The sequence below is a fragment of the Amantichitinum ursilacus genome, from assembly GCF_001294205.1.
Classification (GTDB): domain Bacteria; phylum Pseudomonadota; class Gammaproteobacteria; order Burkholderiales; family Chitinibacteraceae; genus Amantichitinum; species Amantichitinum ursilacus.
In genome coordinates this window covers 1-57,671 of sequence record NZ_LAQT01000009.1, presented here as the reverse complement: position 1 = coordinate 57,671, position 57,671 = coordinate 1, and the positions used below count along the sequence as shown (strand labels likewise).

The window sequence follows — 57,671 nt, the reverse complement described above, 5'->3', positions numbered from 1 at the left end:
ACCAGCAATCGATCACCATCATCCACATGGCCGCCATACGCGCGGCAATAACGAAAGTATTCAAGGCTGCGGGCCAGTCGGCCCATTTCCTCTTTACTGTAATGCTCGTAAAGATAAAGCTCCCAGCGCGTTTGCTCGTTCATGGTGACGGTTCTCCTGGGGGCGGATTGGCCAGCGCTCACGCCTGATATGGATTAGCGATATTGGTCGGCAAATACCGAGAATTGATCGGTCAAAAACGCCACAAATTCGCGCACGCGATGTGGCATAAAGCGTTTGCTCGGCAGAAACGCGTGCAAAGGGTAAGGCTCGGCCATCCAGTCGTGCAACACCTGTACCAATCGGCCCGCTTGCAGATCAGCGCGTAATTCGAATGGCGTTTTAAATAGCAAGCCCGCACCCGCGACTGCCCAGTCGTGCGCCAGCGAGGCATCGTCCACCGAGCGATTGCCGCTTACCCGCACCGTTACGGTTTGCTCGCCTTGCATAAATTGCCATTGCCGATGCTCGCTGCCGCCGCGGCCAAAGGTAATGCAATTGTGCGCGGCCAGATCCTGCGGCGTTGTCGGTGTGCCGTGGCGCTGCAGATATTCGGGTGAGGCCGTTACGATCGGGCGTTGCAGCAATAAAGGTCGCGCCACCATTCTTGAGTCCGCGGGTATGCCGTAGCGGATGGCCACATCCACTTGGTCACGGATGACGTCCAGCGGCCGATCTCCCGCAGCCAGCTTGATTTCCACGCCCGGATGTTGCGCCAGAAATTCATCAAACCAGGCCAGCAAGGTGGTGCGCGCCAGATCAGCCGGTGCCGCCACGCGCAGTCGCCCCACCAGCCGGGTGCGCTGCTCCGTGACCAGCGCCTCGCCCTCCGCCACCAGTTCAAACGCGCGCGTCGCGTAGTCCAGCAGCGTTTGCCCCTGCTCGGTAAGCCGCATCGCGCGCGTGGAGCGCTCGAACAAGCGTGTGCCCAGTTGGGTTTCCAACCGCTTTAACGCTGCGCTGGCCGCAGCGGGCGTCACGCCCATCACCGCCGCTGCCCCGGTCAGGCTGCCCGAACGTGCGGTATGCACCAGTACCGCCAGATCGCCGATATTTTCAATTTTCATTTGAAAGTCATAGCCAGATTGTCGCCTTATCAATTCTAGCGCGGCTATGCAGAATCGGGGCTCACAACTTGCTGCAGGCCACTGGAGGCCATCATGAACGCCAATACTGCGAATACATCCCCTAAAACCGCCACTGTGCTGTCGCTGACCACAGACGGCGCGATTGCGCTGATCAACGCCGCGCGTGCCGCCGCTGCTGAAATCGGCATTGAAGTCACCATCGCCGTCACCGATGCGGGCGGCCATCTGAAGGCGTTTGAACGGGCCGATCACGCGCCGTTTCTGACGGCCGATGTGGCGATCGATAAAGCATGGACTGCCGCTTCGTTCGGCCTGCCCACGCAAACCTGGAACGGCATTATCCAGAACGAAGCGGTCGCCCCGTTGGCGCTGCGCCCGCGCATGGTGGCCGTGGGTGGCGGCTATCCCGTCGTGCTCAATGGCGAAGTGATTGGCGGCATCGGCATTTCGGGCGGCAACGCGCAGCAAGACCACGACGCGTGCGAAGTAGCGCTCAAACAGCTGGGCTTTGAACTGCGCTAAACGGCGGCAGCACTCCGGACACGATCATGACAAAAATTTTCTTTAAAGGCGGCGCTTTGGGCAGGGCTGCGGCGCTGATCATGCTGGCGTTGGCGTTGTCGCCCGCCAGCAGTTATGCCTCCCCGGCCGATGACGTCAGCAACGCCGCCACCGACCTGTACGCGCGGATGTCAGCGCACGATCTGGCTGGCGTACAGCGGTATGTGCCCGCAACCGGCTTCACCGAAATCGAAGCGGGCGCCAGCGCAGCGCGCCGCCTGGATATGCAGGCATTTGCCGCGCTATTCCAGGCCCCGCTGGACATCAATCTGCGCGCCACGTCGCTCGATGTGCAAGTGCTGGGTGATACCGCCATTGTGATCGGGCAACGCGTTGGCTCGGTGACGCCGAAAGGCAAAACGGCGGTGGCCAGCACCGTGTTGTTTAGCTCGGTCTGGTCGCTTGACGCTGGCCACTGGCAATTGCGACATATGCATTTGTCCGCGCCAGCAGAGAGCCCGGCGCAATAAATCAGCGGCGCTGAGGGCGTGTGGCCACATCAACAATCCTTCAGCGCACCCGCTATGGTTTTGCCAACCTCGCACGCGCCGCCTGCGACCTCAGAAAAAATCTTAGGACTTGTCTTATCTCACTGCGCCATCATATGATTGAGCAATCACTCACCTAAAGCATGGATAGACCTGCGTGGCTCGTCCCCTTAGCGAAGACAAACAATTTGCCCTGCTAGCCGCCGCCGCCGAGTTGGTCGCGTTGCAAGGCGTAGGCGCGCCCACCTCGCAGATTGCGCGGCAAGCGGGTGTGGCCGAAGGCACGTTATTCCGCTATTTCGCCACCAAAGATGATTTGCTCAACCAGCTTTATCTGCATCTTAAAAGCGAGCTTTGTACGGCGCTCACCGCAGAAAATCTGGCCGCATATTCTTTAAAAGAACGTGCGCACGCGGTGTGGAATTTATATATCGATTGGGGCCTTGCTCATCCGCTGGCCGCCAAAGCGCTAAGCCAGTTACATGTATCCGACAAGGTATTGCCGGAAACCCGCGCCAAAGCACACGCGATGTTTCCCGATGTCAGCGAGATTGTCGGCAATGTATTCGCCGGATTATCGCAGCAGCAATCCACTGCATTTTCGGAAATGCTGTTAGGTACCCTGGCGGAAACGACTTTGAGTTTCGCTGCCAGCAATCCCGCGCAATCCCAGTCTTATAAAGCGGCGGGCTTTGCCTTTTTATGGCGAGGTCTGGCCCACGATTGATCACCTCTAGCGCCTCATTGTATGGGGCATTGCTTTAACTGATTAAATGAGTGAGTACGCGCTTATTCTGCGCATTAAATAAAAACTTTGCCTAAATCGTATTCCATTCGGGAGTCAGCCATGAATCGCAAAACCAGCCAGCGTAAATCCGATATGCCGCCGCGCTTTAAAAACGAAGAACCCACCCGCCCTATCAAATTTGGAGTCTCCGATTTTTTCGACGTGATCAACAAACTGTTCTTTGATGCCAGCACGCGCCCACCCGCGCCGTTGCCCGTAGTGCCCACGGATTGGACCGCGTTTATGCAGCCATCGCCGCAATTAAAACTGGTTTGGTTGGGGCATTCGACGTTTGTATTGAATATGGAGGGCAAAAACATCCTGCTTGATCCGGTATTTGGCGAGTCGGTATCGCCATTGCCGGTCGGTTGGAAGCGGTTTCAACCTGCGCCCGTCGCGCTCGAAGCATTGCCCCACATCGATTTCGTCGTGATTTCGCACGACCATTACGATCATCTGGATGAAACCACCGTGCGTTTTCTGGCAAAAACGACCTCCGAATTCATCGTGCCATCCGGCATGGGCGCGTGGCTGCAGCGTTGGGGTGTTGTCGCTGAACGCATTAGCGAACTTGATTGGCACGGCAGCCTGCAACGCGGCAGTTTGCGCTTTACCGCCACCCCCGCACGGCACGAATCGGGCCGCGGTTTGTTTGATCGGGCGCGCACCCTGTGGGCGTCGTGGGTCATCACCGGCGAGCAGCAAAAGCTGTATTACAGCGGCGATTCGTCGTATGGCAAACACTTTGCCGATATTGGCGAGCGCTATGGGCCCTTTGACGTCAGCATTATCGAAAACGGTCAATATGATTTGCGCTGGGCCGATTCACACATGCAGCCCGAAGAAACCATCCAGGCCGCCATTGATCTGCGCAGCAAACTGTTTGTGCCCGCGCATTGGGGTATGTTCCAGCTGTCCACCCATGCCTGGGACGAGCCAGTGGTGAGAAGTTTTCAGCTGGCGCAGCAGCGCGGCCTGCCAATGGCGACGCCGATGCTGGGCGAGCTGACACAGCCCGATCGCATCCACGCCACGCCGTGGTGGCAGGCCATAACGCGGCCCGCGCGGGCCAAACGCGGGTGCGCTATATTTCGATGTGCCAGCGCGGCTTGATACATGCAATGCAGCGCGGCTTTTACACCAACAGGAGCCTGCGGTCCATGAATAAAGACGCGCTCGCGGATATATATCGCGCTTATATCGCGTGTCTAAATCAGCAGGATTGGCCGGGCCTCGGTCAATTTGTCGATGAGCAGGTGCGCTACAACGGCCAGCTGATTGGCCTGTCCGGATATCGCGCCAATCTGCAAAAGGATTATCGCGACATTCCGGATTTGCACTTCACTATCGATCTTCTGATTGCTGAACCGCCGCGCATTGCCGCGCGGCTTTTATTTGATTGCACGCCAGTGGGCACGTTTCTCGGCATCGCGGTCAATGGCCGGCGCGTTTCATTCAGCGAGAATGTGTTTTATGAATTTGCCGACGGCAAGATTGCGCAGGTGTGGTCGGTGATCGATAAAGCCGCGATTGAAGCGCAGCTTTAGCAAACGCAGCGCGCCAATTACGCCGCCATGCGCCTGCGGCGCAGCCACCCGGCTTCGCGCAAACGGTCGTACACCAAGTTGTAAACATAGGCGTACGGCAAAAAGAACAGCAGCAAACCGACTTCCATCGCAAACGCTTCCAGCAGCGTAATCGAGAGCCACCACGCCGCCATCGGCAGCACTACCGCCATCAATCCGGCCTCAAAACCCAGCGTGTGCCACACGCGTACCCACAGCGTGCGCTTGAAGCCAAGCCGCTTTTGCAGGCGGTCGAACAGCGTGTTGTACGTCATGTTCCACAGCGTGGCAGTCAGCGAAATCGCCAGCGTCAACAGGCCCATCGTCAGCGGCGGCTGGTCCATCAACAGCGTCAGCGCAGGCACACAGATCAGCAGCGCCAAGGCTTCAAAGCACACTGCATGCAGAATCCGTTCAACCAGGTTCTTGTTCGGCAACATCATTTCACTCCGCACTTCATTTGCAAGCCGGGACTATAGGGCTTACATTTATGCGCATCAACCACCAATATCCGATCACCAGGTTTCATTTATGCAACGCCTTGATTGGGATAATCTGCGTGTACTGCTGGCCGTGGTGCGAACTGGCAACCTGCGCATCGCCAGCGCGCGACTACGTTTAAGTAGCGCCACCTTGTCACGCCGGCTGGATACGCTGGAAGAACAACTGGGCGGCAAGCTGGTCGAGCGCACTTCAACCGGCTGCGAAACCACCGCGCTTGGGCTGCGTATCGCCACGTGGGCCGAACAAATGGAAGGCTCCGCCAATGAAATCCTGCGCGAGGCCGATACCCCCGAAGAAATCGAAGGCACCGTGCGCATCAATGCGGATGAATGGCTGTGTTTTTTGCTGACCTCGCTCATCCCGCCCCTACATCAACGCCATCCCGCATTACATATCGAGATATTGGCGTCGCAATATCCATTTAATCTGGCCAGGCGCGAGGCCGATATTTCGCTGCGCTATGGCAAGCCCGAAACCGGCGATTTACTGGGCAAACGTTTGGGGCAAATAGAATTTGGCCTGTATGCCAACCAGACTTATGTCGATGCGCATGCGGTCGCCATCCACAACCGGCAATGGCAGGCGCTCGATTTTATTGGTCTGGACGAATCCCGCGCTGATCAGACCATGGATAGCTGGCTCAATGCCCTGCCCGGCGCACCGCAACCGTGGCTGCGCGGCAATAACGCCTTGAGTATTTACGATGGCGTGCATGCCGGCGCTGGATTGGGTTTGATGGCCGAATTTACCGCGCATATCAGCCCGTCGTTTTGTCGCGTACTGGATGCGCCCGAATTATCGCGTGAGGTCTGGCTTTGCGTGCACCGGTCGCTCAGAGAAAACGCGCGCGTGGATGCGGTGATTGAGTTTCTGGAAGAAGTCTGGCCCGCGTGATGGGCCAACAATAGATCTCGCAGCCAAGCGCCTGCCTTAAACTAGACTGCATTGCCCAAGCCATTTATTTATCCAAGAGATTCCATATGACCCGCAGCCAGACTTTTACCCGCCGCCTTGGCATTCGCCATCCAGTGATTCAAGCGCCTATGGCCGTGATCGGCACGCCTGAATTGGCTGCGGCCGTCTCCAATGCGGGCGGATTGGGTTCGTTGGCGCTCGGGCATTTAACGGTGGCGCAAGCGGCGGAGCAAATCCGCAAAACACGCGTGCTGACGACCGCGCCATTTAGCGTCAATTTCTTTTGCCACCAGCCACCCAAACGCTCGGACGAACAGGACATCGCGTGGTTGCAATTCCTTGCGCAAAAAACCGGTGTGCCGCGCGCCGCCTTGCCCGAACAATTGCGCGAAATCTACGATACCGCCTACGCCAATGCGCCGTTGCTGGACATGTTATTGGCCGAGCGCCCCGCCCTGGTCAGTTTTCATTTCGGTGTGCCCGAAGTGGCCGCCATCAAGGCGTTACGCGACGCGGGCATCGTTACCATGGCCACCGCCACCAGCCTGGCCGAAGCACAACAAATCGAAGCGGCGGGCATCGATATGCTGTGCGCGCAAGGTTATGAAGCGGGCGGACATCGCGGCATTTTTGATCCGGCCGAAGATTTAAAGCTAAGCACCTTTGCCTTGACGCGTTTATTGGTCAGCAAATGCAATCTGCCGGTGATTGCAGCGGGCGGCATTATGGATGGCGCGGGCATCGCGGCCGTGATCAATCTGGGCGCGGCCGGTGCGCAATTGGGCACCGCGTTTATTGCCTGCCCTGAATCCAGCGCCAGCGCTGCCTATCGCGCGCAATTGCTGGGCGCGGGTGCGTATAACACGGCAGTCACCGCCAATATTTCGGGTCGACCGGCACGCGGCATGGTTAACCGCATGTATTTCTCGGCGCATGCGGGCAAAGTGCCGGATTACCCGGTGGCGTATGACGCGGCCAAAGTTTTAAATCAATGGGCCAACGCACAAGGCAATTACGATTACGCCGCGCATTGGGCCGGGCAAGGTGCGCCCTTGGCGCGAGAAATGCCGGCAGCACAATTGCTCGACGTGTTGGTGGAGGAATGGCAGCGCGCATCATCCGCCGCCGGCCAATAAATAGCGGACAAGGCTGTCAGATACGCTTGAGCAAATACGTATCCATAATCCAGCCATTTTTCTCCCGCGCTTCTGCCCTCACCCGATCAATTTCAGCTTTTACCTCATCGACGCGCCCGCTCATCAAAATCTGATCGGGCGTGCCGATATAAGCGCCCCAATAAATCTCGTATTCGTCGCCCGGCACGCATTGATAACTATTTTCCGCATCCAGCATCACCACCATATTGCTGCCATAGTGCACCCGGCGCTCTGCCAGCCTGCGCCCGGTAGTAATCTCGACCGCGTCGCCAATTTCGTTCAAAGGCACTTTATGTTGCGCGGTCAACGCCTGAATGCTGGTAATGCCGGGGATGACTTCGTATTCCAGTTGCAAGCCGCGACGTTTGATTAATGCATTCAATATACGAATAGTGCTGTCATATAAGGACGGATCGCCCCACACCAGAAAGGCGCCGCATTCGTCTTCAGCCAACTGCTCATTGATCAGCTGTTCAAACAGTGCTTCTTTGGCCAGATTCAGATCAACTACAGCGCCGTGATAATCAGCAACGCCTCGCGTACGCTCCGGCAAAGTGGCTTCGACAAAGCGATATTCATGATTCTGGATATAGCGCTCGCAAATATCCTTACGCAATTGCGTCAACTTCTCTTTGGCCGGGCCTTTATCCAGAATAAAGAAAACATCAGTGCGATTAAGCGCATTGACCGCTTGCATCGTAATATAGTCGGGATTACCTGCACCGATGCCGATCACGAGTATCTTTTTCATTTCTCTTATCCTTCAAATCGCCAGAACCATCTCAATCTGCTTTTGCTGCTTTCTCTGCGCGCTTTTTGCGCTCGCTATATCGGTCCGTCAAATACGGCGATACATGCCGCGTTAGCAAAGTAAATTTAAGTAATTCTTCCATTACATCCACGGTGCGATCGTAATACTCGCCCGGCAACATCCGCCCTGCTTCATCAAATTCATTAAACGCCGCGGGCACCGAAACCTGATTGGGCACTGCCAGCATGCGCATCCAGCGGCCCTGCTGGCGCATCTGGTTAACGGCATTAAACGAATGCACGCCGCCGCAGACTTCCATCACCGCCAGCGTTTTGCCTTGCGTGGGCCGTGTGCCGCCAGCAAATAACGGAATCCAGTCGATCTGCGCTTTCATCACGCCGGTTAACGCGCCGTGGCGTTCGGGCGAGCACCAGACCATGCCTTCGCTCCAGCGCGCCAGTTCGCGTAATTCCAGCACTTTGGGGTGGTTTTCTGAATCCTCGTCCGGCAAAGGCAAACCGGCCGGATTAAAGATGCGTACTTCCGCACCCATCGCCGCCAGCAAACGCGCCGCTTCTTCGGTCAGCAAGCGGCTGTAAGAACGCGCCCGCAGCGAGCCATACAGTAACAGAATGCGCGCGGGATGCGCCGCTGCACCGGGTGGCAGCAAGGCGGCCGTATCGGGCGTGACGAAATGGGTTAAATCAAGATGCGGGGGCAGTTCAGTATTCGACACGGTCAGGCCTGAAGATCAGTTGAAATGGAAAGCGCGGACAGCGCCGTTGTCAGACGTTGCCAGCCCGCTTCATCGGGTGGCAAGCCGAGGCGCAGGCTGGGCACGTGGTCAAAACGGCGCACCCAGATGCCCTGCTCGGCCAGCTGCTTGTGCAGCGCGGCGGCATACTCGGTGCGCAGCCAGGCAAACAATGGGGTGGCGGCGACGTTGGCAAAACCCGCATCGGCCAGCAACTGTGCCAAACGCAAACCGGCAGCGCGCAAAGCGACGTCGGTCGATTCTTGCCAGGCGGTATCCAGCAAGGCGGCCCGCACCACGGCGCGCGCCGGGCCAGAAATACTCCACGGGCCACGCAGCAAGGCCAGCCGCTGCAATACCCCGGGCGCAGCCAGCACAAAACCCACCCGTGCGCCGGCCAGTCCGTAAAACTTGCCGACCGAGCGCAGCACGATCAGCCCATCCAGTGCGCTGTGCGCCGCCATGCTGGCCACCGGCAAGGCCTCCAGAAATGCCTCGTCCACGATCAGCGTGCCGCCGCGCGCGCGTAGTTGTTGCTGCCAATCCAGCAGCACATCGGGTGCATATAACTCGGCGGTCGGATTGTTGGGGTTCACCAGCACCAGATGCTGCAGCGATGCGGGCAAGGCCGCGCCGGGCTGCAAGACAAAGTCGTCCGCGCTTGCCAAGTCGGCCACAGCGGGTGTCACAAAGCGTCGCAGCCTAAAGCCCGCGGCGGCAAAGGCCGGTGCGTACTCGCCATACGTCAGCAGACTGACGCCGATCTCGCCCGCTGGTAACACTGCGGGCAGCATGCGAATGGCCGCTTGCGTGCCAGCCACCGCCAATGCAGCGGGCGCGCCGTAATGCCGGGCGGCGATCATTTCGAGATCATCGCCGTCATCGGGCAAGCGCAGCCACGCAGCCGCCTCCAGCGCGGGCACGGGATAGCCGTGGGGGTTGATGCCGGTGGAGAGATCAAGCCACTGCTCGCGCGGACGGCCATATTGCGCAATCGCGGCGCTCAGGTTGCCGCCGTGCGGCACGGCGGGGATGGGTTGCAACATCGGGGCCTTTCAGCAAATTCGCGTTTAGCGAGTGATTACGACAACAGCCAACGTCAACATGCTTTGCAGCACCAGCCACAGCAGCACCGCGCGTTTTACCAGATTTAGCGCCCGAACCACATCCTGCGCTTGCGGCGGTTGGCCCTCACCCAAAGGCGGCCTGGCTTCCAGCGCGCCGTGGTAAAACGCCGCGCCGCCGCATAAAACCTGCAAACTGCCCGCGCCGCTGGCCATCACCGGCCCGGCATTCGGGCTGTCCCACGCGGGCGCTTGCGCCTGCCAGCAACGCCAGGCCGCGCGCGCATTGCCGCACAGCGCATAGGCGGCCGCCGTCAAGCGGGCGGGTAGCCAGTTCAGCGCGTCATCAATACGCGCGGCGGCCCAGCCAAAACGCAGCAAGCGCGGCGTGCGATAGCCCCACATCGCATCCAGCGTATTGGCCAGTCGAAACGCCAATGCGCCCGGCCCACCGGCGACAGCAAACCAGAACAGCGCGCCAAAGATGGCGTCATTGCCATTTTCCAGCGCCGATTCGATGGCGGCGCGCGCCACGGCGGGCGTATCGGCCTGAGTTAGATCGCGGCTCACGATGCGCGCAGTCAGCCGGCGCGATTCGGCCAGATCGCCCGCCAGCAAAGCGGCGGCAATCGGGCGGATATGCTCTTCCAGACTGCGCGCGCCCAACGCAAACCACAGCAGCAAGGCATGCAGCAGCCACGCGAGCTGCCATGGCAAATTCAGTAACAGATACGCGGCCAGCGCCGTTGGCAGCAACACCATGCCGGCCCACGCCACCACGCCCAGCAAACGCGGCCACACCACGCCGCGTGATCCCGCAGTCCGGTAATCCGGGTTCAGCGCGCGCTCCAACTGTTGCGCGATACGGCCAAAGCCCACCAGCGGATGCCAGCGGCGCGGCTCGCCCCAGATGCGGTCGATGGCCACGCCGGTCCACGTTAGCGCGCACAGGCTGATCAAATCAGGCCACATGGCACGGCCCGGCCACGCGGCGCTCGGGAAAGGGGATGGCATAATGCCGCAGGTTTTTACGCATAACTTGATTTAAACGAAGGAAAGTCGAAATGTCCGGCGCGTTGATGATACAGGGTACCAGCTCCGATTCCGGCAAAAGCACGTTGGTGGGCGCGCTGTGCCGCCTGGCGCGACGGCGCGGTTTGCGCGTGGCGCCGTTCAAACCGCAGAACATGTCGCTAAACAGCGCGGTGACGGTGGATGGCGGCGAAATCGGCCGCGCACAAGCGTGGCAGGCACTGGCGGCCGGCATCGTGCCCGAAGTCGATATGAACCCGGTGTTGCTCAAGCCCAATAGCGATATCGGCGCGCAAGTCATCATCCACGGCCATGCGGTGGGCAATTACAACGCGGTGGCGTATCACGCGTTTAAACCCAAAGCCTTGCAGGCGGTGCTGGCGTCGTTCGGGCGCTTGCGGCAACGCATGGATTGCGTGCTGATCGAAGGCGCGGGCAGCCCGGCGGAAGTCAACCTGCGCGCCAACGACATCGCCAATATGGGCTTTGCCGAAGCCGCCGATGTGCCGGTGATTCTGGTGGCCGACATCGACCGTGGCGGCGTGTTTGCGCAGATCATTGGCACGTTGGCCTGCTTGTCTGAAGCCGAACGCGCGCGCATCAAAGGCATCGTCATCAACAAGTTTCGCGGCGATGTGGCGCTGCTTAAACCGGGGCTGGACTGGGTGGAAGCGCAAACCGGCCAGCGCGTGCTGGGCGTGGTGCCATTTGTGCCCGGCCTGTGGCTGGATGGCGAGGATATGCTGCCCAGCGCGCGCCGCGCCGCCGCCACCTCAGCCCATGCCCTGCGCGTGGTGGTGCCCGCGCTGCCGCGCATTTCCAACCACACCGATTTCGACGCGCTGCGCGCACATCCGCAAGTGGACTTCAGCTATGTGCGCGCGGGCGAGCCGATTCCCCCGGCCGATCTGGTGATCCTGCCGGGCAGCAAAAGCGTGCAGCGCGATCTGGCCTGGCTACGCGCCAACGGCTGGGAGGCGTATCTGCAGCGGCATTTGCGCTATCAGGGCAAGGTGATCGGCGTGTGCGGCGGCATGCAGATGCTGGGGCGCGCATTGCACGATCCGCATGGCATCGAGAGCGAGGTGACGGCGACGGCGGGTTTGGGCCTGCTGGATTATGTGACGACGCTGGAAGCGGAAAAGCAGTTGGTCAACACCACGGGCCAGCTGGCGTTTGCGGCGGCAGCGGTGCGCGGTTATGAGATTCATATGGGCGTAACTCACGGCCCGGCGCTGGCCAACCCGGCACTGTATCTGGGCGAGCCACCGCGGCCCGAAGGCGCGCTGTCGGCGGATGGGCAAGTGCTGGCGACTTATCTGCATGGTCTGTTCGATGCGCCCGAAGCGTGCGCCGCGCTGCTGCGCTGGGCCGGGCTGAACGACGTGGCGCAGATTGACCACGACGCGCGGCGCGAAGCGTCGATTGACCAACTGGCCGACGCGGTGGAAGCGGCGCTGGATATGGATGCGATCTGGGCGCTGCTGGATTAAGCCGCCGCATAGGGTGGGTCTCGACCCACCCCTCAAAGTGGCATCTTGAGCCATCGCACTCCGAATCATCGGCTTTGAATGGTGGGTCTTGACCCACCACTCAAAGTGGCAACTTGAGCCATCGCACGCGGAACCATCGGCTTTGAGTGGTGGGTCTTGACCCACCCTATGAAAACAGCGCAGCGGCGAATTGGGGGTTGGAAGGCCAGTACGCATGCATATACGACGCAGTGATCGCGCCATGTCGGTACCATGCGTCAGCGGCGTAGCGATGGTGGAATACCGACGCGGTGGAGGCAGCGCTGGATATGGATGCGATCTGGGCGCTGCTGGATTAAGCCCGCATAGGGTGGGTCTCGACCCACCCCTCAAAGTGGTATCTTGAGCCATCGCACTCCAAATCAACGGCTTTGAATGGTGGGTCGAGACCCACCCTATAAAAACAGCGCAGCGGCAAATTGGGGGTTCGATGGCCAGTACGCGTGCATATACGACGCAGTGATCGCGCCATGTCGGTACCACGCCTCACCGGCTTTGCCGCTATCCGGATTGGCGGCTACGCGCCACGGCGTCAGCGGCGTAGCGAAGGTGGAATAGTGAAAGGTATGCCCGCGCAGCACGCCCTGTTCGCTCTCCACCACCTGCATGCCCAGCGCCGCAAAGCGCGTTTGCATGCGCGCCTGGCCTGGCAGCAAGCCCAGCATGGCCACGCACTCGCCGGCTACATCGGTCAGCGCCTCGGCCAGATACAGCATGCCGCCGCACTCCGCCACCAACGGCCGCCCTGCCGCCACGTGTGCACGCAGTGATGCTGCGGTGGTGTGGTTGCGCGCTAACGTTGCCGCGTGCAATTCCGGATAGCCGCCCGGCAAATAAACGGCATCGCAAGCCGCGGGCAACGCTTCATCAGCCAATGGCGCAAAGAACACCAGCTGCGCCCCCATCGCCCTCAGCAAATCCAGGTTGGCTGGATAGATAAACGAGAACGCCGCATCACGCGCGATCGCGATGCGTTTGCCCGCCAGCAATGGGGGCACCACCGTGGTCGCAGCGGGCGTTGCAAATTCCACCTGCGGCGGCAATTGCGCCAGCGCTGTCGTGGCAATGGCAGCGGCGGCGCGTTCAAGCCGCGCATCCAGATCATCGATTTCCGCCGGTTGCTGCAAGCCCAGATGGCGCTCAGGCAGGCTTAAGGCCGTCTCCGCCGCCACATGCCCCAGCCAGCGTAAATCTGCGGGCATGGCCTGTTGCAGCAACTCGGCATGGCGCAGCGAGCCCACCCGATTGGCCAGCACGCCATAAAACGGCAAGCCGTCACGAAACCGCGCCAGCCCGAACGCAATTGCAGCAAAGCTCTGCGCCATGCCTTTGCCGCTAATCACCGCCAGCACCGGCACGCCCAAGGCGATGGCCAGATCGGCGCTGCTGGGCGTGCCGTCGTACAAGCCCATCACGCCTTCAATCAGGATCAGATCGGCCTCGGCCGCCGCTTGCGCCAGCAACTGGCGGCAACCATCCGCGCCCACCATGCCCAGGTCGAGGTTATAAACCGGCTGGCCGCTGGCGCTTTCCAGCCATTTGGGGTCGAGAAAATCCGGTCCGGTTTTAAACACGCGCACGCGGCGGCCCATGCGGCGGTGATAGCGCGCCAGGCCCGCCGTGATCGTGGTCTTGCCCGAGCCCGACGCGGGCGCGCTGATCAGCAAGGCGGCACACGCGCTCATCGCTTAAAACTCGACGCCACGCTGCGCTTTAACGTGTTGTTCACGGTACGGATGTTTGACCAGCGTCATTTCAGTGACCAGGTCAGCCGCTTCGATCAGCGCTTCGGGCGCGTGGCGGCCGGTCACCACGATATGCAGCATTTCGGGCCGTGCGGCAAATACGCTCAGCACCTCGTCCAGCGGCAGATATTCGTATTTCAGCACCGTGTTCAGCTCATCCAGAATCACCATCTGGTAGTCGCCGCTTTCGATCATGCGGCGCGCCTCGTCCCAACCTTTGCGGGCGGTGGCAATGTCTTTGCTGCGATCTTGCGTGTTCCAGGTGTAGCCATCGCCCATCGTCACAAAGTCGCAGGTGGCCACTGCGCCCAGAAAATCGCGTTCGGCCGTATGCAAAGCGCCTTTAATAAATTGCACCACGCCCAGCTTCATGCCATGGCCCAACACGCGTACCGCCATGCCGAAGGCGGCAGTGGATTTGCCCTTGCCAGTGCCGGTATTCACCATCAGCAAGCCTTTTTCGACGGTGGCTTCGGCCTGTTTTTTTTCATGGCCGGCTTTGCGGCGTTCCGTCATGCGCTGGTGCGCGGCGGGATCAGTCTTCATTAGGTACTTCCTGTCTGGGCGATGGCGACAGTCACGCCATCAAGTCGAAATCGGGGTATTACCAGCGCGCCACCGGCGGCGGCGAGCAAAGCGCACGGTTCGCTGACGCCACTCACGCCCAACTGCGCTTGCGCGGCGGCGGACGGCGTCCAGGTGACGGGCAAGGCATTGATCTGTGCGACGCTAAAACCGTGCAGCGGCAGCGCGTGCGTGGTGCAAAACTGCAGCAACGCAGGGGTGGCCAGCTTGCTGTCCAGCGTGGCGATCACGGCAATCTGCTCGATAACGCCGTCCACCGCGGCCAGCGCGCCCGTTACCGCCGCACTGATTTGCTGCGCCGAGACATCACGCCGGCAGCCTATGCCCACTACCCATTTGCGCATCCGCGTCCACGCCATGAAAATTTCTGCCCGCGCGCATGAATGGCGCTTGTTACGGGCCTTTGCCCGCGCTGGTAGAATCATACCGTAACTATTACCAGACACGCGCCGCACTCCCGCTGCCCTTAGCGTGCTCACCCCATCCCCGGAGCTTCTTCACCATGCAACTGCGCAAAATCCCCGTTACCGTCGTCACCGGCTTTCTGGGTAGCGGCAAAACCACGCTGCTGCGTCACATCCTGCAACACGCGCAAGGCCAGCGCATTGCGGTCATCGTCAACGAATTTGGCGAGCTGGGCATTGATGGCGAAATCCTCAAGGGTTGTGGCATCGGCTGCGACGACGCAGGCAATGAAACCGCGGGCCAGCTGTACGAACTGGCCAACGGCTGCCTGTGTTGCACGGTGCAGGAAGAGTTCTACCCGGTGATGGAAGCGCTGAACGAACGGCGCGACCAGATCGACCACGTGCTGATCGAAACCTCGGGCCTGGCGCTGCCCAAGCCACTGGTGCAGGCGTTTAACTGGCCGTCGATCAAGAACAGCTTTACCGTCGACGCCGTGATTACCGTGGTGGACGGCCCGGCCACCGCTGCGGGCCAGTTTGCGGAAAACCCGCAAGCCGTGGACGCGCAACGCAAGGCGGACCCCAATCTGGACCACGAATCGCCGCTACACGAATTATTTGCCGATCAGCTCTCCGCCGCCGACCTGGTCATCCTTAACAAAATGGACCAGCTGGACCCGGCGCATATCGCCGCCGTCGAAGACACCATCCGCGAAGACATCCCGGCGCACGTCAAGATTGTGCGTGCGCAAAACGGCCAGCTGGATCTGGCCACGCTGTTGGGCCTGGAGGCCAGATCAGAAGAAGGCATCGAACAACGCCACGGCCATCACGGCTCGGCCGATGATCCTGACCATCATCACGATGATTTCGATTCGGTGGTGGTGCATGCCGAAACCACATCGCGCGAAGCCACCATCGCCGCCTTGCGCAGCCTGGTGCAGGCGCACGACATCTATCGCGTAAAAGGCTTCGCCGCCCTGCCCGACGCCCCGATGCGGCTGGTGATTCAGGGCGTGGGCACGCGCTTTGACAGCTATTTTGATCGGCGCTGGCAGGCCGGCGAAAACCAAAGCAGCCGCTTTGTCCTGATCGGCGCCGAGCTGGACCAGGCCACATTGCAACAAGCGCTGACCGACGCGCTGGCCCACGCCACGCAAGCGGCCTGAGCGCATGCATTTATTGCGCACCACGCCGGGCGGTTTTGTCGATGACAGCGCAGGCGTCATCCGGATCGAGCAACGCCCGGCGCAGATTGTGGTGCTGAGTTCGGCCGACACCACGCTGGCCTTGCTGGCCGGTGCGGTGGCGCGGCTGGGCCCGGATTTTCCCAGCGTGCGGCTGGCGAATGTCACGTTTCTACGGCAACCGGCGTCGGTGGATTTTTATGTCGACGATGTGTTGCAGCATGCGCAAGCCGTGGTCATCGATCATCTGGGTGGCGAAAGCTACTGGCCCTATGGCATCGAGCAAGCGATGGCGCTGGCGCGCTCGCGCGGCCAAACGCTGGCGATGTTCTCGGGTGACTTGCAAGAAGACTCCAACCTGATCGCCAAAAGCACCGCCCCGGCCGCCTTGTGCCAACAGCTGTGGCGCTATCTGCGCGAAGGCGGTGCGCAGAATGCCGAAGCATTTTTGCGCGCCATTGCCTTCCACACGCTGGGCTGGGGCAGCGAGCCCGAGCCACCGCGTGCGCTGCCCGCCGCATCGATCTATCTGCCCGGTTTGCATCAACCCAGCGTGGCGGACTGGCAAGCGCGCTGGCAGGTGGGCGCGCCGGTGGTGGCCATCGTGTTTTACAAAGCGCATCTGCAAGCCGCCAATACCGCGGTGTTTGATGCCTTGATCGACGCGCTGCTCGCGGCCGGGTTAAACCCGCTACCCATGGCGGTGACGTCGCTGAAGGACGGCATCAGCAAGCAGGTAATGCGCCAGCTGTGCGCCGAGCAGCAGGTGGCGCTGGTACTGAACACCACCGCTTTCGCCGCCTCCGCCATCGACGACCCGGCGCCGCTCGATCTGTTTGGCGATGCGCCGGTGTTGCAAGTCATCCTGTCCGGCAGCAACCGCGAAGCGTGGCAAGCCGACAACCAAGGGCTTAATTCGCGCGATATCGCCATGCATGTGGCGCTGCCCGAAGTCGACGGCCGCATCATCACGCGCGCCATCAGCTTCAAGGGCCTGGCTTATCGCTGCCCGCATACCGAAGTCGACGTGGTGCAATACCAGCCCGATCTGGAACGCATCGATTTTGTGGTGACGCTGGCGCAGCGCTGGTGCCGTTTGCGCACGCTGCCCAACGTCGACAAAAAACTGGCGCTGATCCTGGCCAACTATCCGATGAGCGAAGGCCGCATCGGCAATGGCGTCGGCCTCGATACGCCCGCCTCAGCACTGGGCGTGTTGCAAATGCTGGCGGACCAGGGCTATCAGATCGGTGACTTGCCACGCGATGGCGACGCGCTGATTGCGCAGCTTACCCAAGGCGTGACCAACGACCCCGCCACCCGCGCCCTGCGCCCGGCGTTGCAAAGCTATGCGCTGGCGGATTACCTGGCGCAGCTGGCGCAATTGCCACCCGAAATCAAAGCCGCCATCGACGCACGTTGGGGCACACCCGAAAACGATCCGACGTTGCGCCAGGGCCGCTTTACCATTGCCGGCTGGCGTTGCGGCAACGTATTTGTCGGCATCCAGCCGTCCCGCTCGCGCGGCGAGGCCGATTACGCCAGTTATCACGATGCCGAACTGGTGCCGCCGCATGCCTATCTGGCGTTCTATTTCTGGCTGCGCCATGCCTGGCGCATCGACGCGGTGGTGCATCTGGGCAAGCACGGCAATCTGGAATGGTTGCCCGGCAAAAGCGTGGCGCTGGGTTCCACTTGCTGGCCCGATCTGATCCTGGGGCCGTTGCCGCATCTATACCCGTTTATCGTTAACGATCCGGGCGAAGGTTGCCAGGCCAAACGCCGCGCCCAGGCCGTCATCATCGACCACCTGATGCCGCCGCTCACGCGCGCGGAAAACTACGGCCCGCTGCAGGATCTGGAACGCCAGGTCGACGAATATTACGAAGCCTTGATGGTGGATGCGCGCCGCGCCAGGCTGCTGCGCCAGACCATTCTGCAAGCCATCAAACAGAACAAGCTGCACGAAGAACTTAACCTGAGCACGCCAGCGGGTGACGAGGATGCACTACTGACGCGTGTCGATGCCTGGTTGTGCGAACTGAAAGAAGCGCAGATCCGCGATGGCCTGCATGTGTTTGGCCAGTCGCCGACCGAGCGGCAACGGCGCGATACCTTGCAAGCACTGGCGCGTTTTCCGGTGGGTGATGGCCAAGGCGCACAGGCCGGTTTGATTGCGGCGCTGGCGCGCGACCTGCAGCTGGGCGCGCAGTTTGATCCGCTGCAAGCCGATTGGGCCGCGCCATGGACCGGGCCGCGCCCGGCCCTCCTGAGCAACATCCTGCCCGATGCCTGGCGCCACACCGGCGATACCCGCGAACGACTCGAAGCGCTGGCAGGCCAGTTGCTGCAACAGCTGTGTGACGGCACGGTCATGAATGAGATTGGCGCGCACAGCAGCGCCGTGCTGACGCGTTTGCAACGCAGCGTATTGCCACCGCTGGATGCCTGCGGCGCGCAGGAATTGCTGCAATTGCGCCGGGGGCTGGCAGGGCAATGTGTGCCGCCCGGCCCCAGTGGTTCGCCCACGCGCGGCCGGCCCGATGTCTTGCCGACCGGGCGCAATTTCTACGCGGTGGATACACGCGCTCTGCCCACCCCGGCCGCCTGGTCGCTCGGCGTTAAATCCGCGCAGCAATTACTGGAACGCCATCTGCAAGAGCACGGCGACTTTCCGCGCGCGGTGGGCTTGTCGGTCTGGGGCACGGCCACGATGCGCACCGGCGGCGACGATATTGCGCAAGCCATGGCCTTGCTGGGCGTGCGGCCCAAATGGGCGCAAGGCAGCCATCGCGTGACCGATTTTGAAATCCTGCCCATCGAGATTTTTGACCGCCCGCGCATCGACGTCACCTTGCGGGTGTCCGGCTTTTTCCGCGATGCGTTTGCCAACCTGATCCATCTGTTTGATGCGGCGGTGCAAGCGGTGGCCGAGCTGGATGAGCCCGAAGCCGTCAACCCGATTCGCGCCCGCATCCTGCGTGAACGCGATGCCTTGCAAGCGCAAGGCATGGCGGCGACTGAAGCGCGGCGTCGCGCCGGTTGGCGTGTGTTTGGCGCCAGCCCCGGCAACTACGGCGCGGGCTTGCAAGCACTGATCGACCAGCGCCAATGGCAGACCGACGCCGATCTGGCCAACGCCTATCAACACTGGGGCGGCTACGCCTATGGGCAAAACAGCGATGGCGAAGCGGCCCAGGCCAGCTTTGGCCAGCGCTTGTCGCAACTGGATGTGGTGCTGCAAAACCAGGATAGCCGCGAACACGATGTGCTGGACTCGAATGACTATTACCAGTTTCAGGGTGGCATGACGGCGGCAGTGCGCCATCTGTCCGGCCAGCAGCCCAGTACCTACCACGCCGACCACAGCAACCCCAACGCGCCACGCATCCGCACGCTGCAGGAAGAAATCGCCAGCGTTATCCGCTCGCGCGTGGTCAATCCCAAATGGATTGCCGGCGTTAAACGTCATGGCTATAAGGGCGCCGCCGAGATCGCCGCCACCGTCGATTATCTGTACGGCTACGACGCCACCGCGCGCGTGCTGGCGGACCATCAATACGCGCTGGTGACCGACGCGTATTTAAACGACGCCGACACCCGCGACTTTTTACAACAGCACAATCCGCACGCCTTGCATGGCATCTGCGAGCGTTTGCTGGAAGCGATGCAACGCGGCTTGTGGCAACAACCCGGCGACTATCGCGCGCAAGTTGAACAGCATTTGCTGGCCACCGAACAGCAGCTGGAAGGACACACCCGATGACCCCTACGCCTGCCCCGGTTTCCGCGCCGTTGGCATTTCCGTTTGCCGCGCTGATCGGCCAGACCGAGCTACAACAAGCGTTATTGTTGGCCGCCATCGACCCTGGTCTGGGCGGCGTGTTGATCAGCGGCCCGCGTGGCACGGCCAAATCGACCGCGGCGCGCGCACTGGCCGAACTGCTGCCCGAAGGCCAACTGGTGACGCTACCCTTGGCCGCCAGCGAAGACCGCGTGACCGGCTCGCTGGACCTGAACGCCGCGTTGCAGGACAACGCCCTGCGCTTTGCTCCCGGCTTGCTGGCGCGCGCGCATCAGGGCGTGCTGTATGTGGACGAAATCAATCTGCTGCCCGACGCGCTGGTGGATACGCTGCTGGACGCCGCCGCCAGCGGCATCAATACGGTGGAGCGTGATGGCGTGTCGTATAGCCACGCCGCGCGCTTTGCGTTGATCGGCACCATGAATCCGGAAGAAGGCGAATTGCGGCCGCAATTGCTGGATCGTTTCGGCCTGATGGTGCAGCTGGAAAACTGTTTTGATGCAGGCGTGCGGCAACAGATCGTCAAGGCGCGGCTGCAGTTTGAACTGGACCCGGTAGCGTTTCGCGCCGGTTACGCCGAACTGCAACATGCGCTGACCGAGCAAATCCACGCCGCGCGCGCACGGCTGAACACGCTGGCGTTTAGCGATGCGGTGCATGCGCACGTCAGCGCGCTGTGCATCGCCGCCCAGGTGGATGGCCTGCGCGCCGATCTGGTTATGTTGCATGCGGCCCGGGCGCTAGCGGCGCTGGAAGGCGCGGCGGCGATTACGCCGGCACATGTCGATACGGTGGCGCCCGCGGTGCTGCGGCATCGGCGCGGCAGCGACAGCGCGCCGCCACCGCCTGCGGCATCGCAGCCGCCTGCAAGCGAATCCACCAAGCCCACTGAACCGGCTGAGGCTGAAGGCGATTGGGGTTATCTACCGCCGCAAAACACCGGGCTTACAGCCGTTAAAGCGGTGCTGCCGCTGTCGGCAAAAAAACCCTGAGCCATCGAAGCAAAGCCGCCGCTACGGTGCGTAGCGGTGCCCGATGGCAACAAGGCAAAGGTAGCGTGCGCGCGGCATATGGCGCGGCCGGCACACGCCTGCACTGGCCACGCACCTTGCAGGCCAGGGCGGGGGCGGTGCTGGCGGCCGAACATTTGCGTTATCAACCGCAACGCGCGCTTGCGGGCGTGCTGCATTGTTTTGTGCTGGATTGTTCGGCATCGATGTTGCGCGACGACCAATTGGCACTGGCTAAAGGCTGGTTGGCGTCGATGTTCGACCAGGTCGCGCAGCAACGCGCGATGGCGGCGCTGATCTGCTTTGGCGGACAACAGGCCGACCTCCGCTTTGGCCCGGCCGTGCCGCGATGGTGGAACGAACGCTGGCTTGCGCCGTTAACGGGCGGCGGCGGCACGCCATTGCGGCTGGCGCTGCACAAAGCCGACGCGCTACTGGCCCGCGCCGCCCGGCTGCACCCGGCGCAACAACGGCATCTGTGGCTGCTGACCGACGGCCGCACCACCGAAACACCCACCCGCCCCTTCCACGCCGATGAAATCCACATCGTGGATTTCGAAACCGGCCCGCTGCGGCTGGGCCGCTGCGCCGCGCTGCGCACAGCGTGGAAGTTGTAATTCGTCCACTGCGCTTCATGGGGTGGGCCTCGGCGTCCCCGTTATGACCCACCACCCAAAGCCGTCAAGAAGCAGAGAGTGTGTTCTTCTTCGCGGCTTTGAAATGGTGGGTCATGACCCACCCTATGCAGCAGCTTGGGGTTACGCGTCGGGGTTGGGGTACCAGCGTGGGGTGTAGGTCCATTCGGGGCTGTGGCCGAGCTGGAAGCGGCGGGTCATTGATGAGCCGATCAGCACCATGGTGCGCATGTCGACGTGGCTGGCTTGCAGTTCGGCCAGCGTCAGTGTGCGCAGCGTGCCGCCGGGGCGGCCGATGTCGCGGCCCAGTACTACCACGGTTTCGGGGCGACGATGGCCGCGCACGATCTCAAGCGCGCGCTCCAGTTGCCACGGACGGGCGCGCGAGATCGGGTTGTAGAACGCCAACGCCAGATCGGCCGCTGCGGCGTGTTCCAGCCGCTGTTCAATCACTGCCCACGGCTTCAGATTGTCCGAGAGCGACAGCATGCAGAAGTCATGCCCCAGCGGCGCACCCGCCACCGCCGCGGTGGCCAATGCCGCCGAGATGCCGGGGATGATGTCCAGTTCGACGCCACCCCAGCGCACGTCATCCGCGCCGTCCAGCGCTTCCAGCACCGCCGCCGCCATCGCAAATACGCCGGGGTCGCCGGACGACACCATCACCACACGCCGCCCCGCCAACGCCAGTTCAAACGCATGGCGTGCGCGTTGTAGTTCTTCGCGGTTATCGCTTCCATGCACGGTCTGGTCGGCGCGAAATGGGCCCGCCATTTTGACGTAGGTGTCGTAGCCCAAAACATCGGTGGCCTCGTCCAGCGCGCGCCGGGCTGCGGGTGCGAGCAGATCGGCGCGACCGGGCCCGAGGCCAATGACGCTAAGCCGTCCGCGCGGGCGACCAATGCGGTGGATGTCGATCGCACCGTGTGCGATATGCAGCGTGACGGCGGCGTCCGCTTTAATCACCTGGTCCGTGCCGCTCTCCAGCACATCGCCCGCATCGAGCAACCGCAACGGCACGCCCAGCGCCTGTGCCGCAGCACTGGCGGCATTGCAGGCCTGCGCCAACGGCAACACCAGCGCCGCCAGAGCCTGCGGTGCCAACCCGTGTGCCGCCAATGCGGCTTGTATGTGCGCCACGACATCACCGTCCATGCGGTCCAGCACCGCCAGCACGCAACGCGGATGAATCACCAACTGACGGCGCTCGCCCTGCCAGGCATACGGGCTCAGCGTGATCGCGTGTGCGGCATCGGCTTGCAGCGGCAAGCTTGCCGCCGCCAACCATGGCATCTCGCCTTCGACGCGCGTGGACGCACCAGCCAGCAAATCAGACACAAAGCGTTTGCCATGATCAAGATCAGCCAGCGCGTAGCCTACGGGCGGGTTCAGCAAGCAAGTGCCAAAGCGCAATTCGCCGCTGGTGGTAATGGCGGGCGCTACCTCAAGCGCGGTCGCCAGTTGCCGCGCCAACACGTTCGCGCCGGTCAGCCCACCCAGCAAGGGCACCACTGCGCTGCCGTCTTCCGCCACGGCCAGCACCGGCGGCTCGCTGCCTTTGTGGGCCAGCAACGGTGCAATGCACCGGATGAGGATGCCCGCCGCGCACAACGCAATAATCGGCACGTTGCGCGCGTACAGATCGCGCAGATGACCCGTCAGATCGGAATAGGCGATGTCCGCCTCCACCCGGCCTGCCAGCGCATGTACCTGTGCGCCGGGCAAGGCCGACTGAATGCGGCGTGCGGTGGCCAATGCACCCGTGCCCAGGATGACAATGGCGGCGTGGCCGAAGTCGTGCTCTAACCGCGCCATTTTTGCCCCGGCACCACCAGCAGCGAAAAATATGGCGACGCCATCGGTTCCACCTCATCGATCGGCACGATGCGCTGATTGGCCATGGTGGCGCGCTCGACGTACAGCGCGCGCTCGGCCAAGCCCAGTTGTTGCAACACGCGACGCACTTTGTCGAAATTGCGCCCCAGCTTCATGATCACCGCCGCTTCGGCATCAGCCAGACGCCGCTTCAGTTCGTCTTCCGGCAACACGCCGGACAGCACGCACAGGCTCTGGTTGCGATACACCAGCGGCACGCCCAGCACCGCCGCGCCGCCCAGCATCGAACACACGCCGGGCACCACTTCGGCCGGGTAGCGCGTGGCCAGGCGGTCATGCAGATACATATACGAACCGTAGAAAAACGGATCGCCTTCGCAGATCACCGCCACATCGCGGCCCGCGTCCAGATGCAGCGCCAGCTGATCGGCCACCGTGTCGTAAAAATCAGCGATCACGCTTTCGTAATCCAGCGGCGGCGCCAGCGCTTCGGTGGTCACCGGATACACCAGCGGCACTTGCTGCTGCGCGGGCGTCAGATGTTGTTCGATGATGCCGAAGGCGTTGCCCTTTTTGCCCTTGGCCACAAAATAGGCCACCACCGGCGCGGACTGCAGCAAGCGCAGGGCCTTGACGGTGATCAGTTCGGGGTCGCCCGGGCCCACGCCCAATCCGAGTAAACGACCTGGCTGCACGCTGCTCATTCCGCCTCCGTCGCCAAGGCGTTAACGGCGGCGGCGGCCATGGCGCTGCCACCGCGCCGGCCCTGCACCACCACAAACGGCACGTCGCGACTGTCGGCGGCCAGGGCCGCTTTGGATTCGGCCGCGCCAATAAAGCCCACCGGAAAGCCCAGAATCAGCGCCGGTTGGGGCGCGCCCGCATCCAGCATTTCCAGCAGATAAAACAAAGCGGTGGGCGCATTGCCGATCACCACCACACTGCCCGCCAGATGCGGCCGCCATAATTCCAGCGCAGCGGCGGAACGCGTATTGCCCAGCTCGCTGGCCAGGCCCGGCACTTCGGGCTGGTTAAGCGTACAGATCACCGGGTTGTGGGCGGGCAAACGCGCCCGCGTAATGCCTTCGGCCACCATGCGGGCGTCACACAAAATGGGCGCACCGGCCAACAAGGCGGCGCGACCTGCCGCGCCCGCACCGGCGCTAAACGCCAGGTCTTGCACCACGTCGGTCATGCCGCAGGCGTGGATTACGCGCACGGCCAGTTTTTCAAGATCAGGCGGGATGGCGCCAAGATCCGCTTCGGCGCGGATGGTGGCAAACGAACGGCGATAGATTTCCTGGCCGTCGCGAACATAGTCGAGCATTAAATCAATCCGGGTTGATGGGCTGCGCATTCAGCATCTGCGCGGCCTGGGCTAACGTGATGGATGTTGCCAACGGCGCACCGAAACCGGCCGCGCCGTTGTATTGATAGAGGTCGTACTGGTCGGGCGCGAGCGCCAACAGCGTCCACGGCGCGCAATGCGCGGCAGCGCACGAACGCACACAGCCACTCAGATGCACGGCGCGCGGAACATCGAGCAAACCCGCCAGCCGCAGCGCATCGGCTTTAACGTCGGCCAGCGCGCGATTGCAGCCGCTGCTCCCCGCACAGGCAATCAGCTGCGCCAGCGGATTGGCGGCATCGGTCAGCAAGCCCAGCGCCTGCCATTGCGTTTGCAACTGCTGCGCCCGCGCCGCTGTGAGATCGGGTGCGAGCACGCCTTGCCACGGCGTGAAATGCAGCACGCCGTCGCTGGCATCGGCCAATTGCTGCAAACCCGCCGCGCTGATCCGCCCCAGCGGCCATTGCGCGCCGAGATAGTACAACGCGGGCGCGTCCGGCGTGTGCGCTTGTGCGTGGATGCCCATACGCAAGTGGGTGGCCGAGGGTTTGCGCAACCCGTGCGCCGGATCAGGCCGGGCATCCAGCGCGAAGTTGCAGCGTTGTTGTGCTTGCTGGATCAGCGTGGCCACACCGTGGTCAGCCAGGACATCACGCATGCGGTGCTGGCCCGGTTGCGCCAGCTTCAGAAAGCTATGCAAAAGCGCGGCCACCAGCTCAAGCGCGTACTGTGGGGCGACTACTGCGACGGGCTGCGCGCCGTGATCAAGATCAGCGGGGCATCCGGCCAGGCCCACCGCCAGTTGCGTGCCGCGTGCTTGATCCGTTACGGCCGCCAGCCAGATATCGTGCGGATGATCGCGCGCCACCAAGGCTTCGCCACCATCCAGCAACACACAGAACTTGGGCGACAGCGCGGCAAATTCCGGCGTGTGTTGCAGCACAGCCAACAGTTGCGCCGCCAGCGGGCGCATATCCAGCACGGCCTGCGCATCGCGTCCGGCCAACGGGCTGAGCATCACATTGCGTACGCCATCGCGCGCATCCAGCGAACCCGCGCCGTCTGCTGGCCCCAGGCCCGCTGCCAGCAAGGCATCGATCAGGTCGTCTTCCGCGCCCACGCGCACACCGCGTATCTGCAGATTGGCGCGGTTGGTGGCTTCGATTACGCCGCTGGCACACCGCGCGGCGGCGCGCGCCAGCGCATGCGCTTGCGGCGCGCGCAAAACGCCGCCGGGCAAGCGGATGCGGCACAAGCCACCATCGCGCGTCGGCACGATGTTGAGCAAGCCCGGACAAGCAGACGCGCGTGCGGCCACGAGCGGGATAACGGAGGACAGGGAGCGATTCAAAACGGCACCGGGTTAACCAGTTTAAAACACGCGCACGCGGTCAAAACGGCGCGGGCGATACGATATACTTGCGGCCTGATTTGCGAAGCCGGTCGGGCTGCGGCCGGGCCGGTTTGCTATGTTATGCAATTTTGTATGCCCCGTCATTGCAGCCCGCTGCGCGACCGGGCCCCCGCACAAGGAAAAACAAGGCATGAGCGCGTGGTTAACCGTGGTGGGCATTGGCGATGACGGCTATGTCGAACTGCCACGCAGCGCACGGCGCGCCTTGTGGCAGGCGCGGCTGATTGTGGGCGCGCCACGCCAGCTGGCCTTGCTGCCTGCCCGCTTGCCGGCGCAGCGCATGGCGTGGCCCAGCCCGTTTGATCTGGCCCCGGTGTTGCAACAACGTGGTACGCCCGTGTGTGTGCTGGCCAGCGGCGATCCGATGTTCTACGGCGTAGGCGCGAGCCTGGCGCAAACCTTGCCGGCCGACGAAATGCGCATCATCGCCGCGCCCTCGTCCGTGTCGCTGGCGGCGGCGCAACTGGGCTGGCCTTTGCAGCAATGCACGGTGCGCTCGTTGCTGACCCAGCCGCTTGCCAGCCTCAATCTCGATCTGCATGCCGGGCAGCGCGTATTGCTGCTGACGGCGGATGGCTTTGCGCCGGCCGCCATTGCGCGCCACATCAGCGCCTTGGGTTTTGGCGCCAGCCGCATGACGGTGCTGGAACATCTGGGCTCGACCACGCAGGCCCAGCGCATTGACGCCACGGCGGCCAGTTGGTCAATTGCCGAAGCGGCCCGCTTGAATATCGTCGCGCTCGATCTGATTGCCGACGGCGACACCCGCAGCCTGCCGCTGACGCCGGGCCTGCCCGACGAGGCGTATCGCCACGACGGCCAACTGACCAAACGCGACGCGCGCGCCATTACGTTGGCGCGGCTGGCGCCCCGTCCCGGCGAATTGCTCTGGGACGTCGGCGCGGGTTGCGGTTCGATCGGCATTGAATGGATGCGCAGCCATCGCAGTTGCCGCGCCATTGCCGTCGAGGCCGATGCGGTGCGGCAGCAACTGATTGCGCATAATCGCGATCAGTTGGGCGTGCCGGGATTGCAATTGGTGACGGGCGAGGCGCCAGCCGCACTGGCTGACCTGCCCGCGCCCGATGCGATTTTTATTGGCGGCGGCGTTACCGTGCCGGGCGTGTTGCCAACGTGTTGGCAGGCGCTGAAACCGGGCGGCCGCCTGATCGCCAATGCGGTGACCTTACAAGCCGAATCCACCTTGCTGGCCTGGCGCGAGCAGCACGGCGGCAGCGTCACCCGCATTGCCCTTGCGCAAGCGCAGGCGTTGGGCAGCTTTGATACCTGGCGGCCGGCCTTGCCGCTGATGCTGTACGAAGTGCACAAGCCGTTAGCCCCGGATAACGCCGCATGAACATCTTGTTGTTAGGCGGCACTGGCGACGCGCTGCAACTGGCGCGCCAGCTGGACCCCCGCACCATTTACAGTCTGGCCGGCCTGGGCCGCGTGCCGCAGGATTTGCCTTGCCGCGTGCGCGTCGGTGGCTTTGGTGGCGCCGTGGGACTGGCCGGGTTTATCCGCGCCGAGCATATCGGTCTGGTGTTCGACGCTACCCATCCGTATGCCGCGCAGATCAGCGCCAACGCCGCCCACGCCTGCGCGCAAACCGGCGTGGCGTATTGGGCGTTGCGGCGTCCGGCGTGGCAAGCGGGCCCCGGCGATGACTGGCGCGAGGTGGGCGACTGGGCCGATCTGACGCGCGCACTGCAGGCTTTCAGGCGTCCGCTGTTTACCTCGGGCCGCGAGCCGTTAGCGCATCTGGATGAAATTCCGCCGCAGCAACACTGGCTGGTGCGTTGTCTTGATCCGCATCCCGGCAATGCACGTGCGCAGATTCTCGGCGTGCGCGGGCCGTTTACGATGGACGGTGAACGTGCCTTGATGCAGCAGCACGACATCGACGTCATCGTCAGCAAGAACAGCGGCGGCAGCGCCACCGAGGCCAAACTGGCCGTGGCGCGTGAACTGGGCTTGCCAGTGTTGATGCAGCAACGCCCCACCCTGCCCGCGGCCACGCGGCAATTCTTCGATCTGGCCAGCGCCGCGCAGGCGCTGCTGGCAACTCAAAACAGGCCCTGAGCATGACTGTTTATTTTATTGGCGCAGGCCCCGGCGACCCCGATCTGATCACCGTCAAAGGCCAGCGCCTGGTGCGTCAGTGCCCGGTGATTCTGTACGCGGGCTCGCTGGTGCCGCCCGAAGTACTGGCGGGCCATCAGGCCGAAAGTGTGGTCAATACCGCCGAATTAACGCTGGACGCCATCATCGACTTGCTGGCAGCGGCGCATGCGCGGGGGCAGGATGTGGCACGCGTGCATTCGGGCGATCCCTCTTTGTATGGCGCGATTGGCGAGCAAATCCGTCGCCTGCAAGCACTAGACATTCCCTATCAGATTATCCCGGGCGTGACAGCCACCGCCGCCTGCGCCGCCAGCCTGGGCGTGGAGCTAACGCTGCCCGGTGTGGCGCAAACCGTGATCCTGACCCGCTATGGCAGCAAATCAAAACTGCCGCCCGGCGAGCAATTGGGCGACCTGGCGCGACACCAGGCCACCATGGCCATCCACTTGGGCGTGCGGCATCTAAGCGCCATCGTGGCCGAGCTACTGCCGCATTACGGCGCGGACTGCCCCATCGCCGTGGTCTACCGCGCCAGTTGGCCCGATGAGGCGCGTGTGGTGGGCACGCTGGGCAGCATCGTCGGCTTGATCGAAGACACCCATATCGAGCGCACCGCGCTAATCCTGGTCGGGCGCGTGCTGAATGCGGATGATTTTGCCGATTCGACCTTGTACGCCGGCTGAATGGCGGCGTGGTCGCGCAAACGTAAAAAGGCCGGATCGCATGGATCCGGCCTTTTTTGGAACGCGATAACGCGGGCTTAGTGCGCCAGCGCCGGGGCGCGCAGTTCGCGCATTTTGTGATCGGCCATCAGGCCAAACAGCAAGCCCAACGTGGTCCACATGATGGCTTGCATGCCCAGCGCGGCGACGCGGAATTTCCACAGCAGCACGGCCGGGAACGCGGCAGGCACTTCGTTGATGTCGGGCAACAAAGCCTGCGCAATGGCGATGAGCGCGATAAACAACACGCCTGCCGCAATCGAGGCATTCCACAGACCCAGCGTTTGGGCCATGGCTTTGCGCGCGCGCAGCGAGACCAACATCGCCACCAGCGAAATCGCGATCATCCCGAAGAACAAGGCGGTGCGCAGGCCGATGGTGTCGGGATCGCCCACTGCGGGCGGATTAGCCGGGTATTTGAGATTGGGCACGATGGTCAGCGCCACAAAACCCGCCAGCGCCATCCATGCGGCCAACGGACGCGCGGGCAGCTTGCTGCTGCGGCCGTAGATCAACGCAAAGGTCAGCGCAAACAAACCGCCGAAGGCCGCGCCGTAGGTGACTACGCCGGTTAACAGGCCCACGCCGGCCTGAGTCTGCCGGCTGACCTGTTCGGGCTCGTCGGCCTCGCCATCATGATGGTGATGCGCATGCGCATTCGATTCCTCGAAGGCGATGGCCTGATCCACTTGCGGCTCGCCCGCAATACGGGCAAAGCAGAACGTGAGCAAGCCCGCGACCACGCCCGCGATCATGCCGCGTAGCAATAATTGACCAACCATAAGAACCCCGGCTTAGTGACAAGGAAAGCCGAGCAAATGGCGGCCGTCGTGCACAAATTCGTGGATATAGGTGCCTTGGAACAAGGCCGTGGCGCCTTGCTCGCTGCCAACAAAGTACAGCGCGATCAGCGCCAGCAGGCCACCGAACACGGCCCAGGGCAGCCATTCGCCCAGCGGAATCGGGGTGGGCTCAACGACGGCCGGATTGAGGACGGCTTCGCTCATAAATCTCTCCTGAATTGCAAGCTGGGTAAACACCACGTCATTGTAGTGATATCGGCATGTATTGCCTTTTGATTTTGCGGGCATTCTAATGGCGGCCGACTGCAATCGGTACTGAATTCTTTTCACGCCTGCAAACGGCGTATTCACTTTGCCCGGACCCCGCCATGACCACGCGCTTGCATCTGTTCAGCCTTGCCGCCACCACTGCGGTGCGCAAGGGGTGTTTTCCGGACGACGAAACGCTGGATGAGCGCGGTGTACGCGAGACGCTGGCGTGTGGTCTAACCGAATGGCTGCCTGCCGACGCGCGGCTGCTGTGCGCGCCATCGGCACTGGCTTTGGCCACCGCCGCCTTGCTGCCGCGCCCGGCCCAGGTGGAAGTGGCATTGGCCGATATGGACTACGGCCGTTGGCATGGGCAAAGCCTGGGCGATGTGGCCAGCGCCGAGCCCGATGCGCTGGCCGCGTGGTTGCAACACCCTGACGCACCCGCAGGCGGCGCGGCCTGTTTTAGCGATGTGCTGCAGCGCGTAGGCGCGTGGCTGGACCAACTGGCCGCCACGGAGCACGCCAGCGAGATCGTGGCGCTAACGCATCCGATGGTGATCCGCGCCGCGATTCTGCATGCGCTGGGCGCGCCGGCAGTGGCATTCACGCGTATTCAGGTACCGCCGCTATGCCGGTTTGAGCTGCGCCGCGCAGCCCATGGCTGGCATTGGTGGCCCGCGCGCTAAGCCTGGCGCGGGGCTCGTTGCATGACGCGGCGCGTCGTCAAGCGGATGTTGGAAGCTGGCCGTTTGCGACGCCTGGCGTAAAACAAGGCGTTTCTTTGCGCAAAGCGCGTCGCGGACCGCCGTAGTGGTCTACTTATCAAGTAATCCGCCTGCGGAAGACATGACACGCGGAACCCCTCCACCGCCGGAATTGCCACCATGTTTGCACGTACCCTGCCGCTGCTTTTGCTGTTGGCGCTTGCGGGCCCGGCTTATGCCGCGCCCACGCTGGATGATGCGCAAGTCAAAGCGCTGAAATACACGCAGCGCTTGCTGGTGCTGGAGCAGAACGCGCGATTTGTGTTGCTGGAGAATCTGGCCGACCCGGCCGATCACGACAAGGCGTGCGCCTGGAAGAATGTGTCCAATCAAAAGGCGTATGTCGAAATCCAGGCGCAGTACTTTACCCGGATCGCCAAACCCTCCAGCGGGTATCTGCGCTCGCTGAAGCCGTTGCAGCAACAGCTGGCAGCGGCACGGGCGCAATTTGCCGCTACGCCCATCGACGTGGTTTCGGACGCCAAACCCGATCTATGCCTGGATGTGGACCTGATCTATCTGGATGTGTAACGCGCGGCCTTACTGGCCGTTGTCGCTGCCCGCCAGACCGTGTTCCACCGCATACACCGCAGCCTGCACGCGGCTGGACAGACCCAGCTTTTTGAGGATGTTCTGCACATGGATCTTGATGGTGCTTTCCGCCAGATCCAGACGGCGAGCGATCAGCTTGTTGCTCTCGCCCAAGGCCAGACAGGACAGGATTTCGCGTTCGCGCGGCGTGAGCATTTCGTCACCGCGCGGCGCGGCAACCGCAACGCTGGGGGCCACGCGCAGTTGTTGCACCAGCTTGGCGGTCATCGCTTCGGCCACCACGGCTTCGCCTGCATGCGCGCGGTGGATGGCGCTGATCAGGTAATCGGCGTCGATGTTCTTCAGCAAATAACCGCATGCGCCGGCGCGCAAAGCGGTGGTCAAATCTTCCGCGTCTTCCGACACCGTCAGCATCAGCACGGCCAGCGTGGGCGTGGCTTGCAGCATCAGCTTGAGCGCTTCCACGCCTGACAAACCCGGCATATTCAAATCAAGCAGCACTACATCGGGCTGCAATGTGTGCGCCAGTTTGATGGCCTCGGCGCCATCCGCGGCTTCGCCTACCACGTCCAGATCGGCATGACGGCTTAGCAGCAAGCGGATGCCGCTGCGAAACAGCGTGTGATCGTCGACCAGCAAGACGCGGATTGCACTAGCCATGCGGATACTCTTGTCGGGATAAGGAGGGCGCATCATCAGCGGCGACAGCGGGCAGCGTCAACGTGACCGTCACGCCATGATCGTTATCCAGTTGCAATTGCGCGCCCAGCCGCTCGGCGCGCTCTTGCATGATGCTGAGGCCAACGTGCCGCTCCGCGCGCTCGGCCATGCGGGCCGGATCAAACCCGCCACCGTTGTCCTTGATCATCAGACGCAAGGGTGTGTCGTTGTGCAACAGTACTTCGACTTTGCTGGCGTTGGCATGCTTGCGCACGTTCGACAGCGCTTCTTGCAGGATAAACAGCAGTTGCAATTGCGCATCGGCCAGCAAGGGGCGGCCCTGCCCGCTCAGCGTCAAGGTAATGGCGATGCCGGTTTGCTGGCGGAATTTGTCGATGACCGTGCGCAGGGTGCCGGGCAGATCGCCCGCTTGCAGCCGGGTGCGGAAATTGAGCAGCAGCTCGCGCACATCGTCGTAACTCTCGGTGATGCCCGCGCGCAACAGCGGCACCGCATCGTGCGCCTCGTCCAGCGCGCCGCGCTTGAGCGAATCGTCGAGCATCTGTACTTGCAGGTTCAGGAAATTCAAGCCTTGGGCAATGCTGTCGTGCAGACCTTGCGCCATCAGGTTGCGCTCTTCGGATACCGCCAGTTCGCGTTCGCGCGCGGCCAGACGCACGTTTTCGAGGGCAATGCCCAGATGCTGGCCCACCGAGGCCAGCAACTGCTTTTCGCGTTCGGCCATCGGGCGCGACTGGGCGAAGTGCAACGTGATATGGCCCAGACTCGATTCGCCGGCCACCACCGGCAGCGCGTAAACCTGGGCAAAACCGGCCTCGGCACAGGGCAGTTGCGGAAGCAGCGCGCTGTAGCGCATGTGCACGCTGACGGGCTGACCATATCGCGCCGCGCCGCAATGACATTCCTGCGGATGGCGGCAGCGCTCGGCGTCACGCAGGCCATCGGGCAAGCCAATACTGCTGATCAGCCAGGCGGTGTCCTGCAGCGGGTCGATTACGCGCACGCTGCCCGCGCTGGCGTCAAACCACGTCACCAGCCGTTCCAGCACGCCGCGACACAGCGCATGCGAGGTCTGCGGCCGGGTGACGAAGGCCACTACGTCGTACAGCAGCGACAACTCGCGGTTCTGGCCATGCAGCTCGGCGGTTTTTTCCGCAACGCGTTTTTCCAGCGAGCCATAGGCGGCGGCCAGCCGATCGGCCATATGGTTAAAGCTCTCCTGCACTTCGCCAAATTCGTCGCGGGTTTCCACCGGCAAGCGCACGGTAAAGTCCTGTTCTGCCATGCGGGCAATGCCATCGCGCAAACGCGACAGCGGCCGGAAAATCAGCAAGAACATCAGATAGATTTGCGTAACTGCCCCGGCAATCGCCAACGCAATCAAAAACATCTGCGACATGCGCAGCCACATCGTGCGCTGCGAATTAAGCTGTTCAATCGACATCACCAGCATATTGACGCGATTAACAAAGCGGTCGAGATCGGCGCGCGCCGCCACCGGGTCAGACAAGGCCTGGCCAGCGATCGCCGGGTCTAACCAGCGGGTAACCCAATGCTGGTAATCGGCTTCGATCTGCTTGAATTGCAGACGCACCGAGGGGTCATCGGGCAGATACAAGGGGCGCGCCGGATCGCCATCGCGCAACAGCGTCAGCGTGCGATCAAACTGGGCGCGCTCGTCGCGCAAACTGCGGATGCGGCCGGGGTCCGGTGCGGCGGCGTAGTGTTCCAGCGTCAGCGCCATATGGTAGGTGCGCATGCGCAGGCTGCCTGCAGCATTGATGGCGGCACCCGCGCCTTCCAGTTGCCACGACAGATGCAGCGTAATGGCAATCGCGCCCAGGCCCACGGCCAGCGTCAGCAACAAAATGGCCAGCACGCGCGCCGACAACTGCCGGCCAAGCGACAACGGGCTGGACAGATCAGGCGTGGTGGGTGGGTTGGGCATGCAGTTTTTCTTGATCCGTTGTAGGGGCGACGCCACTGCGGCGCGCAGGCGCGGTTGGCATAAACGCCATGACGCCGCATGCGCACCATTGCGCTGCTGCGTATTGTTCACCCGCAAGGGCGCGCTCGCCCACCCCAACGCAGCAAAAAACAAGCCGGACGGCAGCAGCGCCATCCGGCCTGATGGTTGCCGCTGTGTTTACTGGCGCGGACGCACCACTTGCCAGGCGCGCAGCAGATAGCTGGCGGTGCCAAAGCCGCTCCACACATGCACCAGTCGGGTAAACGGAAAAATCACAAACAAGGTCATACCCATCAGCATGTGCAGCTTGAACACCATCGGCGCGTCGGCCACCAATGCGGCGGCATCCGGGCGGCAGGTGACGATGTGCTGCGCCCACGCCATGAACAACGTCATCATATGGCCGTCCAGATGGTCTCTGGACACCAGAATGGTGGAAAGACCCAGCAACAAGGTGACGCCTATCCAGCCCAGCGTGAGCTTGTCGCGCCACGTGGTCATGGCGCGCAGGCGAGCGTCGCTGACGCGGCGGTAGATCATGAGCGCCAGCCCGACCAACGCCATACTGCCAAACACGCCCCCGGCCACCATCGCAATCATTTGCTTGACGCCATGCGACACCCCCAGCGCATCCCACAGCGCCAGCGGCGTCAGCAGCCCGCCCAGATGGCCCACAAACACCATCAGAATGCCGATATGAAACAGGTACGAGCCCAGCCGCAATTGGCCGCGGCGAATCAACTGTGTTGATTCACTTTTCCACGAATATTGTTCGCGCTCGAAGCGCACCAGGCTGCCAAACAAAAAGATGGCCAGCGCGATATAGGGATAGATGCCAAACAGAAAATCGTTCATTGCTGTATTCCTTGATCGAACCGGCGTCAGAGCGCCGGGCGCGGTGCGGGACGCGGGTAGAACTGCACGGTCTGCGGGCCGGCCTTGCCCAGCAACGGTTCCACGCCTTGCAGATCGGGGCCGAAGGTTTCAAGCGCCTCGTCCATATCACGCACTGGCGGTTGCACCAGCGGCAACGGCGTAACGCTGGCCAGGCTAACCAACGCGCTAAACACGCAGGCATAGGGCGACGCCACTGCCGTTAGCCGCTCGCCAATCACGGCGATCACGTGCACGGCTTCATCCAGAAACGACAGCGCAATCTGCGGCGACACCCCGCCGAGAAACTCCAGCATCAAGGGCAGATAATCGGGCAGCTCGCTGGCCTCGATCTGCAGACCGTGCTGCTTGTACGCTTCCATCAAATCGACCATGGCCGGGCCACGATCGCGGCTTTCACCATGGATATGTTCAAACAGATGCAGCGAGTATTTGCGACCGCGATCAAAGGTATCGACGTAGCGTTCTTGTGCTTGCAGCAGCGGCGTCTGGCTGAGCGCTTGCAGCAGCGGCGCCAGCTTCAGGCGTAGCCCGCCTGGCGCGTCGGCCAGCACGCCGTCCAGTTCGGGCAAGGCGTCGAGCAGATCCTGCTCCGGGTATTGCAGCAAGGCCGACATCACCTGGAAATGCAGCGTGGGAAACTGTGCGCGTTGCATCATTCCACCTCCGCTTGTTTGCGCGAAACAGGCAGGTCGATGCGATGCACGATGCCTTTGGCGCGTTGACCAAACAGCCCCTGCGGCGACACGCCACCCGAGCAGCCGTTGCCAAAGGTAAAGCCGCATGCGCCCTTTTCGTTAAAGCTGTCTTCCACCATTTCTTTGTGGCTGCCGGGAATCACAAAGCGGTCTTCGTAATTGGCGATGGCCATCAGTTGGTACATCTCGTTGACCTCGGCGGCGGTCAGGCCCACCTGGTCGAGCACGTCCTGGTTTTCGGTGCCATGCACCGACTTTTGCCGCATCCACGCGCGCATGGCCAGCATGCGGTCCAGCGCGTTCAGCACGGGCGCTTCGTCGCCCGCAGTCAACAGATTGGCCAGATAACGCACCGGAATCCGCAGTTCCTTCACGTCCGGCAAGATGCCGTTTTTGCCCAGCACGCCGCGTTCGGCGGCCGACTGGATCGGCGACAGCGGCGGCACGTACCAAACCATCGGCAGCGTGCGGTATTCCGGATGCAACGGAAACGCAATCTTCCACTGCATCGCCATTTTGTAGACCGGCGAACGCACGGCGGCATCCAGCCACGACTGCGGTATGCCCTGCTTCAGCGCCTCGGCCTGCACCTCGGGTGAATGCGGATCAAGAAACAGGTCCATCTGCGATTGGTACAGGTCTTTTTCGTCCGCCATGCTGGCGGCGTCGGCAATGCGGTCGGCGTCGTACAACATCACACCCAGATAACGGATGCGGCCCACACACGATTCCGAACACACTGTGGGTTGGCCACCCTCAATGCGCGGATAACAGAACGTGCATTTCTCGGCTTTGCCCGACTGCCAGTTGTAGAAAATCTTTTTGTACGGACAGCCCGAAATACACATACGCCAGCCGCGGCATTTGTCCTGGTCCACCAATACAATGCCATCGTCCTCGCGCTTGTACACCGAGCCGGACGGACACGACGCCACACAGGCCGGGTTAAGGCAGTGCTCGCACAGGCGCGGCAAATACATCATGAAGGTGTTTTCAAACGTGGCGTGGATGTCTTTCTGGATGCCTTCAAACAAGGCGTCTTTAGAGCGCGCCGCGAATTCGCCGCCGAGGTCATCTTCCCAGTTGGGGCCCCAGTTGATCTTGTCCATGATCTTGCCGGTCAGCACCGAAACCGGTTGCGCGGTGGGCGGCGTTTTTGATTCCGGCGCGTTTTGCAGATGCGCGTAATCGAAGGTAAACGGCTCGTAGTAATCGTCGATTTCGGGCAGATGCGGATTGGCAAACAGGCTGGCCAGAATGCGCAACTTGCCGCCCTGGCGCGGCTCCAGCTTGCCCGAGGGCAAACGCTGCCAGCCGCCGCGCCATTTTTTCTGGTTTTGCCATTCTTTGGGGTAGCCGATGCCGGGCTTGGTTTCGACGTTGTTAAACCACGCGTATTCGACGCCATCGCGACTGGTCCACACGTTTTTACAGGTCACCGAACAGGTATGACAGCCGATGCATTTGTCCAGGTTAAGCACCATGGCCACTTGGGCGCGGATTTTCATGCTTTTTCTCCTTCAACGCGCGCGGTCTGCAGCCAGTCCACGTTTTTCATCTTGCGCAAAATAACGAACTCGTCGCGGTTGGCGCCCACGGTGCCGTAGTAGTTAAAGCCGTAGGCCTGCTGCGCGTAGCCACCGATCATGTGCGTGGGTTTCAGCACGGTGCGCGTTACCGAGTTATGGATGCCGCCGCGCTTGCCGCTCATTTCCGCGCCGGGCACGTTCACGATTTTTTCTTGCGCGTGGTACATCAGGATCATGCCGTCGGGCACGCGTTGCGACACCACCACGCGGGCCGTCAGCGTGCCGTTGCTGTTAAACGCTTCCACCCAGTCGTTATCCACCAGCCCCGCCTTGATGGCGTCGGCTTCGGACACCCACACGTGCGGGCCGCCGCGGCTTAGCGTCAGCATGCGCAGGTTGTCGGAATAGGTGGAATGGATGCCCCACTTCTGATGCGGCGTGATGAAGTTAAGGACGATCTCTTTCTCGCCATTGGGCGATTTGTTGAGCATGGGCGCGACCGTTTTCAGATCCACCGGCGGCTTGTACGCGCACAGGCCTTCGCCAAAATCGAGCATCCAGCGGTGGTCCTGATAAAACTGCTGGCGGCCGGTCAGCGTGCGCCACGGAATCATCTCGTGCACATTGGTGTAGCCGGCGTTGTAGCTGACTTCTTCCGATTCGATGCCCGACCACGTGGGCGAGCTGATGATCTTGCGCGGCTGCGCCTGCACATCGCGAAAGCGGATTTTGTCGTGCTCGCGGCCGCGGGCCAGATGCGTGTGGTCGCGCCCGGTTACTTGCGACAAGGCGGCCCATGCCTTGACCGACACATGGCCGTTGGTTTCCGGCGCCAGCGTCAGGATCATCTCGGCCGCATCGATGGCGGTGTTCAGCCTGGGCTGGCCATTGGCAGCTACGCCGTTCAACAGCGCCAGCTCGTCGATTTCGCTGCCGGTTTGCCAGAAGATGCCCTTGCCGCCGTTATTCACTTTCTTCAGCAGCGGGCCCACGGTGGTGAATTTCTCGTAGATGCGCGTGTAATCGCGTTCCACCACCGTCATATTGGGCGCGGTTTTGCCGGGGATCAGATCGCATTCGCCGAGCTTCCAGTCCTTGGGCGCAAACGGCTGGCCCAGCTCGCCCGGGCTATCGTGCATCAGCGGCGTCAGCACCAGATCTTTTTGCGTGCCCAGGTAGGGGCCAGCGATCTCGGTAAATCTGGCGGCGATCGCCTTGTAGATTTCCCAATCGCTCTTGCTTTGCCACAGCGGTTGCACCGCCTCGCTAAGCGGGTGAATAAACGGATGCATATCCGAAGTGTTGAGATCGTCTTTCTCGTACCAGGTGGCGGTCGGCAACACGATGTCGCCGTACAGACAGGTGGTGGACATACGGAAATCCAGCACGGTCAGCAGATCCAGCTTGCCTTCGGCGGCGGGGCGGATTTTGACTTCGGTCGGCTTGATCGCATCGGTTTCATCGCTGAACACGGCGTTCTGTGTACCCAGCAAATACTTGAGAAAGTACTCGTGCCCCTTGCCCGATGAGCCCAGCAAATTGGATCGCCAGACAAACAGATTGCGCGGAAAATTCTTCGGGTTATCCGGGTCGTCACAGCTCATGTTCAGCGTGCCGGCCTTCAATGCCTGAGCGGCAAATCCCACCGGATTAACGCCTGCGGCTTCGGCCTGGCGCGCCACGTCTAGTGGATTGGTTTCAAGCTGCGGCGCGGACGGCAGCCAGCCCATGCGCTCCGCTTTGGCGTTGAAGTCGATCAAGGCCATATCTTGATAACGCGCGGCGTCGGCGGTGGGGCCGAGGATTTCGGAAACGCCCAGCCGTTCGTGCCGCCACTGGCTGGTATGCGCATAAAAGAACGACGTGCCATTCATCTGGCGCGCCGGGCGTTGCCAGTCCAGCGCAAACGCCAGCGGCGTCCAGCCCGGTTGCGGGCGCAGTTTTTCTTGCCCCACGTAATGCGCCCAGCCACCGCCGCTTTTGCCGACACAGCCGCACATCATCAGCAAATTGATGATGCCGCGGTAGGTCATGTCGTTATGGAACCAATGGTTAAGTGCCGCGCCGACCACCACCATGCTCTTGCCCTGCGTGTCGTGCGCGTTCTGGGCGAACTCGCGGGCGATGATTTCGACATCACGCGCGGGCACACCGGTGTGTTTGACTTGCCACGCCGGGGTATACGGAATGTCCTGGTCGTAGGCGCTGGCGACATGCTCGCCGCCCATGCCATTGTCGACGCCGTAATTGGCCAGCATCAGGTCATACACGGTGGCCACCAGCGCGATGCTGCCGTCTTTAAGCGCCACGCGCCGCGCCGGCACATTGCGAAACAGCAGGTCCTCGGCCTCGCCACCAAAACAGGAGAAACCCACGCTGGCGATCTGGTCATGCGTGCCTTTCAGCGACAGTTGCGGGTCAATGTCGCATCCGTCGGCCAGGTTTTTCATTTCCAGATTCCACTTGCCTTTGCGGCCCTCGGCTTCATTCCAGCGCGAGCCGATCGTGCCGTTGGGCACCACCAATGCGCCGGAGTCGGCGTCGACCATGACGGTTTTCCAGTCGGGATTGACCGTCTCACCCAAGTCGTTCGGCAGCATCGATGCGCGCAGAAAGTGATCGGGCACCACGCCCGCGCCATGCTGGCGCAACATCACCAGCATCGGAAAATCGGTGTACTGCTTGCCATAGTCGCGGAAATAAGCGGACTGGCCATTTTTGTGGAATTCATTGAGCACCACATGGCCCATTGCCATGGCCAGCGCGGCATCGGTGCCCTGGCGCGGCGCCATCCACAAATCGCCAAACTTGGCCATCTCGCCAAAGTCGCTCGACACCGCCACCGTCTTGGTGCCCTTGTAGCGCACCTCGGTATAGAAATGCGCGTCGGGCGTGCGTGTCATCGGGATATTGGAACCCCACACCATCAAATAGGTGGAGTTGTACCAATCGGCGGATTCGGGCACATCGGTTTGCTCGCCCCACACTTGCGGGCTGGCGGGCGGCAGATCGCAATACCAGTCGTAAAAGCTCAGCGGCACGCCGCCAATCAGGCCCAGATATCGGGCGCCAGCGGCGTAGCTGACCATGCTCATGGCCGGAATCGGGCTGAAGCCTATCACCCGATCAGGCCCGTATTGCTTGATGGTGTAGGCGTTGGCGGCCGCGATGATTTCGGTGACTTCGTCCCACTGCGCGCGCACAAAACCACCCTGCCCGCGCACCTGCTTGTAGCTGGCCGCTTTGATCGGGTCTTCGACGATGGATTGCCACGCTTCGATCGGGCCCAGCGTTTTGCGCGCATCGCGCCACAGTGCGGCCAGCCTGCCGCGGATCAGCGGATATTTAACGCGCTGCGCCGAATACACATACCAGGAATAAGACGCGCCGCGGGGACAGCCGCGCGGTTCGTGATTGGGCAGATCGGGCCGCGTGCGGGGATAGTCGGTTTGCTGCAGTTCCCATGTAATCAGCCCGTTTTTGACAAACACGCGCCAGGAACAGGAACCGGTGCAATTAACGCCGTGCGTGGAGCGCACCACCTTGTCGTGCGCCCAGCGATTGCGATACCCGTCCTCCCATTTGCGGTCTTCGTTAACCACAGCGCCGTGGCCATCGGCAAAGGTTTCCCGCGTGCGGGACAAGAACTTAAGGCGATCAAGAAAATGACTCATGCGAACCCCGTGTGAGCATGTTGCATGCGCTGCAAATTAGAAAAGCGCGATTGCAACCGATGCTAGGCAGGGTTGGCTTGATGGGGTATTCGCCGCTGGGCGTGGCGGCGGGCCAAAGACGGTCTAGTCGGGACTAGTCCTTCTGGCCAGGGTGCGCGTACAGGGTTTCCATGCCCTGCAATATCAGGTCGAGGCCGGTCAGATAGTCCGCGCGATCATCGTGGTCGCGTAACTGGTCCGCCACGCTGCGGGTAAATGAAAATTGCTGCGCGTCTAGCTGCGACCAGCGCGTGGCCATGGCATCGAGAAGGCTGGCGCGGTCGTAGGCATGCGTTCTGGCGATCTGCGAGTTGGCCGCATTCTGCCCGGCCACGCCCATGATGTAGTTGACCAACGCACACACCGCCGCCCATTGCCCGCCATGCGGCACGCCCAGCGCATCCACTTGCCGCCCGATGCGTTCCAGAATGCGCACGCCGGGCAGTTCTCCCGGCGCACCAGCCAGCGCCGAGCCCACCCAGGCGTGCGCATCGATGGCATCAAACAAGCCCAATGCAATGTCGCGGATTTGCGCCGCGGGCGAGCCATCCACGGCGCACTCAGCCAGCGTGTGCGCGATCACGCTATCGCAGGCGGCGGTCAGCAAATCACTTTTGTTGGCGACGTGGTAATAGATTGCGCCTGCACCGGTGGCCAGGCGCTCGGCGAGCGCACGAAACGTCAGGCCATCCGCGCCACCGGCATCCAGCAATGCAATGGCGGCGTCGACTATGCGTTCGCGCGACAACGATTCGTCTCTTCTTGGGGAGGGGCGTGTTTTTTCCATGGGCCGCATCTTGACACAACAGGAACAACGTTCCAACAATACGCATGGAACAACGTTCCACAACAACAACGCGGCCTGGCCGCCTACCGCAAGGAATACACGATGACTACTTCCATCGCCATTATCGGCGCCGGCCTGGGCGGCCTGTTATTGGCCCGGGTGCTGCACGTGCATGGCATCGCCGCCACCGTATACGAAGCCGACGCCTCGGCCGGCGCGCGCACGCAAGGGGGCCTGCTGGATATCCACGATTTCAACGGCCAGATCGCACTGAAGGCCGCTGGTTTACATGCGCAGTTTGTGGCGCACATCCATGCGGGCGGCCAGGCCACACGCGTACTCGATCTGCACGGCACAGTGTTGTCTGATCAGGCCGATGATGGCACCGGCGGTCGCCCCGAAATCCTGCGTGGCGATTTGCGCCAGATTTTGCTGGATGCCTTACCTGCAGACAGCGTGCGTTGGGGCCATAAGCTGACGACCATCACACCCGTGGGCGACGGCCAGCACGCATTGCACTTTGCCCATGGCGCGCGCGTGACCGCCGATTTGCTGGTTGGCGCAGATGGCGCGTGGTCCAAAGTGCGACCGCTGCTCAGCAATGCCACGCCCACGTATACCGGACTGACCTATGTCGAGACCAGCCTGACTCCCACCAACCCCGCGCATGCCGCTGCCGCACGCGCAGTAGGCACGGGCGCCATGTTTGCGCTGACGCCGGGCCAGGGTGTGATGGCGCACTGCGAACCGGGCGGCGTGCTGCATGCCTATGTGGCGCTGCAGCGGCCGGAGGACTGGTTTGCCGAGCTACGCAATGCCGATTCCGCCAGCGTGCGCCGCCGCATCGCCGAAGAATTTGCGGGCTGGGCGCCTGAACTGACCGCCTTGATCACGGAAGGCGACGGCGCCCCGGTGATCCGCCCTACCTATACCTTGCCGGCAGACCACCGCTGGTCGCGCAAACCTGGCCTTACCTTGCTGGGCGACGCGGCGCATCTGATGGTGCCGTCGGGTGAAGGCGCCAATCTGGCGCTGTACGACGGCGCGGAACTGGCGCGCGCCATCGTGGCCAGCCCGAACGACCTGGAAGCCGCATTGCTGGCCTACGAAACCGATCTGTTCAGCCGCAGCGCCGCCGTCGCGCAGGAAGCGCTGGAACTGATCGAGGTTCTGTTTGGCGAAGGTACACCGCGCAGCTTGCAGCAGATGTTCAGTCAGGGCGATGTGGCGGCGGCGGATATCCCCAGCTAGCCGTTTTGCGCTTGCAAAAAACACCGCCGGAGCATTGCGCTCCGGCGTTGTTTTTAGTTCGGCTACCGCGATTCAGATCAACACGGCATTGCTGCGCCCTTGCGGGCATAGCGCCACCACGTCAGCAGCACGCACGTCGCATAAAATCCCATCAGCACATACAAGGCCACTTGCGCTTCGCCCGTGGTTTTCATCGAAATACCAAATAGCTGCGGAATCAGAAAGCCGCCATACGCGCCAATGGCACTGATAAAACCACCCGCCGCTGCCGATTCGCGCGCGCCTTCGACTTCCGCCACTTGGGGGGAGCCGCCCTGTTTCTGTGCCTCACGCTGTGCGGTGGTGACGAAGATGGTGGGGATCATGCGATAGGTAGAACCATTGCCCACGCCCGCCAGGATAAACAGCGCCTGAAACGCGAAGAAGAAGCCCCAGAAATTGCCGCCCTCGCCGTGCGCCGGCAAAAAACTCAGCGCCAGGCCGGCCGCGACGATCATCAACGCGAACACGGCCAGGGTAACGCGAGCGCCGCCCAGCTTGTCCGATACCGTGCCGCCCACGGGCCGGATCAGCGCGCCAATCAGCGGGCCGATAAACACAAACCAGGTGACATCCACGCCCGCAAACTGCGTTTTGCTGAGCAGCGCAAAGCCGGACGAGAAGCCAATAAAGCTGCCGAACGTGCCCAGGTACAGCCAGCACATCAGCCAGTTGTCTTTGCGGCGGAAGATGGTGGCTTGCTCGGCAAACGATGCTTTGGCGCTCGACAGATCATTCATGCCAAACCATGCCGCCAGCGCCGACACGATGATGAAGGGTACCCAGACAAAGCCCGCGTTCTGTAACCAGATCTGCTGCTCGACGCCGTCGTTGACAAACGTTTGCGCATCGCCGCCCATTACGCCGAACACGCCTCCGGTAATCGCCAGCGGCATCAGCAATTGCGCTACCGACACGCCCAGATTGCCCAGACCGGCATTCATGCCATTGGCATAACCTTTCTGCTTTTTCGGGAAAAAATACGCGATATTGGCCATGGAACTGGCGAAATTGCCGCTACCCAGGCCAGTGAGCAGCGCAATGATCAGCATCGTGGGGTATGGCGTGCTGGCATCCTGCACGGCAAAACCCAGCCACACGGCCGGGATTAACAAGGAAGCCGTCGACAGCGCGGTCCATTTGCGGCCGCCGAAAATGGATGGCATAAAGCTGTAAAAGATACGCAGCGTCGCGCCCGACAGCATGGGCAGCGCGGTCAGCAAAAACAGCTGGTCTTTGCTGTATTTAAAGCCCACCAGCGGCATCTTCAGCACCACGATGCTCCACATGATCGAGACGGCGAAGGCCAGCAACAAACAGGGTATCGAAATCCACAAATTGCGACGGGCGATGCGGGCGCCCGAATTGCGCCAGAAGGTGGCGTCTTCTGGCTCCCAACGGTCAATAACGGCGGCAGAAGCCATGATGGTTTTTCCATGAGGTGATATACGCCTCAAGGCTATATGGCTTGCCTGCGCAACCTAACTGGCCAGAAGTGCAGCGCCGCCTGCGCAGAATAACCAGCAGGTGCAGCCAGCCGGCCAGGTCCGACTAGTCCTTTCGAACTAGCAACCCGTCCACACCCGATCAGCCCAACAGCCGCGACAACCAGCTACGTTTTTGCAGTCTGGGCTGCACGCCGCGCGCCAGAAAGAAATCGGTATAGCGCGCATCGCCTTCCTGGATATGGTGAGTCAGCCAGTTGCGCAGAAAATGCAGCAGCTCAAACGTCACCGCCTGGCCCTGGGCCACGCGTTGCTGAAAGCCCTGCAATTGTTCGATCAGCGCCTCGTGCTGCGCCTTGTGCCCGTCGTAATCGGGGTAGCCCATAATGCGCATCAAGCTTTCTTCCACGGTGAAGTGGATGCGCGTGTAGTCGGCCAGTTGCGTGAGCGTGGCCTCGACCACTTCACGCCCGTGATGGCTGCGGATGGCGTCGTGCAGGTCGTTGAGCAGATTGACCAGTACTTTATGTTGCTCATCAATTTCCTCAATTCCGACCGAAAGCGAGTCGTCCCAGACTATCAACATGGAGGCAACCTTAAGAAAAGTCTTAGTTTGTCATCCATGCCGTCGGCATTTTTTGCGCTGGATCAAGGCGCGATCAAATGCAGCGGATTAACCACAGCGGCCGGCCGGAGCGTATCCAGCACCGACTTTCAAGGCGGTGGCCTACGCCTAAGGCGCGTTAGTGAGCGCCATGCCGCCATTACCAAACGCCTCGGCGTTGTGCCCGGCCGTATACAGCGTGCAGGCCTCGGCCATATTGCCCAGATATTTGCCCTGCATGGCCATCGCGTAGCCGACAAAGCTAAAGGTCGCCTCGACCAGGTTATCGGTCAGCGCAATGTGCCACGCCAGAAAGTACTGCGGGCCCGCCCCGTTAAACGCGCAGTCACTGGCAACCAGACTACGGAAGGCACGGGGCAGCGCCCCGCTCTGCGCCAGCTGCTGCTTGGCGGTCTGCACGTATTCATCGGCCAGGTTAATTTGCCAGACCCGGTCATTGCGCAGGCGCAACTGGCCCTGCGTGGGCACCCACCTTAAAGACCCCGTACGCAATTGTTTGTCGGCCTGGCTGATCAACGCCTGCAGGTTTTCGGCCGTGCCTTGGCTGCCGTAACACAGCAAATGGCCATCGATATGGCTGTCGGCCAGCAACACGTCGCCCTCTGCATCCTGCAACGCCAGCGCGGTGCCCGCGGTCGGCATAAAAATGGCGAAGCGCAGTGCAGCCATGGCCAGCGCCAGCGCGGGCGCGTCAGGCGGGGTGGGTGCGAAGAGCCATTCGTCCAGATCGCGCAGCGCCCTATAGAGCGTCATGGGCCGGATGGCGTTGTCGCCGCTGGTGGCTCGGCCGATCTGGCTGGCCAGCAGGCGGGCCTGATCCGGCACACTGATAAAGGCCAGAAACGCGCGCGCGGCGTCCAGCGACACCGGCAGCCACAACGCGGCCTCCACACAGATGGGCCGCAGCGATTCGAGCAGCGGAATCCGCGCGATGACCATATCCAGCGTGTCACTGACGGCGGTTTGCCATGCCCGCAGCGTGCAGCCCTGCACGGTGATCTGGCGCGCGCCGCCCACCGTCACCAGCGCGCCAGCGCTTGATTTCAGACCATTGATATTCACCTGCTCCAGTCGAACCTGGTCGCAATGGTCAAACACAAAAGGCAAGCCGTCGCCGGTGCAAAACGCATCAAAGTCTTGCAGCGCCACCGAGCCATAACCGCTTAACGCAATGCCCAGCGCATCCATCTGCAGTTGCGCGCCGGGCCCGATGCCGTGGATGGCCAGATGCGTTTTGCTGTCGCCAGCCAGGCTGACCGGCTTGCTCAGCACATGCAGGCCCGGCAGCAGGCACAGACACACCTCGCTGCCCGGCTTGCTCAGTTCCAGCAAGGCCGCCTGCAGATCGCCGTATTGCCCGCCCAGTCCCACCGTGACGCAACATCCGCCACCCCCACCGCCGCCTTTGGCGCACAGCGCATCAATCGCCGCCTGCACGGTGTTGATTTTGGCGGCGGTCATGTCCGGGCATTTAGCCGGGTCATACGCCACCTGCGCCGCCACGGACAGTTGCGCATTAAAGTGAATCTGATTGTATTTGCCGCTCACCGGTGCGCCTGACGCCAGCAAGGTGGCCACGCAGGTTTGCGTCAGATTGGCGGAGTTGGCCAGCGACCATGACACGCTGGCGATGCCATTGGCGGTGGTGGTGGCGATTGCGCTTAGCCCGCCGCCCGCCAGAGCGCCCTCGGTGACCACAAAGCTGACCGACGCATTCGCCACCGGAAACTGCCCGTTAAACACCGCCACTTCCAGCGGTTTGGGCAGCGCCACATTGCTGGCCGGGTTAAGCGAATCGGGCAGCACGCTCTGGCCATCGCCGCCCACATAAAACAGATTGGTCAGCTGGCTGAGCGTCGGGAACACAGCACGGCAGTCATCCAGCTTGCTCCACACGCCGCCGCTGCAAGCAAACAGGGCCAGTTTGCCAAACGCACGCAAGGTGCCTTCCGGGGCCATAAACAAGGCTTTGCCATCGGCCGCAGCAGGCCACAACACATCCGAGGTGGCCGTGCGCGCCGGGATGGTCCAGTAATCGCCCACCCGAAAATGGCCATCGACAAAGCGCACTTGCACGCCGTTTTCCAGCGCAATCCAGCCATCGGCATAAGCGGCCGCCGCGGGCTTGCTAGTCAGTTCGACCAGATCATCCCACCGCCGTACGCGCGGGTTGCTGGCAAACAAAGGTTGGTCGAGCGGACCGGTGGCCGTGGTCAAGTCCACCGTCACCACGTTGCCCGCTGTGCGCGTCACCTTCACCAGCGTGCCCGCCAGGCCCAGCAGTTCGTGCGTGTCGTCGTAAAACTCCACCCAGCAACCGGCGCTGATGCTCAGATAGGCGTCGCGGCCGATGCTGGCCACTTCAAATTCATTGGCGGTGGGGTCATTCAGCCAGCGCACCACGGTGCTGACGATGCAGCCATTGTCGCGCGACCATTTGAATCTGGCCTTGCCGCCGCCGCTACCGTCGTCATGGATTTCCACGCGATACAACTGGTTTTCCAGGCTGCGATAGCCGGCTTCGGGTGTCAGCAAACACAAATCTGTGGCCGTCGCGCCGGGCTCCGCGCGTGCGCCCAGCGTGCCATCGGGCGGTTTGATCAAGGCATCCCATGGGGCCAGCGGGGTGGCGCAAGTGGGCGCAGGCGACACTGCACCCACATCCAGCAATTTGATCTGCCACACCAGTTGGTCGCGCGTGGCGGAATCGGGCCCGCCCAGCGCCACTTCGCGGATCAGCGGGTCTTCCAGCGCGGTGATATGGCGCAGCCACGTCTCGATATACGCCACGTAAACGCCATCCGCCGGGGCGGCCAGCGCGCCGCCGCTGCCATAGTTCTGAATGCTGGTCAGCGGTACTGCACCCGCGGGCGGCAAGCCCAGATAACCGCTACTGGTCACGATAATCGGCGACACATTGCCAGGCAGGCTGGGCTGGCTGATCAGCGTGGCGGCCGCTGCGTTTTCGCACAGCAAGCCATTCAGATAAATGCGGCCCGGGCTGATGGCGATATTGCCGCCGCTCACCGTCAGATCAAACCCGTCCAGCGCCAGCGGCGCGGCCACATCGCCCAGCGTGTCGCGCGTTTCGGTCTCCACGCGTCGGTTGACGATGGCGTTCTGTTCGTTCCAGTCGGCATCCAGTTGCACCCGCCCTTGTTGCATGCGCACGCTGCGGTAATGCAGCGCAGGCTGGTCGGTGGAGCGTGTCAGATCAGCTTTCATGGTGTTTCGTCCCGATGGGTTAGGCAGAGCCGTTTTCTATCTATGATCCCGTGCCGGTCAGTTCACATAAATCACCCCAGCCTCCAGGCCAAAGCGCAGATATTCGTCCAGCGCCTGGCTGAGATTGGCCTCGCGTTGCGGTTGCTGCAGCAAGTTCCACACGCCCATTTCCGCGCCGTCTTCCGCGCCGGTACGGATTTCGGAGGCGGTGGTTAATTGCAGTTGCGCATAGGCCGCGTGGCCGTAGGTGGTGGAGGTAAACGCGGGCGTGACGCGGATCGATTCAACCAGCGCCGGGCCGTTGGCCAGGCCTTGTTTAACCAGATCAGGCTGGCAGCGATAGCGGCTGGGCGTTTGCGAACCCAGCGGGATATAGCAAAAGCGCACGCAGCCATCCTGCTTGCGCAAGATGTTCAGCGTGTCGGTAAACAGACTGTTGCCCGCCGCCAGTTGCGTGGCCGCGGTGCTGCCAAACACGCTGCAGCGGTCCAGGCTAAGCGCGGTATCGGGCAGGTTCAACGCCACCTTGCCGATGCCATCGATAATGCTGTAACTGGCGCTGACACCACCCAGCGCCTTATTGGCCTGGATGCTGCCGCAAATGCAGGCGTTCAGCGTGATCTGCACATTGCTGCCGCTGCTGCCGGTATGGGTAATGCCGCCACGTGCCGGCACCAGCGTGCAACGGCGCAAATCAATCTGGTCGAGCGGGCCATCGATATGCAAAGCGCCATCCAGCAACACGCCCGATAGCGTCAGATGCGTGCTGGCGTTGCCCTTCAGCACCCAGTCGCCATACAACACCGGGCGACGGCCGTTATCGGCTTCGATGGCCAGCCAGGTATCGGGCAAGTCCAGATGCGGCGTTAGCGCCTCGGTGTGATCGGCGTGCAGATAGATCAGCGTGCGCGTGCCGGTGGCCAGCGCGGCCAAGGCTGCCGTCAAGCTGGCATGGTCGCCCGGCACTTGCCACACCACATCAAAGTCGCTGGGGCTCAGCAACCCCAGCGTGGCGTCGTCCTCGCCCACGAGGGGGCGCCGGTCATACGGCCCCGCGCCCACATCGCCCGCAAAGCCGTACGCATACGACACCTCGATGCTGCTGGCGCTTTTACCGCTGGGTAGCGCCACGCGGCCTAATACCGGATCAAAACCCACCGCGTAATGCCCCGCCGCCACCGCCGCCGCATCGGGAAACTGCTGTGTGCTGCCGTCGGCCCTGGTCACCGTTAATTGCGCGGGCGGACGTTGCCAGTCATCCGGGTCGCCCGAACTGGCTTTGCTCAGCAACGCCAGATCGCACACCACCAACCATTCCGGCGCAATTTCCACGCCATCACGCCAGATGCGCAGCACCGGCTGGTCGGGATCAAAGTAATTGCGCGTCAGCGTTTGTCCATCGGCCAGCGCCTGGCGCAAGGCGGTCAGCTCGGCATGCAAAACGCGGCGCGATAAGGGCTCGGGCACGTTAATCGGCTGCGCCAGTTGCGTGACGGTGTCTTCGGTTTGCGGCCGGTTGTACAGCTGGCCTTGCGCCACCGTGGCGGTTTCGGCCGGGCTGTAGCGCAAGGCATCAAAGTAATAACGGCCCGCCGCGCCGGTGGCGACCGGTGCCGCAATACGCTGCAAGGCATAGGCCTGCAAGCGCCACAGATACAGTCCGATATTGGGCAGGTTGTAGCGCCCAGCCGACAGCGGCCGCACCTCCGCGCTGTGCGCCGCGCTATCGAACGGTCCGTCGATGCGTTCCAGCGGCAAGGCGTTGCGGATATCGGGTGTGCGCAGGTTGTGCAGTCGCGTGTGATTGGCGTATTGCGTGGTGCCCATCAACTGAAAAAACTCCACCGCGCGTGCGCGCCAGCCGGTGCAATCAAACGCCAGCTCTTCCAGCACCGGCACCGTGCCTTTGCGCCGACGCAGTCGCAGCGTATTGGCCACCAGCGCGCGCTGGCCAAAGGTGTGCGTGCCGCTTACCGCATACAAGCCGCGCACGCCCAGCAGATCGCCGATATACGGAATCAACCAGTCATCGCAGGTTTCGATAAACCAGTTGTCGTACAGCCGCGCGATATCTTGTTCCACCAGATCGCCCTGCGTGGCGATGATGTCGAGCAAGGCGCGCAACGGTCCGCCCAGCGCGGCATCGCGTTCGGCATAAAACGCGGGTAGCCGCGCAAACAGAAAATCGGCATCGATGGTCATACGCTCAGCTCCGTCAGCACGATGTCGGTGGGGTCAATCAGCAGCAGTTGCGCAGCGGCAATCACATTGCCTTCCCAATGCGCGCCGCGCGCACGCAAGCGGCCATCGGGGCCGGGCACCGTGTTGCTGCCTTGGCGCAAGGTGTTCAGATCGATGCGTTCGACGCCGGTGACGTTCTGCATCACCGCCACCACTTCGCTGCCGCTTAACGATTGCCCGTAACTGCGCGCGCCAAAACCAAACTGCGTTTGCAAGGCGGACTTGATCGCCGCCAGCACCGCAGCGCTGTCGTAATCGGGCAGCACGTGTACACCAGCGCTCAGGCCAAAACGCAGTTGCGTACCGGGCGCCACGCGCAAGGCCTGGCCGGCGGGGCGTACGGCATCGATGGCGGCGGTCAGGTTTAGATACAGCGCTGAATCAGCGGCGATCTGCGCGCCATCGCTGCCCATCACGGTCAGATGCACCAGCCGGCCTTCGCCATTCCACAACCACACGGCTTGCGCCTTGCCGATGCCGGCAAACGCGGCGGCAAAGTTCTCGAAGTCGCGCAGCGACACAATGCGGTCCAGCGTCAGCACCGTGAGCGGCGCATTGGCGCGTGCCTGCTCACCTTGCTCGGGGTCGGTGCCGCCACTGGCCGCAACCGGATTAACCACGCCCTTCACGCCCAGCGCGCGGCTGAGCAACAGGTTGATCTGACCAGGCTTTAGATTGCCGGGCGTGCCGATGCCGACGCGGTAGGTGGCTTGCACATTCATCTGCCCGCTGGGCAAACGGCTGCCGTGTTCGCCATCGCCAAATTGCAACGTCACCGTGCCGTCATCGCCGCGCCGCACCAGATACGATCGATCGGTGGGCGTCAGCGCGCTCAGGTTGGCGGCCTCGTGCCACAGCAGATCATCCACCCGCACTTGCAGGCTGCTGGCAATGCCCTCGGCGGTGCTGGCCGACACATAAGTCAGCGGGGCCTGGCGCAGATTAAAGCGCTGAAAAGCGCTGCCGCCGTCCCCGCTGCCCACCACCTCAGGCTGTATCTGCATCTGCTTGCTATCGCCGTGGCTGGCCGGGGCCACATTGGCGTTGATGCTCACGCTTAACGGCAAATAGGCGTTGATCAGGTCGGCGGCCAGCGTGATCTGCGTGATGCCCGCCGTCGCCGTTACGCTCTGCAATTGCTGCACTTCGCTGGCCGCCGCCAGCATCACGCTGGCGACCTGGCCATCGGCAAAAGTCAGCGTCGCGTTAATGCCGTCGCGATTAAATTCCACCGCGGCCAGGGCGTCACCCGCCAGCAAGCGGGTACGGGCAGCGGCATTGCCCGGCGCATCACTCAGCGTCTGCCCGCTGATGGCCAGCCATGCGCCCGCCGCCAGATCCGGTTGCAGACTCGCCAATTTCAGCACATGCCCGCGCACCAGCCCCGACACCGGTCGCTGCGCCCACGGCAACGCCACCGATTCACCAAACACGGCGGTGTCGCGGATGCGGTTATTGAACACCTCGTCGAGGTTTTCCCCGTTCAAGGTCAGCCGACTGGTTTTGCTGCTGAGCGTAAACGCGGTGCGCGCCGATTCCGCATTCTCGACAATCTGATACAGCTCCTGATACTCCGGCACCGCCAGCACGGCCCAACTGCCGGGCACCCACTTGGGGTAGCTGGCATCCAGATGCACCGAATGCACATCGCTCGGATACAAGCGGTTGGCCGGGATCACATGGCGCGCCGTCAGCGGGCCGGACCATTCCAGCACCAGCGTGCTGGGGCCGCCGCCCTGAAAGTACTCGACCACAATCGGCACCTTCTGCCCCGCACTCAGGTTATTGGCGGTGCCGCTATAGGTAATGGGCGATTGCGATTGCCACGCGTTGACCAGCAAGGTGCCATTGACCCACAGGCGCACCCCATCATCCGAGGTCACAAAAAACATGAAACTGCCGCCATGCGGCATCTGCACCCAACCCGTCCAGCGTGCGCTGAAATTGCTGGCCGGCACGCCACTGGGCCATGGCAAGGCGGGCGTGATGCCGGTATTGAAATTGAGCTGCGCATCCACCCGGGCAAACAACTGCGTCTGGAAATGCGTCACGCCATCGTCCGCGTAATACGTACCTTGCAAACCAGTGCCCGCCGCAGTGGTGTCACCGGGCGGATCGGAAATCTCGCCCAGGCAAAAGCCGGGCCATTGCGGATGTTCGGCAATCGGCACGTTGGGCGCGGGGGTGCCTGCGGGCGAGGTATCGATGCCCAGATAGGTGGCGCGCAGGCTGGCTGGCATGGTGCGCCAGTCGGGCGCGTTCTGGCCGAATAGCGCGGCGCGCGTGCGCAAGGCGTAGCAACGCGGGTTGGCATGCGCCGGTTCCACATGCGGCGTGACCGAGCCTAACGGCCGATCCAGCAGCACCACCGAATAACCCGCCAGCGGATCGGCCGAGGCCACGGCAGGCGGCACCACTTTGACGCTGGCCACACGGCGCACGTCCCAGTTTTCGCTACCCACGTTATCAAGGCGTTCGTCACCCACAATCAGCACCATGTCGCCGCGCGCCAGGCCGGTGTTTTGTCCTTGCAGATACAGCGTGCTGCCGCCCCATTGCGGCAATGCGTCTTGCCATGCCTGCACCGCCAGCGCATTCCACGCGGCATACGCTTGCAGCGGCACCAGCGTCTCGAACACCTGCGCTTGCTGATCTTGCTCGGGCACGCTTTGCGCCTTGGTGCCCACGTCGATGCGCGTGGTTAACGGCGCACCCGGCGCAGTTTCCAGCGTAAAGGCCAGATACGTGGATGCGGCCACGCCGGGGCGCAGTTCGTAACCAATCTCGCGGCCCAGTTCCAGTACCGAACGCCGCTCGGTGGCCGTGCGTAAAAAGCCTTCGTTGATGATGCGTTCCTGATAAAACCCAAGCACATCCAGCACCGCCGCCCACGCATCCAGCAAGGCCAACGCCGGATCATCGCTGGCGCGCGTGCTCAGGCCTTGCAAAGGGGCCGGGCCGCTTAGCTGCGCACGTTCGCTGGCCAGAAACCGACCTTGCGTACCCACCCGATACACCAGCGCGGTCTGGCCCGGCGGGTTCAGTTCATCGACCGGCGTCAGCGCTTTGACGCCACTGCAGCAACCGCAATCGGCATCGCTCACAGGCCACCTCGCATATCCAGCGTTAGCCGGCCGTTTTCGGGGAAATTGGGGTCGTTATCCAGCCGCAATACTTCCAGCGGCTCAATCACGATCTGGCCACTGGCGATCTCGCCCGCCGCCACTTTGCCCCAGCGTTGAAACTTGACCACGCTGACCGACGCCACGCCGGTGACGGCCTGCACCGTGGCCAGCAAAGCCGACAGGGCCAGCGGCTGGCCAAAGCTGAAGCGGTCTGGATCAAAAAAGCCAGGCTGATTGCGATCATCCAGGCCGGTGCCCAGGCGTTTGAGAATGGTGGCTTTCACCGACGCGGCAAAGTAGCCGGGCAGCACGCAAATCAGCAGCGAGATATCGAGCGGCACATACACCGGATCGCGCAGATCCAGGTCGTAACCCGCCAGCCGGAAGCGCTCCAGAAACGCCAGCAAATCTGCTCTAAACCCATCATCCAGCGCCACGCCACCGACGCGGTCCACGCTGATAAACACCGTGTACCAGCTGCCGGTCCAGCGCAGCCGGGCTGCGGCGCGTTGCACTTGCGGATGTTGCTCGGCGGCGCGGGCGTAATCGTCGGTGGTGACAGCGCGTTGCTGCGTGCGAAACGACTCGGGGGCATACAGCTTGATGGCGTCGGCGCTTTCAGGCTCGGTGCCGCCGCCGGCCGCCAGCGGATTGCGCACCGCCACCACAAACGGCGCCAGCGCGGCGTTGTTGCTGACCAATCGGGTGATGCTGTCCGCGCCCACATTGCCCAACATGCCGCCACCCAGCCGATAGCTGGCCAGCAGGCGCAAACCGCTGGCGGGCAACTGGCCATTGCGACCATCGCCAAAGCGCAGCCATGCGCCACCATCGGCTTCGGTTTCGATGACAAATTCCTGGGCAAAGCGGTCGCTATCGAGCAGATCGCGTTGCGGCAACCACGGCACCGCCCCTGTTAACGGCTGATTGCCATACACGGCCGGATCGTCCGCGCGCAATTGCATGCCCGAGGGCAAGGCGTTGCGCGGATCTTGCTGCAACGCGCGCGTGGCCGACCAGCCTGCCGCCAGCGCCACCGCATGCGTATAGGGCTCGGCCCAGGCGATGCCGGCTTCCTGCAAGCGCGGGCGATAGCGGCCGGTGCTGGGTGCGGCATCGGGCACTAATGCTTGCCATTGCTGCGTCATGCCATGGTCGGCCAGCACCACATTGCCGCGCGCCACGGCGATGGTACGGATATCGGTGGCGCCACCATCGGCAAATTCGGCGCGCACGCACAGCGGAAACGCCAACGCATCGTCGCTGTGCCAGCTCACCAGCAACAATTTTTGTCCGCCGAGCGGATCCGCGCCCTCTTCCACCTGCGTCAGCCGCACGGCGCAGCGATGCGACGGATCGGCATCGGCGGCAATGCCGGTGGTGGGGCTGCAGATTTCTTCCAGAATCAGCACCATGCCCGGCGTCAGTTTAAGCGGCGTGGGCGGTAGGTTAACCGGTGCGGGCACTGGCACTTGCACCAGCGCGGCGCTGGTGCTGCCCTTGGCCAGGCAAAAATGCGGATCACCCCAGTCGTGGATTTCAATGCGGCTTTGCGCGGATTGCAGCGTTACCGCTTCCAGCGTCTCAAACACTTGCGTGCTGCCGTCGGGCAAGGTCTCCAGCGTTTCAAGCGGCACCCACGCCGCGCTGGTCGCGCCGCGCGACAGCAAGGCAGTGCCTTCCGGCACGCTCACGCCATCGGCGTTGTGGGCAATCTCAAACGTCACATACACGCGGCTATTGCAGCCTTCATGCACGCCGTAATCCAGCAAGCGCGCATGCCGCCGCAACGAGGTTCTGCGCCGCGCCGTGCCCAGATAGGCCTCGGTGCCCACCGCGTCCTGGTAGTAGCTCAACTGGTCGCCCACATGCGCCAGCATTTCCACCAACGCGACGGTGAAATCGGCCGGATTGGTTTCGTTAAAGCCGGGAATCATCTGGCCCATGCGGTCGAGCATCAGCCGGCGGAAACTGCCGTAATCCTTGGCCAGATAATCCAGCAACGGCTCGGGCGGCAGCACCGGGCTGCATGCGTGGTCGGTGGCGCAATCGAATTCGTTGGGGCACTGCACTTTAAAGCTGAAGCGGATGCTCGATAACAGCGGATCAAAGGGTGGTGTAAAGCCCGAAGGCACATCGTCCGGCGCGGCCGGGTCTTGCAGGATGAACTGGTACCACGAGTAATCGCCGGGCTTGTCCACCGTCACTTTCAACTCGTTGCCGGTGACCTTGACGTCAATGACCTTGATGCCGGTAATGCGCACGCCGCCATCAATCCGGCAATGCGCTTTGCTGATATCGGGCGATGCCGGATACACCAGCACCACCTTCAGCACGGTCTGGTCGGCGCTGACCACCTCCAGATAATCGATGCCGGTCAGCGTGGGCGCCGGCAGGTCTTTCAGCAACTGCAGCCGCGTGCCGTGGTCGGGGCGAAATTCGCGTTTCATGCCAGCTCCTTGGCGTACCGGGCCAATTGGCGATCGCGGTCCATGCGCGTGATGTATTGCACGGTGACGTTGAGCGTGGCGTCGTCGCATTGCACGGTGACGGCTTCGACTTCAATCAACTCGCCCAGCCACTGCTGCAACGCGCCTTGCACGGTCATCTGCACCGCGGCGCTGAGGGCGTCATTGTTGGGGGCAAAGGTCAGCTGCAACAGGCCGCAGCCAAAGTCGGGGCGGTTAACGCGCTCGCCAGGCACGGTAAACAGCACTTGCTCGATCATGTCGCGGATATGGTCGTCGCCGAACACTTCGGCGGAACGGCCACGCGCGTCGATGCGAAATGGAAAGGCGAGCGACATGGGTTCAGGTTCCTGTAACGCGCATTTGCGAGACCACGGGCATCAGCGGCGTGCCGGTGGGGGTGCACAGCGAGGTGCCGGTAAACAGCAGCACGGGTTGCCCGCCGGCCAGCACCCGGGTGGCCCCCACCAGCCATTGCGCGGTAACGCAGGGGCCGTTGCCGGCCGGCGGCGGTGGCATGGCGCAACCCGCCACCACCCACGGCGCGGTGAGCGTGGTCACGGGCTGGCCCGATACCGTCACACGCGGGAATGGCGCGGTGGGGGTGGCCTGGCCGCCGTGGGCGCAGAGGACGGTGGCGCCGGTGTGGAGGATGAAGCCGGGCATAAGGTGTCCTTTTGTTGTGGTGCTGGAAAAGCTTTTGCCGCTAGCCTGGCGGCGGGGTTTGGGGTGGCTGGTTTTGCTGGAACTTCGGTCTTTAAATGCTTGGCCTGTGGTGCGTTTTTGATGTTCGGCTTTGCTAGAGCCTGGACCTTTGACCGCTTGTGCTTGCGGCGCTTGTTTTGGTGTTCGGCTGGTGCCGATTAAGCCTTTGACCGCTTGTGCCTGCGGCGCTTGTTTTGGTGTTCAGTTGGTGCCGAATGAACCTTTAACCGCTTGTGCCTGCGGCGCTTGTTTTGGTGTTCGGCTGGTGCCGAATAAGCCTTTGACCGCTTGTGCCAGCGGCGCTTGTTTTGATGTTCGGCTGGTGCCGAATAAACCTTAAACGCTTGTGCCTGCGGCGCTTGTTTTGATGTTCGGCTTGTGCCGAATAAGCCTTTGACCGCTTGTGCCTGCGGCGCATGTTTGGATACCCGGGGGTGCCCGGGAGCACGTCACTTTTCTTTGCTTCGCCAAAGAAGAAGTAACCAAAAGAAAGGCGACCCCACTCGCGGCTCCGCCACTCGCCAGGGGGCCCGCAGGTCAAAAGCCGAAACGGACCGTCTGTTACTTCGATGGCTCAGTTGCCGCTCCGCGGAACTTCGGTCGGACGGAGCCCCAAAACCGGGTCTCCTTCCCCTCCCTCGACAGGTAATGATCGTTGTCGGGACACTGTGCTGCCTCGTTCCTTCGGAACATCGGGTGGGCGTGGTTGCGACGGGTAACAGTGAACATTGGCACCGCCTGCTTAACGCACCCACCCCGCACGGCCACCGCCGTCTAACTTGTCACCGTCCCGCCACGAACCACCAACATCTCATAGGGTGGGTCAAGACCCACCACCCAAAGCCGCATG

The 57,671-nt window shown here is 62.4% G+C and carries 49 protein-coding genes (1 of these 49 running past the window's edge); 18 read left to right on the top strand and 31 right to left on the bottom strand.

Features of this window, described 5'->3' with window-relative positions; genetic code table 11:
- Positions 1 to 143: the 5' portion of a hypothetical protein gene (locus tag WG78_RS11700; protein ID WP_053938016.1), read on the bottom strand. It extends 445 nt beyond the left edge of the window; only the first 143 of its 588 coding nucleotides appear in the window; its start codon is at positions 141 to 143; the stop codon falls past the left edge of the window.
- Positions 144 to 194: 51 nt separating this feature from the next.
- Positions 195 to 1,106, bottom strand: coding sequence for a LysR family transcriptional regulator (locus WG78_RS11695; RefSeq protein ID WP_053938015.1), 912 nt, complete (start codon positions 1,104 to 1,106; stop codon positions 195 to 197).
- Between the two features lie 93 nt (positions 1,107 to 1,199).
- On the opposite strand from WG78_RS11695, the gene WG78_RS11690 reads away from it, so the two are divergent.
- From WG78_RS11690 to WG78_RS11670, 5 genes are all read left to right on the top strand, one after another.
- Entirely contained in the window at positions 1,200 to 1,649 is a 450-nt protein-coding gene (locus WG78_RS11690; protein WP_053938014.1) for a GlcG/HbpS family heme-binding protein, read from the top strand.
- 26 nt (positions 1,650 to 1,675) lie between these two features.
- Positions 1,676 to 2,158 carry a nuclear transport factor 2 family protein gene (locus WG78_RS11685; protein WP_053938013.1) on the top strand — a complete coding sequence of 161 codons (483 nt, stop codon included), beginning with the start codon at positions 1,676 to 1,678 and terminating at the stop codon, positions 2,156 to 2,158.
- Between the two features lie 175 nt (positions 2,159 to 2,333).
- Complete coding sequence (locus WG78_RS11680; RefSeq protein WP_053938012.1) at positions 2,334 to 2,903, top strand: TetR/AcrR family transcriptional regulator; 570 nt, start codon at positions 2,334 to 2,336, stop codon at positions 2,901 to 2,903.
- A gap of 120 nt (positions 2,904 to 3,023) precedes the next feature.
- Positions 3,024 to 4,076, top strand: coding sequence for an MBL fold metallo-hydrolase (locus WG78_RS11675; RefSeq protein WP_053938011.1), 1,053 nt, complete (start codon positions 3,024 to 3,026; stop codon positions 4,074 to 4,076).
- A 47-nt stretch (positions 4,077 to 4,123) separates the two neighbouring features.
- On the top strand, positions 4,124 to 4,510 hold the full coding sequence (locus tag WG78_RS11670) for an ester cyclase (protein WP_053938010.1): 387 nt from the start codon (positions 4,124 to 4,126) through the stop codon (positions 4,508 to 4,510).
- Between the two features lie 17 nt (positions 4,511 to 4,527).
- On the opposite strand, the gene WG78_RS11665 is transcribed toward WG78_RS11670, so the two are convergent.
- Positions 4,528 to 4,971: a multidrug/biocide efflux PACE transporter gene (locus WG78_RS11665; RefSeq protein WP_152969164.1), complete on the bottom strand. Its 444-nt coding sequence runs from the start codon at positions 4,969 to 4,971 to the stop codon at positions 4,528 to 4,530.
- An 88-nt stretch (positions 4,972 to 5,059) separates the two neighbouring features.
- Between WG78_RS11665 and WG78_RS11660 the strand changes: the two genes are divergently transcribed.
- Together WG78_RS11660 and WG78_RS11655 are read left to right on the top strand one after the other, a co-directional pair.
- Positions 5,060 to 5,926 (top strand): LysR family transcriptional regulator, encoded by an 867-nt coding sequence (locus tag WG78_RS11660; RefSeq protein ID WP_053938009.1) that lies wholly within the window; start codon positions 5,060 to 5,062, stop codon positions 5,924 to 5,926.
- 86 nt (positions 5,927 to 6,012) lie between these two features.
- On the top strand, positions 6,013 to 7,083 hold the full coding sequence (locus tag WG78_RS11655; RefSeq protein ID WP_053938008.1) for an NAD(P)H-dependent flavin oxidoreductase: 1,071 nt from the start codon (positions 6,013 to 6,015) through the stop codon (positions 7,081 to 7,083).
- 16 nt (positions 7,084 to 7,099) lie between these two features.
- Here the strand turns inward: WG78_RS11655 and cobF are convergent, their stop codons facing one another.
- The 4 genes from cobF to cbiB are packed head-to-tail and all read right to left on the bottom strand — an operon-like array spanning position 7,100 to position 10,645.
- Positions 7,100 to 7,855: a precorrin-6A synthase (deacetylating) gene (gene cobF / locus WG78_RS11650; protein WP_053938007.1), complete on the bottom strand. Its 756-nt coding sequence runs from the start codon at positions 7,853 to 7,855 to the stop codon at positions 7,100 to 7,102.
- Positions 7,856 to 7,886: 31 nt separating this feature from the next.
- Complete coding sequence (arsH, locus tag WG78_RS11645) at positions 7,887 to 8,591, bottom strand: arsenical resistance protein ArsH (RefSeq protein ID WP_373278984.1); 705 nt, start codon at positions 8,589 to 8,591, stop codon at positions 7,887 to 7,889.
- A 2-nt stretch (positions 8,592 to 8,593) separates the two neighbouring features.
- Complete coding sequence (gene cobD / locus WG78_RS11640) at positions 8,594 to 9,655, bottom strand: threonine-phosphate decarboxylase CobD (protein ID WP_053938005.1); 1,062 nt, start codon at positions 9,653 to 9,655, stop codon at positions 8,594 to 8,596.
- Positions 9,656 to 9,679: 24 nt separating this feature from the next.
- Complete coding sequence (cbiB, locus tag WG78_RS11635; RefSeq protein ID WP_053938004.1) at positions 9,680 to 10,645, bottom strand: adenosylcobinamide-phosphate synthase CbiB; 966 nt, start codon at positions 10,643 to 10,645, stop codon at positions 9,680 to 9,682.
- A 92-nt stretch (positions 10,646 to 10,737) separates the two neighbouring features.
- Between cbiB and WG78_RS11630 the strand changes: the two genes are divergently transcribed.
- On the top strand, positions 10,738 to 12,198 hold the full coding sequence (locus WG78_RS11630; protein ID WP_053938003.1) for a cobyric acid synthase: 1,461 nt from the start codon (positions 10,738 to 10,740) through the stop codon (positions 12,196 to 12,198).
- A 434-nt stretch (positions 12,199 to 12,632) separates the two neighbouring features.
- Here WG78_RS11630 and WG78_RS11625 read toward each other — a convergent pair whose 3' ends face one another.
- The 3 genes from WG78_RS11625 to WG78_RS11615 are packed head-to-tail and all read right to left on the bottom strand — an operon-like array spanning position 12,633 to position 14,926.
- A complete protein-coding gene (locus WG78_RS11625) occupies positions 12,633 to 13,922 on the bottom strand; it encodes a cobyrinic acid a,c-diamide synthase CobB (protein ID WP_053938002.1) in 1,290 nt (429 codons plus the stop codon).
- Positions 13,923 to 13,925: 3 nt separating this feature from the next.
- Positions 13,926 to 14,528, bottom strand: a complete 603-nt coding sequence (cobO, locus tag WG78_RS11620) for a cob(I)yrinic acid a,c-diamide adenosyltransferase (RefSeq protein WP_053938001.1) — start codon at positions 14,526 to 14,528, stop codon at positions 13,926 to 13,928.
- Positions 14,528 to 14,926, bottom strand: coding sequence for a cobalamin biosynthesis protein (locus tag WG78_RS11615; RefSeq protein WP_201782421.1), 399 nt, complete (start codon positions 14,924 to 14,926; stop codon positions 14,528 to 14,530). The genes cobO and WG78_RS11615 overlap by 1 nt, the downstream gene beginning before the upstream one ends.
- Positions 14,927 to 15,069: 143 nt before the next feature.
- On the opposite strand from WG78_RS11615, the gene cobW reads away from it, so the two are divergent.
- The 4 genes from cobW (at position 15,070) to WG78_RS11595 (ending at position 21,593) form a co-directional block, all read left to right on the top strand.
- The gene (cobW, locus tag WG78_RS11610; protein WP_053938000.1) at positions 15,070 to 16,143 is read left to right on the top strand and encodes a cobalamin biosynthesis protein CobW; all 1,074 of its coding nucleotides are present in this window, start codon (positions 15,070 to 15,072) and stop codon (positions 16,141 to 16,143) included.
- Between the two features lie 4 nt (positions 16,144 to 16,147).
- Positions 16,148 to 19,927 carry a cobaltochelatase subunit CobN gene (gene cobN, locus WG78_RS11605; protein WP_053937999.1) on the top strand — a complete coding sequence of 1,260 codons (3,780 nt, stop codon included), beginning with the start codon at positions 16,148 to 16,150 and terminating at the stop codon, positions 19,925 to 19,927.
- Entirely contained in the window at positions 19,924 to 20,958 is a 1,035-nt protein-coding gene (locus WG78_RS11600; RefSeq protein ID WP_053937998.1) for a magnesium chelatase ATPase subunit I, read from the top strand. Before cobN ends, WG78_RS11600 begins: the two co-directional genes overlap by 4 nt.
- A 65-nt stretch (positions 20,959 to 21,023) precedes the next feature.
- Entirely contained in the window at positions 21,024 to 21,593 is a 570-nt protein-coding gene (locus WG78_RS11595) for a vWA domain-containing protein (protein WP_053937997.1), read from the top strand.
- Between the two features lie 141 nt (positions 21,594 to 21,734).
- Here WG78_RS11595 and cobJ read toward each other — a convergent pair whose 3' ends face one another.
- The 4 genes from cobJ to cobG are packed head-to-tail and all read right to left on the bottom strand — an operon-like array spanning position 21,735 to position 26,146.
- A complete protein-coding gene (cobJ, locus tag WG78_RS11590; protein WP_053937996.1) occupies positions 21,735 to 23,426 on the bottom strand; it encodes a precorrin-3B C(17)-methyltransferase in 1,692 nt (563 codons plus the stop codon).
- Entirely contained in the window at positions 23,414 to 24,151 is a 738-nt protein-coding gene (locus tag WG78_RS11585; protein WP_053937995.1) for a precorrin-2 C(20)-methyltransferase, read from the bottom strand. Before WG78_RS11585 ends, cobJ begins: the two co-directional genes overlap by 13 nt.
- Entirely contained in the window at positions 24,148 to 24,774 is a 627-nt protein-coding gene (locus WG78_RS11580; RefSeq protein WP_053937994.1) for a precorrin-8X methylmutase, read from the bottom strand. The genes WG78_RS11585 and WG78_RS11580 overlap by 4 nt, the downstream gene beginning before the upstream one ends.
- A gap of 4 nt (positions 24,775 to 24,778) precedes the next feature.
- Complete coding sequence (cobG, locus tag WG78_RS11575) at positions 24,779 to 26,146, bottom strand: precorrin-3B synthase (RefSeq protein ID WP_053937993.1); 1,368 nt, start codon at positions 26,144 to 26,146, stop codon at positions 24,779 to 24,781.
- A gap of 193 nt (positions 26,147 to 26,339) precedes the next feature.
- Here cobG and WG78_RS11570 point away from each other — a divergent pair, with 193 nt between their 5' ends.
- Genes WG78_RS11570 through cobM form a run of 3 tightly spaced genes read left to right on the top strand, consistent with a single transcriptional unit; the run spans position 26,340 to position 29,016 of the window.
- Complete coding sequence (locus tag WG78_RS11570) at positions 26,340 to 27,566, top strand: bifunctional cobalt-precorrin-7 (C(5))-methyltransferase/cobalt-precorrin-6B (C(15))-methyltransferase (RefSeq protein WP_053937992.1); 1,227 nt, start codon at positions 26,340 to 26,342, stop codon at positions 27,564 to 27,566.
- Positions 27,563 to 28,291 (top strand): cobalt-precorrin-6A reductase, encoded by a 729-nt coding sequence (locus WG78_RS11565; RefSeq protein WP_053937991.1) that lies wholly within the window; start codon positions 27,563 to 27,565, stop codon positions 28,289 to 28,291. Before WG78_RS11570 ends, WG78_RS11565 begins: the two co-directional genes overlap by 4 nt.
- A 2-nt stretch (positions 28,292 to 28,293) precedes the next feature.
- Positions 28,294 to 29,016, top strand: a complete 723-nt coding sequence (gene cobM / locus WG78_RS11560; RefSeq protein WP_053937990.1) for a precorrin-4 C(11)-methyltransferase — start codon at positions 28,294 to 28,296, stop codon at positions 29,014 to 29,016.
- A gap of 77 nt (positions 29,017 to 29,093) precedes the next feature.
- Here the strand turns inward: cobM and WG78_RS11555 are convergent, their stop codons facing one another.
- Both WG78_RS11555 and WG78_RS11550 read right to left on the bottom strand, forming a co-directional pair.
- Complete coding sequence (locus tag WG78_RS11555) at positions 29,094 to 29,837, bottom strand: CbtA family protein (RefSeq protein WP_053937989.1); 744 nt, start codon at positions 29,835 to 29,837, stop codon at positions 29,094 to 29,096.
- Positions 29,838 to 29,849: 12 nt separating this feature from the next.
- Entirely contained in the window at positions 29,850 to 30,062 is a 213-nt protein-coding gene (locus WG78_RS11550) for a CbtB domain-containing protein (protein WP_053937988.1), read from the bottom strand.
- Between the two features lie 164 nt (positions 30,063 to 30,226).
- Here WG78_RS11550 and WG78_RS11545 point away from each other — a divergent pair, with 164 nt between their 5' ends.
- Positions 30,227 to 30,796, top strand: coding sequence for a histidine phosphatase family protein (locus WG78_RS11545; RefSeq protein WP_053937987.1), 570 nt, complete (start codon positions 30,227 to 30,229; stop codon positions 30,794 to 30,796).
- 198 nt (positions 30,797 to 30,994) lie between these two features.
- A complete protein-coding gene (locus tag WG78_RS11540) occupies positions 30,995 to 31,405 on the top strand; it encodes a hypothetical protein (RefSeq protein ID WP_053937986.1) in 411 nt (136 codons plus the stop codon).
- 9 nt (positions 31,406 to 31,414) lie between these two features.
- Here WG78_RS11540 and WG78_RS11535 read toward each other — a convergent pair whose 3' ends face one another.
- The 7 genes from WG78_RS11535 to WG78_RS11505 all read right to left on the bottom strand — a co-directional run bounded on the left by WG78_RS11535 (position 31,415) and on the right by WG78_RS11505 (position 41,697).
- The gene (locus WG78_RS11535; RefSeq protein ID WP_053937985.1) at positions 31,415 to 32,086 is read right to left on the bottom strand and encodes a response regulator; all 672 of its coding nucleotides are present in this window, start codon (positions 32,084 to 32,086) and stop codon (positions 31,415 to 31,417) included.
- A complete protein-coding gene (locus WG78_RS11530; RefSeq protein WP_083459042.1) occupies positions 32,079 to 34,055 on the bottom strand; it encodes a type IV pili methyl-accepting chemotaxis transducer N-terminal domain-containing protein in 1,977 nt (658 codons plus the stop codon). The genes WG78_RS11535 and WG78_RS11530 overlap by 8 nt, the downstream gene beginning before the upstream one ends.
- Before the next feature lie 198 nt (positions 34,056 to 34,253).
- Positions 34,254 to 34,931, bottom strand: a complete 678-nt coding sequence (gene narI / locus WG78_RS11525) for a respiratory nitrate reductase subunit gamma (protein ID WP_053937983.1) — start codon at positions 34,929 to 34,931, stop codon at positions 34,254 to 34,256.
- Between the two features lie 26 nt (positions 34,932 to 34,957).
- Positions 34,958 to 35,629, bottom strand: a complete 672-nt coding sequence (gene narJ, locus WG78_RS11520) for a nitrate reductase molybdenum cofactor assembly chaperone (RefSeq protein WP_152969163.1) — start codon at positions 35,627 to 35,629, stop codon at positions 34,958 to 34,960.
- Positions 35,626 to 37,176, bottom strand: a complete 1,551-nt coding sequence (gene narH / locus WG78_RS11515; RefSeq protein ID WP_053937982.1) for a nitrate reductase subunit beta — start codon at positions 37,174 to 37,176, stop codon at positions 35,626 to 35,628. The genes narJ and narH overlap by 4 nt, the downstream gene beginning before the upstream one ends.
- On the bottom strand, positions 37,173 to 40,871 hold the full coding sequence (locus WG78_RS11510; RefSeq protein ID WP_053937981.1) for a nitrate reductase subunit alpha: 3,699 nt from the start codon (positions 40,869 to 40,871) through the stop codon (positions 37,173 to 37,175). The genes narH and WG78_RS11510 overlap by 4 nt, the downstream gene beginning before the upstream one ends.
- A gap of 133 nt (positions 40,872 to 41,004) precedes the next feature.
- Positions 41,005 to 41,697 carry a TetR/AcrR family transcriptional regulator gene (locus tag WG78_RS11505; RefSeq protein ID WP_053937980.1) on the bottom strand — a complete coding sequence of 231 codons (693 nt, stop codon included), beginning with the start codon at positions 41,695 to 41,697 and terminating at the stop codon, positions 41,005 to 41,007.
- A 102-nt stretch (positions 41,698 to 41,799) separates the two neighbouring features.
- Between WG78_RS11505 and WG78_RS11500 the strand changes: the two genes are divergently transcribed.
- The gene (locus tag WG78_RS11500; RefSeq protein ID WP_053937979.1) at positions 41,800 to 42,948 is read left to right on the top strand and encodes an FAD-dependent oxidoreductase; all 1,149 of its coding nucleotides are present in this window, start codon (positions 41,800 to 41,802) and stop codon (positions 42,946 to 42,948) included.
- A gap of 77 nt (positions 42,949 to 43,025) precedes the next feature.
- On the opposite strand, the gene WG78_RS11495 is transcribed toward WG78_RS11500, so the two are convergent.
- The 8 genes from WG78_RS11495 to WG78_RS11460 all read right to left on the bottom strand — a co-directional run bounded on the left by WG78_RS11495 (position 43,026) and on the right by WG78_RS11460 (position 56,782).
- A complete protein-coding gene (locus WG78_RS11495) occupies positions 43,026 to 44,411 on the bottom strand; it encodes a NarK family nitrate/nitrite MFS transporter (protein ID WP_053937978.1) in 1,386 nt (461 codons plus the stop codon).
- A gap of 163 nt (positions 44,412 to 44,574) precedes the next feature.
- Positions 44,575 to 45,018, bottom strand: coding sequence for a bacteriohemerythrin (locus tag WG78_RS11490; protein WP_053937977.1), 444 nt, complete (start codon positions 45,016 to 45,018; stop codon positions 44,575 to 44,577).
- Between the two features lie 147 nt (positions 45,019 to 45,165).
- Complete coding sequence (locus WG78_RS11485) at positions 45,166 to 48,282, bottom strand: DUF6519 domain-containing protein (RefSeq protein WP_053937976.1); 3,117 nt, start codon at positions 48,280 to 48,282, stop codon at positions 45,166 to 45,168.
- A 57-nt stretch (positions 48,283 to 48,339) separates the two neighbouring features.
- Positions 48,340 to 50,484, bottom strand: coding sequence for a hypothetical protein (locus tag WG78_RS11480; RefSeq protein ID WP_053937975.1), 2,145 nt, complete (start codon positions 50,482 to 50,484; stop codon positions 48,340 to 48,342).
- A complete protein-coding gene (locus WG78_RS11475) occupies positions 50,481 to 53,627 on the bottom strand; it encodes a putative baseplate assembly protein (RefSeq protein WP_053937974.1) in 3,147 nt (1,048 codons plus the stop codon). Before WG78_RS11475 ends, WG78_RS11480 begins: the two co-directional genes overlap by 4 nt.
- Positions 53,624 to 56,098 carry a putative baseplate assembly protein gene (locus WG78_RS11470; protein WP_053937973.1) on the bottom strand — a complete coding sequence of 825 codons (2,475 nt, stop codon included), beginning with the start codon at positions 56,096 to 56,098 and terminating at the stop codon, positions 53,624 to 53,626. Before WG78_RS11470 ends, WG78_RS11475 begins: the two co-directional genes overlap by 4 nt.
- Entirely contained in the window at positions 56,095 to 56,454 is a 360-nt protein-coding gene (locus WG78_RS11465) for a GPW/gp25 family protein (RefSeq protein ID WP_053937972.1), read from the bottom strand. The genes WG78_RS11470 and WG78_RS11465 overlap by 4 nt, the downstream gene beginning before the upstream one ends.
- Before the next feature lie 4 nt (positions 56,455 to 56,458).
- Positions 56,459 to 56,782 carry a hypothetical protein gene (locus WG78_RS11460; RefSeq protein WP_053937971.1) on the bottom strand — a complete coding sequence of 108 codons (324 nt, stop codon included), beginning with the start codon at positions 56,780 to 56,782 and terminating at the stop codon, positions 56,459 to 56,461.
- Positions 56,783 to 57,671 lie beyond the last annotated feature (889 nt).

Coding starts and splice junctions, on each gene's coding strand:
- cbiB (WP_053938004.1), bottom strand. CDS start 10,645: ATGTGGCCTGATTTGATCAGCCTGTGCGCGCTAACGTGGACCGGCGTG.
- WG78_RS11695 (WP_053938015.1), bottom strand. CDS start 1,106: ATGAAAATTGAAAATATCGGCGATCTGGCGGTACTGGTGCATACCGCA.
- WG78_RS11565 (WP_053937991.1), top strand. CDS start 27,563: ATGAACATCTTGTTGTTAGGCGGCACTGGCGACGCGCTGCAACTGGCG.
- cobD (WP_053938005.1), bottom strand. CDS start 9,655: ATGTTGCAACCCATCCCCGCCGTGCCGCACGGCGGCAACCTGAGCGCC.
- WG78_RS11580 (WP_053937994.1), bottom strand. CDS start 24,774: ATGCTCGACTATGTTCGCGACGGCCAGGAAATCTATCGCCGTTCGTTT.
- WG78_RS11665 (WP_152969164.1), bottom strand. CDS start 4,971: ATGATGTTGCCGAACAAGAACCTGGTTGAACGGATTCTGCATGCAGTG.
- WG78_RS11655 (WP_053938008.1), top strand. CDS start 6,013: ATGACCCGCAGCCAGACTTTTACCCGCCGCCTTGGCATTCGCCATCCA.
- WG78_RS11685 (WP_053938013.1), top strand. CDS start 1,676: ATGACAAAAATTTTCTTTAAAGGCGGCGCTTTGGGCAGGGCTGCGGCG.
- cobM (WP_053937990.1), top strand. CDS start 28,294: ATGACTGTTTATTTTATTGGCGCAGGCCCCGGCGACCCCGATCTGATC.
- WG78_RS11460 (WP_053937971.1), bottom strand. CDS start 56,782: ATGCCCGGCTTCATCCTCCACACCGGCGCCACCGTCCTCTGCGCCCAC.
- narJ (WP_152969163.1), bottom strand. CDS start 35,629: ATGATGCAACGCGCACAGTTTCCCACGCTGCATTTCCAGGTGATGTCG.
- WG78_RS11470 (WP_053937973.1), bottom strand. CDS start 56,098: ATGAAACGCGAATTTCGCCCCGACCACGGCACGCGGCTGCAGTTGCTG.
- WG78_RS11545 (WP_053937987.1), top strand. CDS start 30,227: ATGACCACGCGCTTGCATCTGTTCAGCCTTGCCGCCACCACTGCGGTG.
- cobW (WP_053938000.1), top strand. CDS start 15,070: ATGCAACTGCGCAAAATCCCCGTTACCGTCGTCACCGGCTTTCTGGGT.
- WG78_RS11585 (WP_053937995.1), bottom strand. CDS start 24,151: ATGAGCAGCGTGCAGCCAGGTCGTTTACTCGGATTGGGCGTGGGCCCG.
- WG78_RS11615 (WP_201782421.1), bottom strand. CDS start 14,926: ATGGCGTGGACGCGGATGCGCAAATGGGTAGTGGGCATAGGCTGCCGG.
- WG78_RS11540 (WP_053937986.1), top strand. CDS start 30,995: ATGTTTGCACGTACCCTGCCGCTGCTTTTGCTGTTGGCGCTTGCGGGC.
- WG78_RS11530 (WP_083459042.1), bottom strand. CDS start 34,055: ATGCCCAACCCACCCACCACGCCTGATCTGTCCAGCCCGTTGTCGCTT.
- narH (WP_053937982.1), bottom strand. CDS start 37,176: ATGAAAATCCGCGCCCAAGTGGCCATGGTGCTTAACCTGGACAAATGC.
- WG78_RS11675 (WP_053938011.1), top strand. CDS start 3,024: ATGAATCGCAAAACCAGCCAGCGTAAATCCGATATGCCGCCGCGCTTT.
- WG78_RS11490 (WP_053937977.1), bottom strand. CDS start 45,018: ATGTTGATAGTCTGGGACGACTCGCTTTCGGTCGGAATTGAGGAAATT.
- WG78_RS11690 (WP_053938014.1), top strand. CDS start 1,200: ATGAACGCCAATACTGCGAATACATCCCCTAAAACCGCCACTGTGCTG.
- WG78_RS11465 (WP_053937972.1), bottom strand. CDS start 56,454: ATGTCGCTCGCCTTTCCATTTCGCATCGACGCGCGTGGCCGTTCCGCC.
- WG78_RS11625 (WP_053938002.1), bottom strand. CDS start 13,922: ATGAGCGCGTGTGCCGCCTTGCTGATCAGCGCGCCCGCGTCGGGCTCG.
- WG78_RS11535 (WP_053937985.1), bottom strand. CDS start 32,086: ATGGCTAGTGCAATCCGCGTCTTGCTGGTCGACGATCACACGCTGTTT.
- cobO (WP_053938001.1), bottom strand. CDS start 14,528: ATGAAGACTGATCCCGCCGCGCACCAGCGCATGACGGAACGCCGCAAA.
- WG78_RS11485 (WP_053937976.1), bottom strand. CDS start 48,282: ATGAAAGCTGATCTGACACGCTCCACCGACCAGCCTGCGCTGCATTAC.
- WG78_RS11600 (WP_053937998.1), top strand. CDS start 19,924: ATGACCCCTACGCCTGCCCCGGTTTCCGCGCCGTTGGCATTTCCGTTT.
- WG78_RS11555 (WP_053937989.1), bottom strand. CDS start 29,837: ATGGTTGGTCAATTATTGCTACGCGGCATGATCGCGGGCGTGGTCGCG.
- WG78_RS11570 (WP_053937992.1), top strand. CDS start 26,340: ATGAGCGCGTGGTTAACCGTGGTGGGCATTGGCGATGACGGCTATGTC.
- WG78_RS11630 (WP_053938003.1), top strand. CDS start 10,738: ATGTCCGGCGCGTTGATGATACAGGGTACCAGCTCCGATTCCGGCAAA.
- cobF (WP_053938007.1), bottom strand. CDS start 7,855: ATGAAAAAGATACTCGTGATCGGCATCGGTGCAGGTAATCCCGACTAT.
- WG78_RS11495 (WP_053937978.1), bottom strand. CDS start 44,411: ATGGCTTCTGCCGCCGTTATTGACCGTTGGGAGCCAGAAGACGCCACC.
- cobJ (WP_053937996.1), bottom strand. CDS start 23,426: ATGGCGCGGTTAGAGCACGACTTCGGCCACGCCGCCATTGTCATCCTG.
- narI (WP_053937983.1), bottom strand. CDS start 34,931: ATGAACGATTTTCTGTTTGGCATCTATCCCTATATCGCGCTGGCCATC.
- WG78_RS11510 (WP_053937981.1), bottom strand. CDS start 40,871: ATGAGTCATTTTCTTGATCGCCTTAAGTTCTTGTCCCGCACGCGGGAA.
- WG78_RS11480 (WP_053937975.1), bottom strand. CDS start 50,484: ATGACCATCGATGCCGATTTTCTGTTTGCGCGGCTACCCGCGTTTTAT.
- cobN (WP_053937999.1), top strand. CDS start 16,148: ATGCATTTATTGCGCACCACGCCGGGCGGTTTTGTCGATGACAGCGCA.
- WG78_RS11550 (WP_053937988.1), bottom strand. CDS start 30,062: ATGAGCGAAGCCGTCCTCAATCCGGCCGTCGTTGAGCCCACCCCGATT.
- WG78_RS11660 (WP_053938009.1), top strand. CDS start 5,060: ATGCAACGCCTTGATTGGGATAATCTGCGTGTACTGCTGGCCGTGGTG.
- WG78_RS11505 (WP_053937980.1), bottom strand. CDS start 41,697: ATGGAAAAAACACGCCCCTCCCCAAGAAGAGACGAATCGTTGTCGCGC.
- WG78_RS11670 (WP_053938010.1), top strand. CDS start 4,124: ATGAATAAAGACGCGCTCGCGGATATATATCGCGCTTATATCGCGTGT.
- WG78_RS11500 (WP_053937979.1), top strand. CDS start 41,800: ATGACTACTTCCATCGCCATTATCGGCGCCGGCCTGGGCGGCCTGTTA.